General features: G+C 63.5%; 50 protein-coding genes (1 of these 50 cut by a window edge). 34 read left to right on the top strand and 16 right to left on the bottom strand.

The window, feature by feature from the left end:
• On the bottom strand, positions 1-655 hold the 5' portion of the coding sequence (locus AC1Q6C_RS25545) for a TetR/AcrR family transcriptional regulator (RefSeq protein WP_019749082.1). Its footprint begins 20 nt before the window's first position; the window shows 655 of its 675 coding nt (coding positions 1-655); the start codon lies at positions 653-655; the stop codon falls past the left edge of the window.
• Between the two features lie 127 nt (positions 656-782).
• Between AC1Q6C_RS25545 and aroQ the strand changes: the two genes are divergently transcribed.
• From aroQ to AC1Q6C_RS25530, 3 genes are read left to right on the top strand one after another with little or no spacing between them, the layout of a single operon-like run.
• The gene (gene aroQ, locus AC1Q6C_RS25540; protein ID WP_007730969.1) at positions 783-1,232 is read left to right on the top strand and encodes a type II 3-dehydroquinate dehydratase; all 450 of its coding nucleotides are present in this window, start codon (positions 783-785) and stop codon (positions 1,230-1,232) included.
• Positions 1,232-2,110, top strand: coding sequence for a shikimate dehydrogenase (locus AC1Q6C_RS25535; RefSeq protein WP_492666876.1), 879 nt, complete (start codon positions 1,232-1,234; stop codon positions 2,108-2,110). Before aroQ ends, AC1Q6C_RS25535 begins: the two co-directional genes overlap by 1 nt.
• Positions 2,107-4,020, top strand: coding sequence for a sugar phosphate isomerase/epimerase and 4-hydroxyphenylpyruvate domain-containing protein (locus AC1Q6C_RS25530; RefSeq protein WP_492666875.1), 1,914 nt, complete (start codon positions 2,107-2,109; stop codon positions 4,018-4,020). Before AC1Q6C_RS25535 ends, AC1Q6C_RS25530 begins: the two co-directional genes overlap by 4 nt.
• On the opposite strand, the gene fdhD is transcribed toward AC1Q6C_RS25530, so the two are convergent.
• On the bottom strand, positions 3,971-4,840 hold the full coding sequence (gene fdhD / locus AC1Q6C_RS25525) for a formate dehydrogenase accessory sulfurtransferase FdhD (protein ID WP_003944453.1): 870 nt from the start codon (positions 4,838-4,840) through the stop codon (positions 3,971-3,973). The genes AC1Q6C_RS25530 and fdhD overlap by 50 nt on opposite strands.
• Position 4,841: 1 nt before the next feature.
• A complete protein-coding gene (locus AC1Q6C_RS25520; RefSeq protein WP_030536640.1) occupies positions 4,842-7,151 on the bottom strand; it encodes an FdhF/YdeP family oxidoreductase in 2,310 nt (769 codons plus the stop codon).
• A gap of 121 nt (positions 7,152-7,272) precedes the next feature.
• Here AC1Q6C_RS25520 and AC1Q6C_RS25515 point away from each other — a divergent pair, with 121 nt between their 5' ends.
• From AC1Q6C_RS25515 to AC1Q6C_RS25505, 3 genes are all read left to right on the top strand, one after another.
• Positions 7,273-8,280: an iron-siderophore ABC transporter substrate-binding protein gene (locus tag AC1Q6C_RS25515; RefSeq protein WP_030536639.1), complete on the top strand. Its 1,008-nt coding sequence runs from the start codon at positions 7,273-7,275 to the stop codon at positions 8,278-8,280.
• Between the two features lie 63 nt (positions 8,281-8,343).
• Complete coding sequence (locus AC1Q6C_RS25510; protein ID WP_042450225.1) at positions 8,344-8,958, top strand: GNAT family N-acetyltransferase; 615 nt, start codon at positions 8,344-8,346, stop codon at positions 8,956-8,958.
• Positions 8,959-8,970: 12 nt separating this feature from the next.
• A complete protein-coding gene (locus AC1Q6C_RS25505; RefSeq protein WP_030536637.1) occupies positions 8,971-11,004 on the top strand; it encodes a S9 family peptidase in 2,034 nt (677 codons plus the stop codon).
• Positions 11,005-11,075: 71 nt separating this feature from the next.
• Here AC1Q6C_RS25505 and AC1Q6C_RS25500 read toward each other — a convergent pair whose 3' ends face one another.
• Entirely contained in the window at positions 11,076-11,777 is a 702-nt protein-coding gene (locus AC1Q6C_RS25500) for a hypothetical protein (RefSeq protein WP_492666874.1), read from the bottom strand.
• Positions 11,778-11,949: 172 nt separating this feature from the next.
• On the opposite strand from AC1Q6C_RS25500, the gene AC1Q6C_RS25495 reads away from it, so the two are divergent.
• The 9 genes from AC1Q6C_RS25495 to proB all read left to right on the top strand — a co-directional run bounded on the left by AC1Q6C_RS25495 (position 11,950) and on the right by proB (position 24,413).
• On the top strand, positions 11,950-14,631 hold the full coding sequence (locus AC1Q6C_RS25495; RefSeq protein ID WP_039973213.1) for a valine--tRNA ligase: 2,682 nt from the start codon (positions 11,950-11,952) through the stop codon (positions 14,629-14,631).
• Positions 14,628-16,067: a bifunctional tetrahydrofolate synthase/dihydrofolate synthase gene (gene folC, locus AC1Q6C_RS25490; protein WP_007730993.1), complete on the top strand. Its 1,440-nt coding sequence runs from the start codon at positions 14,628-14,630 to the stop codon at positions 16,065-16,067. Before AC1Q6C_RS25495 ends, folC begins: the two co-directional genes overlap by 4 nt.
• Positions 16,064-16,504: a DUF4233 domain-containing protein gene (locus AC1Q6C_RS25485; RefSeq protein ID WP_003944448.1), complete on the top strand. Its 441-nt coding sequence runs from the start codon at positions 16,064-16,066 to the stop codon at positions 16,502-16,504. Before folC ends, AC1Q6C_RS25485 begins: the two co-directional genes overlap by 4 nt.
• An 18-nt stretch (positions 16,505-16,522) precedes the next feature.
• The gene (gene ndk, locus AC1Q6C_RS25480) at positions 16,523-16,942 is read left to right on the top strand and encodes a nucleoside-diphosphate kinase (RefSeq protein ID WP_003944527.1); all 420 of its coding nucleotides are present in this window, start codon (positions 16,523-16,525) and stop codon (positions 16,940-16,942) included.
• Between the two features lie 448 nt (positions 16,943-17,390).
• Positions 17,391-20,639: a translation initiation factor IF-2 N-terminal domain-containing protein gene (locus AC1Q6C_RS25475; RefSeq protein WP_492666873.1), complete on the top strand. Its 3,249-nt coding sequence runs from the start codon at positions 17,391-17,393 to the stop codon at positions 20,637-20,639.
• 319 nt (positions 20,640-20,958) lie between these two features.
• The gene (rplU, locus tag AC1Q6C_RS25470; protein ID WP_003944533.1) at positions 20,959-21,270 is read left to right on the top strand and encodes a 50S ribosomal protein L21; all 312 of its coding nucleotides are present in this window, start codon (positions 20,959-20,961) and stop codon (positions 21,268-21,270) included.
• A 42-nt stretch (positions 21,271-21,312) separates the two neighbouring features.
• Positions 21,313-21,582 carry a 50S ribosomal protein L27 gene (gene rpmA / locus AC1Q6C_RS25465; protein ID WP_003944532.1) on the top strand — a complete coding sequence of 90 codons (270 nt, stop codon included), beginning with the start codon at positions 21,313-21,315 and terminating at the stop codon, positions 21,580-21,582.
• Between the two features lie 231 nt (positions 21,583-21,813).
• Positions 21,814-23,265, top strand: coding sequence for a GTPase ObgE (obgE, locus tag AC1Q6C_RS25460; RefSeq protein WP_003944579.1), 1,452 nt, complete (start codon positions 21,814-21,816; stop codon positions 23,263-23,265).
• A 44-nt stretch (positions 23,266-23,309) separates the two neighbouring features.
• On the top strand, positions 23,310-24,413 hold the full coding sequence (proB, locus tag AC1Q6C_RS25455; RefSeq protein ID WP_003944552.1) for a glutamate 5-kinase: 1,104 nt from the start codon (positions 23,310-23,312) through the stop codon (positions 24,411-24,413).
• Here proB and AC1Q6C_RS25450 read toward each other — a convergent pair.
• Positions 24,386-25,243, bottom strand: a complete 858-nt coding sequence (locus AC1Q6C_RS25450; protein WP_230358824.1) for an NAD-dependent protein deacetylase — start codon at positions 25,241-25,243, stop codon at positions 24,386-24,388. The genes proB and AC1Q6C_RS25450 overlap by 28 nt on opposite strands.
• Positions 25,244-25,293: 50 nt before the next feature.
• Between AC1Q6C_RS25450 and AC1Q6C_RS25445 the strand changes: the two genes are divergently transcribed.
• Entirely contained in the window at positions 25,294-25,815 is a 522-nt protein-coding gene (locus tag AC1Q6C_RS25445) for a VOC family protein (RefSeq protein WP_083291576.1), read from the top strand.
• A gap of 44 nt (positions 25,816-25,859) precedes the next feature.
• On the opposite strand, the gene AC1Q6C_RS25440 is transcribed toward AC1Q6C_RS25445, so the two are convergent.
• From AC1Q6C_RS25440 to AC1Q6C_RS25400, 9 genes are all read right to left on the bottom strand, one after another.
• Entirely contained in the window at positions 25,860-26,792 is a 933-nt protein-coding gene (locus AC1Q6C_RS25440; protein ID WP_030536631.1) for a D-isomer specific 2-hydroxyacid dehydrogenase family protein, read from the bottom strand.
• A 9-nt stretch (positions 26,793-26,801) separates the two neighbouring features.
• On the bottom strand, positions 26,802-27,200 hold the full coding sequence (locus AC1Q6C_RS25435) for an ectoine synthase (protein WP_003944463.1): 399 nt from the start codon (positions 27,198-27,200) through the stop codon (positions 26,802-26,804).
• 15 nt (positions 27,201-27,215) lie between these two features.
• The gene (ectB, locus tag AC1Q6C_RS25430; protein WP_007731008.1) at positions 27,216-28,478 is read right to left on the bottom strand and encodes a diaminobutyrate--2-oxoglutarate transaminase; all 1,263 of its coding nucleotides are present in this window, start codon (positions 28,476-28,478) and stop codon (positions 27,216-27,218) included.
• 48 nt (positions 28,479-28,526) lie between these two features.
• On the bottom strand, positions 28,527-29,042 hold the full coding sequence (ectA, locus tag AC1Q6C_RS25425) for a diaminobutyrate acetyltransferase (protein ID WP_003944572.1): 516 nt from the start codon (positions 29,040-29,042) through the stop codon (positions 28,527-28,529).
• A 160-nt stretch (positions 29,043-29,202) separates the two neighbouring features.
• A complete protein-coding gene (locus AC1Q6C_RS25420; RefSeq protein ID WP_030536630.1) occupies positions 29,203-31,302 on the bottom strand; it encodes a RecQ family ATP-dependent DNA helicase in 2,100 nt (699 codons plus the stop codon).
• Between the two features lie 39 nt (positions 31,303-31,341).
• The gene (locus AC1Q6C_RS25415) at positions 31,342-32,163 is read right to left on the bottom strand and encodes a MerR family transcriptional regulator (RefSeq protein WP_064113179.1); all 822 of its coding nucleotides are present in this window, start codon (positions 32,161-32,163) and stop codon (positions 31,342-31,344) included.
• Between the two features lie 53 nt (positions 32,164-32,216).
• Positions 32,217-33,098: a ribokinase gene (locus tag AC1Q6C_RS25410; RefSeq protein ID WP_042450215.1), complete on the bottom strand. Its 882-nt coding sequence runs from the start codon at positions 33,096-33,098 to the stop codon at positions 32,217-32,219.
• A complete protein-coding gene (locus AC1Q6C_RS25405; RefSeq protein WP_003944479.1) occupies positions 33,095-34,537 on the bottom strand; it encodes an MFS transporter in 1,443 nt (480 codons plus the stop codon). The genes AC1Q6C_RS25410 and AC1Q6C_RS25405 overlap by 4 nt, the downstream gene beginning before the upstream one ends.
• A 243-nt stretch (positions 34,538-34,780) precedes the next feature.
• Entirely contained in the window at positions 34,781-35,884 is a 1,104-nt protein-coding gene (locus tag AC1Q6C_RS25400; protein WP_042924054.1) for an NADH:flavin oxidoreductase/NADH oxidase, read from the bottom strand.
• Between the two features lie 218 nt (positions 35,885-36,102).
• Here AC1Q6C_RS25400 and AC1Q6C_RS25395 point away from each other — a divergent pair, with 218 nt between their 5' ends.
• The 11 genes from AC1Q6C_RS25395 to holA all read left to right on the top strand — a co-directional run bounded on the left by AC1Q6C_RS25395 (position 36,103) and on the right by holA (position 47,622).
• Positions 36,103-37,389: a glutamate-5-semialdehyde dehydrogenase gene (locus tag AC1Q6C_RS25395; RefSeq protein WP_007731018.1), complete on the top strand. Its 1,287-nt coding sequence runs from the start codon at positions 36,103-36,105 to the stop codon at positions 37,387-37,389.
• Positions 37,390-37,429: 40 nt separating this feature from the next.
• Positions 37,430-38,341, top strand: a complete 912-nt coding sequence (locus tag AC1Q6C_RS25390; protein WP_003944506.1) for an AAA family ATPase — start codon at positions 37,430-37,432, stop codon at positions 38,339-38,341.
• 8 nt (positions 38,342-38,349) lie between these two features.
• Positions 38,350-39,813, top strand: a complete 1,464-nt coding sequence (locus AC1Q6C_RS25385) for a vWA domain-containing protein (protein ID WP_230358822.1) — start codon at positions 38,350-38,352, stop codon at positions 39,811-39,813.
• Positions 39,814-39,831: 18 nt separating this feature from the next.
• Positions 39,832-40,548 (top strand): nicotinate-nucleotide adenylyltransferase, encoded by a 717-nt coding sequence (nadD, locus tag AC1Q6C_RS25380; RefSeq protein WP_003944462.1) that lies wholly within the window; start codon positions 39,832-39,834, stop codon positions 40,546-40,548.
• 46 nt (positions 40,549-40,594) lie between these two features.
• A complete protein-coding gene (rsfS, locus tag AC1Q6C_RS25375) occupies positions 40,595-41,041 on the top strand; it encodes a ribosome silencing factor (protein ID WP_064074807.1) in 447 nt (148 codons plus the stop codon).
• Entirely contained in the window at positions 41,038-41,712 is a 675-nt protein-coding gene (locus AC1Q6C_RS25370; RefSeq protein ID WP_007731024.1) for a histidine phosphatase family protein, read from the top strand. Before rsfS ends, AC1Q6C_RS25370 begins: the two co-directional genes overlap by 4 nt.
• Entirely contained in the window at positions 41,699-42,481 is a 783-nt protein-coding gene (gene octT, locus AC1Q6C_RS25365) for a diglucosylglycerate octanoyltransferase (protein ID WP_042924057.1), read from the top strand. Before AC1Q6C_RS25370 ends, octT begins: the two co-directional genes overlap by 14 nt.
• Before the next feature lie 4 nt (positions 42,482-42,485).
• A complete protein-coding gene (locus AC1Q6C_RS25360; protein WP_054826980.1) occupies positions 42,486-43,328 on the top strand; it encodes a DegV family protein in 843 nt (280 codons plus the stop codon).
• A gap of 81 nt (positions 43,329-43,409) precedes the next feature.
• A complete protein-coding gene (locus tag AC1Q6C_RS25355; RefSeq protein ID WP_116056537.1) occupies positions 43,410-44,291 on the top strand; it encodes a ComEA family DNA-binding protein in 882 nt (293 codons plus the stop codon).
• On the top strand, positions 44,288-46,648 hold the full coding sequence (locus tag AC1Q6C_RS25350; protein ID WP_492666872.1) for a ComEC/Rec2 family competence protein: 2,361 nt from the start codon (positions 44,288-44,290) through the stop codon (positions 46,646-46,648). Before AC1Q6C_RS25355 ends, AC1Q6C_RS25350 begins: the two co-directional genes overlap by 4 nt.
• Positions 46,645-47,622, top strand: coding sequence for a DNA polymerase III subunit delta (gene holA, locus AC1Q6C_RS25345; RefSeq protein ID WP_003944476.1), 978 nt, complete (start codon positions 46,645-46,647; stop codon positions 47,620-47,622). The genes AC1Q6C_RS25350 and holA overlap by 4 nt, the downstream gene beginning before the upstream one ends.
• Positions 47,623-48,294: 672 nt before the next feature.
• Here holA and rpsT read toward each other — a convergent pair.
• Complete coding sequence (gene rpsT / locus AC1Q6C_RS25340; protein ID WP_003944567.1) at positions 48,295-48,555, bottom strand: 30S ribosomal protein S20; 261 nt, start codon at positions 48,553-48,555, stop codon at positions 48,295-48,297.
• Between the two features lie 197 nt (positions 48,556-48,752).
• On the opposite strand from rpsT, the gene AC1Q6C_RS25335 reads away from it, so the two are divergent.
• The 4 genes from AC1Q6C_RS25335 to AC1Q6C_RS25320 are packed head-to-tail and all read left to right on the top strand — an operon-like array spanning position 48,753 to position 53,078.
• Complete coding sequence (locus AC1Q6C_RS25335) at positions 48,753-50,378, top strand: circularly permuted type 2 ATP-grasp protein (protein WP_003944471.1); 1,626 nt, start codon at positions 48,753-48,755, stop codon at positions 50,376-50,378.
• A 56-nt stretch (positions 50,379-50,434) separates the two neighbouring features.
• A complete protein-coding gene (locus AC1Q6C_RS25330; protein ID WP_003944483.1) occupies positions 50,435-51,406 on the top strand; it encodes an alpha-E domain-containing protein in 972 nt (323 codons plus the stop codon).
• An 8-nt stretch (positions 51,407-51,414) separates the two neighbouring features.
• On the top strand, positions 51,415-52,245 hold the full coding sequence (locus tag AC1Q6C_RS25325) for a transglutaminase family protein (protein ID WP_007731033.1): 831 nt from the start codon (positions 51,415-51,417) through the stop codon (positions 52,243-52,245).
• Between the two features lie 59 nt (positions 52,246-52,304).
• Complete coding sequence (locus tag AC1Q6C_RS25320) at positions 52,305-53,078, top strand: aquaporin (RefSeq protein WP_030536621.1); 774 nt, start codon at positions 52,305-52,307, stop codon at positions 53,076-53,078.
• A gap of 30 nt (positions 53,079-53,108) precedes the next feature.
• On the opposite strand, the gene AC1Q6C_RS25315 is transcribed toward AC1Q6C_RS25320, so the two are convergent.
• Positions 53,109-53,642 carry a type II toxin-antitoxin system PemK/MazF family toxin gene (locus tag AC1Q6C_RS25315; protein WP_007731034.1) on the bottom strand — a complete coding sequence of 178 codons (534 nt, stop codon included), beginning with the start codon at positions 53,640-53,642 and terminating at the stop codon, positions 53,109-53,111.
• A 72-nt stretch (positions 53,643-53,714) separates the two neighbouring features.
• On the opposite strand from AC1Q6C_RS25315, the gene lepA reads away from it, so the two are divergent.
• The 3 genes from lepA (at position 53,715) to AC1Q6C_RS25300 (ending at position 57,604) form a co-directional block, all read left to right on the top strand.
• The gene (lepA, locus tag AC1Q6C_RS25310; RefSeq protein ID WP_003944564.1) at positions 53,715-55,607 is read left to right on the top strand and encodes a translation elongation factor 4; all 1,893 of its coding nucleotides are present in this window, start codon (positions 53,715-53,717) and stop codon (positions 55,605-55,607) included.
• Positions 55,608-55,613: 6 nt separating this feature from the next.
• Positions 55,614-56,543, top strand: coding sequence for an NAD(P)H-dependent flavin oxidoreductase (locus AC1Q6C_RS25305; RefSeq protein ID WP_230358820.1), 930 nt, complete (start codon positions 55,614-55,616; stop codon positions 56,541-56,543).
• A gap of 80 nt (positions 56,544-56,623) precedes the next feature.
• Positions 56,624-57,604: an ABC transporter substrate-binding protein gene (locus tag AC1Q6C_RS25300; RefSeq protein WP_230359918.1), complete on the top strand. Its 981-nt coding sequence runs from the start codon at positions 56,624-56,626 to the stop codon at positions 57,602-57,604.
• Positions 57,605-57,671: the final 67 nt, after the last annotated feature.

The following is a 57,671-nucleotide window of genomic DNA, read 5'->3' as shown; positions in this document are numbered from 1 at the left end:
TCAAGAACGCAACAACCATGTCGCCGAGCATTGTTCGAAGATGCTCACGATGCGTCGAGTCGGTCAGATCGCGGTCGAAGAGCGCTTTGAAGGTGTAACGATTGGCGATACGAAAGACGCAGTAACTGCTGATCAACATGTGAATATCGAGAGCATCTACGTCGGAGCGGAATGCCCCAGACTGCTGTCCGTCGTGGAGGATCTGCGAGACCAGGTCGGCGGCGGGGGCGCCGAGGCCGCTGAGTAGCTCGGATTTCTCGATGTGCTCACCGCGGAGCATGTTCTCGTTGGCTACCAGCCGAATGAAGTTCGGGTGTTGTTCGTGGTGGTCGAAGGTGAGTTCGGCCAAGGCGCGGACCGCTGCGGTGGGGTTCAACCCCTCGAGGTCGAGTTCACGTTCCTGCGCACGAATGACGCTGTACGCATGCTCGAGGACGGACTTGTACAGCCCTTCCTTGTCGGTGAAGTAGTAGTAGATCATGCGCTTGGTGGTGTGAGTCTTGGTTGCGATCTCGTCCACTCGGGCGCCGGCAAAGCCTTTGTCGGCAAACTCCTCGGTGGCGACGGCGATGATGTTCACCCTGGTCAGATCGCTGTTTCGGCGTCGTTTCTCCGGCTTCGACACCACGGAGTTCACTGACTGCTCGGAAACCATGTGCTCACTCTATCTGTCAGCAGTTTGTCGACTTTGCTTGTCGAGTCCGCGTCGGGGGAGTAACGTCCAGTGAACTAACTCACTAGTTCGTACATTAGTTTCGAGCGTCAACCCCGAGGTGCCCCTGATGACTTCATCTCTACCGATTCTGGTCCTCAACGGGCCCAACTTGAATTTGTTGGGCCAGCGCCAACCGGAGTTCTACGGGAGAGACACGCTGGACGACGTAGTTTCCCGCTGTGAAGCGGCGGCCGCGAAGTTCGGAGCGGTGGTCGAGGCAAGGCAGTCGAACCACGAGGGCCAACTGATCGATTGGATCCACGAGGCCAGGGGAAACGTTGCGGGCATCGTCATCAATCCCGGTGGGTACTCGCATACCTCCGTTGCGTTGCGTGACGCTCTGGTCACACTCGATGCCCCCGTCGTGGAGGTGCACATCAGCAACATCCACAGTCGCGAAGAATTCCGTCACCACTCGTATGTCTCCGGGATCGCCGACGCTGTCATCTGCGGATTGGGAATCGACGGTTACAGCGCCGCAGTCGAATTCGTCTGCGTCCGAGAAGGGAAGAACTGATGAGTGATTCGATCCTCTGCGGTCTGATCGGCACCGGCATCGGAGCCTCCTTGACTCCGATCATGCACGAGGAGGAAGGGCGCAGACAGGGCCTGCCGTACGTCTACCGCATCCTCGATCTCGACGTGATGGGCATGGCGCCGTCGGACATCGGTGAACTTCTCACCTATGCACGACGTTTCGGGTTCCGCGGCCTCAACATCACTCACCCGTGCAAGCAGTTGGTGATCGAGCACCTCGACGAGCTCTCGCCCGATGCGAGCCGGCTCGGCGCGGTGAACACGGTCCTCTTCGACTCCGGCAAGGCGATCGGACACAACACCGATTGGTCGGGCTTCGGCCGAAATTTCGACGACGGACTTCCCGGAGCACAGCTCGATCGCGTCGTGCAGCTCGGTGCCGGCGGAGCCGGTGCGGCGGTTGCCTATGCCGCGCTCACCCGTGGCGTCGGGACACTGACGTTGGTCGATTCGAGCCTGCCTCGCGCGCAGGAACTTGCACAAACCTTCGCGCAGCAGTTTCCGGCGCAGGTTGTCGAGGCGCGGCACACGAGCGACCTCGCCGAAGTGCTCGGCAAGGCAAACGGATTGATCCACGCGACGCCGATGGGAATGGCGGCTCATCCCGGAATGGCATTCTCGCCGGATCTGCTTCGCCCTGATCTGTGGGTGGCCGAAATCGTCTACCGTCCACTCGAAACCGAACTGTTGCGTCAGGCAAGGTTGATCGGAGCCCCGACGCTCAGCGGAGGCGGAATGACTGTCTTCCAGGCCGTCGACGCGTTCCGGATCTTCACGGGGATCGAGCCCGACAGTAAGCGGATGCTCGCGCACATGACGGAACTTGTACACTGCGAACAGACTGCGGCAGCGCTGTGAGTGCCCCGGTCCGGACGTCGATCGCGACGGTATCGCTCAGTGGCACTCTCGAGGAGAAGCTCGACGCCATCGCTGCTGCCGGCTTCGACGGCTTCGAGGTGTTCGAGCCGGATTTTGTTGCTTCGCCGTGGTCCCCGAAGGAATTACGAACGAGGGCTGCGGATCTGGGCTTGACCCTCGATCTGTATCAGCCGTTCCGTGACTTCGACACGGTGGACGAGGCCCAATTTGCTCGGAATCTTGTTCGAGTGCAACGCAAATTCGAGCTCATGGATCAACTGGGGTGCGAGACGCTCCTGGTGTGCTCCTCGCCCCTGCCGACCGCAAGTCACGATGACGGTCAGTTGACAGAGCAATTCGGAGCTCTCGCCGAACTGGCGTCCGAGCACGGCAAGAAGGTTGCCTATGAGGCGCTCGCGTGGGGTGCCCACGTCAACACGTACGGCCATGCGTGGCAGATCGTCGAGGGCGTCGACCATCCTTCGCTCGGTACCTGTCTCGACAGCTTTCACATCCTCTCGCGCGGTGACGATCCCGCCGGAATTCGCGAGATTCCCGGCGAGAAGATCTTCTTCCTCCAGTTGGCGGACGCTCCGTTCTTGGCGATGGACATCCTCCAGTGGAGCCGGCATCACCGAAACTTCCCGGGGCAGGGCAGCTTCGATCTCAATGCGTTCGCTCAGCATGTCTACGCCACCGGTTACGACGGACCGTGGTCGCTCGAGATCTTCAACGACGTATTCCGCCGCGCCGACACCCAGCGGACGGCAATCGACGCTCATCGGTCGCTCCTGCATCTGGAAGAACAGGTCGCTGCCGCGAACCCTGCCGCCGGTGGACCCACGCTGTTCACCGCCCCGGAGCGCACCCCGCTCGAAGGGATCGTGTCTCTGCGAATCGCTGCGGGTCCGGCTAAACAGGACCAGGTGCACTCGATGCTCTCTCGCGTCGGTTTTCATCTTGTCGGACGGCACCACGATCACGATTTGCAGTTGTGGCGGCACGGACCGCTCACCGTTGCCGTGGATGCGACTTCGGGCACGGTGTGGACGGCGCCCGGGCGGCCTGCGGATCTACCGGTTCTCACTCAGATCGGCATCCGGGCAACCGAACCCGAGGTGTGGGGAGAGCGCGCTCTGGCTCTCGAAGTGCCGGCGACGCGCGTGCAGTTGCCGGGGTCGAGCGACGAGAACTCCGAGGTACCGGACGTCGTACGCCTGAAGGTCACCGATGCGACATCGATCGACCTTCGTGGCCCCGGCAGCGCAGCAGCGTGGGAATCGGCATTCGAGATCTACCCGCTGCCCGCCGAGCGCAATCGTGAACAGGGCGCAGTGTTCACCGGGATCGACCACGTGGCACTGGCGGTTCCGGCCGAGAGCTGGGACGGCATCATGCTGCTCCTACGGTCCGTGTTCGAGATGCAACCACACGAGGGGCAGGACGTCACCGATTCTGTCGGCCTCATGCGAAGCCAGGCGCTCACGCTCGTTCAAGGCGGTGACGGACATACCCTGCGCATCTCGCTGAACATGGTGGAGGGAAGTCGAAGTGGGCTGCCGACGGTCCGTCGCGGCGGCGTCAGCCACGTCGCCTTCGCGTGTGAGAACATCTTCGGTGCCGCTGCGTCCATGCAGGACTGGGGATTTGCTCCGCTACCCATTTCCCCGAACTACTACGACGATCTGGACGCGCGTTTCGGACTGAATCCGGAACTGCTCGACCGGATGCGCAGCACCGGAATTCTTTACGACGCGGACGCTCACGGCGAGTTCTTCCACCTGTTCACCCCGACCGTCGGGGGAGACCTGTTCTTCGAGGTCGTGCAGCGGGTGGGTGGATACGAGGGCTACGGGGAAGTCAACTCCGCTGTGCGACTGTCGGCTCAGTTGCGTGCGAGTTCGACGTGACCTCGACTCGGTGCGGGTGCGAGTAGACGTTCATCGAATCGCCGCGGATGAAACCGGCGAGAGTCAGCCCGGACTCCTGCGCTAGTTCCACTGCCAGCGACGACGGCGCGGAGACAGCACCGAGGATCGGAATGCCGGCCATGACGGCCTTCTGGACGAGTTCGAACGACGCCCGCCCGCTGACGATCAAGATCGTGTCGTAGAGGGGCACTCGGCCGTCGGTGATGGCCCAACCGATCACCTTGTCGACGGCGTTGTGACGGCCGACATCCTCGCGCAGTGCCAGGAGTTCGCCGGTGGCGGTGAACAATCCGGCCGCGTGCAGGCCACCGGTGCGCTCGAAGATCCGTTGGCTCTCCCGCAGTGTGACCGGCATGGCCGACAGGATGGTCGAGGTGACGGAAGTCGTGTCACCGACCAGCGGATGTCGCGTCGTGGTTCGGACGGCGTCGAGCGAGGTCTTGCCGCACACGCCGCACGCGGAACTGACGACGGTGTTGCGGTCGGTGGTGTGGTCGGGCAACGGCACTCCGGGAGCGAGAGCGATGTCGAGGACGTTGTACGTGTTCGCACCGGATTCGTCGACGCCGTCGCAGTAGCGGACGACGCTCACGTCGTCGCGGGTGGCGATGACACCTTCGCTGAGAAGGAATCCGTGCACGAGATCGACGTCGTTGCCGGGGGTCCGCATCGTCACTGCCAGCACCTGACCGCCCACTCTCATTTCGAGTGGTTCCTCGACGGCCAGCGTGTCGGGGCGCGTGACGACCCGATCACCCGAGATTCGAACGACCGGTGTTCGTGCGGTGACTCGTCCCATCTCAGGCGCCCGATGCTTCGAGTCGAACGGTGACGGCCTTCGACACCGGCGTGTTCGACTTGGCTGCAACGTGTTCGAGGGGAACGAGCGGATTTGTCTCGGGGTAGTACGCCGCAGCATTGCCGCGCGGGGTGTCGTAGGAGACGATGCGGAATTCCGTGACCCGACGCTCTTCGAGTGTGCCGTCGGGTGTTGTCCACTCGGACACGATGTCGACGAGATCGCCGTCACGGAATCCGAGCGCGGTGATGTCTTCGGCGTTGACGAGGATGACTTTGCGTCCGCCCTTGATGCCGCGGTATCTGTCGTCGAGGCCGTAGATCGTGGTGTTGTACTGGTCGTGGCTGCGCATCGTCTGCAGAATCAGGCGCCCACTCGGAGTGGGTATCCAGTGCAGGTCGTTCACGCCGAAGTTGGCTTTGCCGGTGTGCGTGCGGAACTCACGCGAGTCACGCGGCGGGTGGGGGAGTTGGAATCCGTCTGGCTCTCGAACGCGGGAGTTGTAGTTTTCGCAGCCTGGCACTACCCGTGAGATGGAATCGCGGATCAGATCGTAGTTGCCCTCGAAGGCCGACCAGCGGACGGAGTGATCGTTGCCGAGTAGTTCGCGGGCGAGTTGGCAGATGATGGCGACTTCGCTACGCAGGTAGGGGCTGACCGGTGTGAGGCGTCCGCGCGACAGGTGCACCATGGACATCGAATCCTCCACGGAGACAAGCTGCTTTCCGCCGGCTTGGACGTCGAGGTCGGTGCGTCCGAGGGTGGGGAGGATGATCGCGGTCTGCCCGTGGACCACGTGACTGCGGTTCAGCTTGGTGGACACCTGCACGGTGAGTTCGCATTGACGCAACGCTGTTTCAGTCGCTGCGGTGTCCGGGCTTGCCTGGATGAAGTTGCCGCCCATCGCCATGAAGAAGCTTGCCTTGCCTGCGTTCATGGCGCGGATCGCGTCGACGGTGTCCCATCCGTGCTTGCGGGGACTCGAGATCGAGAACTCGGTATCGAGCGCGGCCAGGAACTCTTCCGGCATCTTTTCCCAGATGCCCATCGTGCGGTCACCCTGGACATTGGAGTGTCCTCGCACCGGACAAACGCCGGCACCGGGTTTGCCCATCATTCCACGCATGAGCAGCAGGTTGACTGCTTCTTCGATGGTGGCGACTCCGTGTGTGTGCTGAGTGATCCCCATGGCCCAGCAGGTGACGGTTCGCTCGGATCGGGCAAGTGCGGCAGCCGTTTCCTCGAGCTGTGCCATCGACAGACCCGTTGCCTCGAGTACCGTGTCGAGATCGACCGCGCGGATGTGCTTCTCGTATTCGTCCCAACCGGCGCAGTACCGGTCGACGAAAGCGCGGTCGACGACCGTCCCGGGAGCGCGATCTTCCTGCTCGAGCAGCAGCTTCCCCAGGCCTTGGAACAGCGCCATGTCGCCGCCCAGCCGGATCTGCAGGAACTCGTCCGCGATGTCGACTCCGTGCCCGATCACGCCGGACACCTTCTGTGGATCCTTGAACCTGCGCAATCCCGCCTCGGGTAGAGGATTGATGGCAATGATCTTGGCGCCGTTGCTCTTTGCCTTCTCCAGCGTCGAGAGCATTCGAGGGTGGTTGGTGCCGGGGTTCTGTCCGGCGATGAGGATGAGATCGGCGTTCTCGAGGTCGGGAACCGTCACCGAGCCTTTGCCGATGCCGATGGATTCGGTCAGTGCGCTTCCGGACGACTCGTGACACATGTTGGAACAGTCGGGCATGTTGTTGGTGCCGTAGCTGCGAATCATCAACTGGTAGAGAAACGCGGCTTCGTTGGACGTGCGACCGGAGGTGTAGAACACCGCTTCGTCCGGCGATGCGAGGCCGTTCAGATGTTCGGCGATCAGTGCGTACGCGCCGTCCCAGTCGATCGGCCGGTAATGGGTTGCTCCCGGCGTCAGGACCATCGGGTGCGTCAGTCGCCCCTGCTGTCCGAGCCAGTAGTCGGTCTTGCCTTCGAGATCGGCGATCGAGTGCTCCGCGAAGAATTCGGGTGTGACGGTGCGAAGCGTTGCTTCCTCGGCAACAGCCTTCGCTCCGTTCTCGCAGAATTCGGCGGGCTTGCGATGTCCGGGAGTCTCCGGCCACGCACACCCCGGGCAGTCGAAGCCGTGTCGCTGGTTGAGTCTGGTGAGCGTTCGGGCGGTCCGCAAGGCTCCCATCTGCTCGATTCCTCGTTGCAGCGACACCAGAACGGCCGGAACTCCGGCGGCGTAGTCCTTGGGGTGCGTGACTTCGAGATCCGATTCGTCGATGTCCTTCGAGGGGCCCTGGCGCGTCATGTCTCCATAGTGGCCCGAACGGCGCGGTACTGCCATCGAATGGGCCGGTCGAACTAGCCGGAATGAAGCTTTCATCGGCTAGCCTTACCTACCGAACCAGCAGACTTTAAGGGGTAGGAACATGGATCGAACGGACGCAGGTCGGCTGACCCGGCGCGGATTTCTGATCGGCACGTCGGGAGCGTTGCTGGCATTCGCCGCAGCCTGCTCCAGTTCGAACGACGAGGACACACCTCCCAGCGGTGACTCTGCGGAATCGATCACCCACAAGTTCGGGGCTACGGAGTTGCCCAAGGATCCGCAGCGGATCGTCAGTGTCGGATACAACGATCAAGATGCGATCCTGGCGCTCGGTGGGACCTTGGTCGGAACCTTCGACTGGTACGGCGATTACCCCTACGGAGTGTGGCCCTGGGCGCAGCCGCTGCTGAACGGGGCGACTCCCGAGATCATCGGAACTGCGGGCACCACCATTCAGATGGAGAAGGTCGCTGCCACGACACCCGACCTCATTGTCGGCACCTACTCCGGGCTCACTCAGGCGCAATACGACAAACTCAGTGCCATTGCGCCGACGGTGGCGCAGCCCAAGGAGTTCGCGGATTACGGAATCCCCTGGCAGAACCAGACGACCATCATCGGCGAAGCGTTGGGGCAGCAGGGTAAGGCCACCGAGCTGATCGCCGGCGTCGACCAGAAGTTCGCCGACGTGAAGACGGCCAATCCGGCGTTTGCCGGCAAGACCGTTCTGGTCGGCGCGTTGAAGGGGCCGGGGCAGTTCGGGGTCTACGGACCGGAAGACCCGAAGGTGCGGTTCTTCACCGAACTCGGATTCGTGAATCCGCCTGTCACCGATCAGATCACGGGTAACTTCGCCGAGATCAGCACCGAGCAACTCTCGCTCGCGGACGTCGACGTACTCGTCTGGTACGCCGGTGGCGGCTACGGCGACAAGCTTCGCGCGGAGCTGGACAAGACCCCGATCTACCAGGAACTCGACGTCGTGAAGGACGGCCGCGCGATCATTCTGGAAGACGCTGCTGCCGAAGCCATGACGTGGAGCACCGTACTGAGCTTGCCGTACGCGCTCGAACAGATTCCGCCGCGGATTGCGGGCTTGCTCGTCTGATCGGTTCAAGGACAGCGCTGTTCAAAGTCCAGTGATTCGGACAGTCGGCGGTACTCTCGCCTCATGGGTGTACACGTACGGCCGGCTGTCCGATCCGATATTCCGGCACTGTCGGCAGTGTTGGCCGAGGCGTTCGAAGATGATCCCTTGATGGCGTGGATGTTGCCGGACGAGGCCACCAGGGCTGATCGCCTGACGAAACTGTTTGCCGCAGAAGCTCGTTACCACCACCTCGCCGGGGGCGGCGTCGAGGTGGCCACCGACGACAACGGCCTGATCGGCGGGGCAACTCTGTGGGATCCGCCGGGGCGGTGGAAGCAGTCGTGGATTTCCGGGCTCGTGAGCCTGCCCGCAATGGTGCGTGTCTTCGGCAGGGGCCTACGACACGCGGCCGAGGTCAGCTCCGTTCTCGAAGGAGCACACCCGAATTCGCCGCACTGGTATCTCGCGACCGTCGGGACCGGCAGCGCGGCGCGCGGTGGGGGATACGGCAAAGCGCTGCTGAACTCTCGGTTGGAGCGTTGTGACCGTCAACATGTCGACGCTTACCTCGAGAGCAGCAAGGAATCGAACATCCCGTACTACAACCGCTTCGGTTTCGAAGTGACCCGTGACATCGTCATGCCAGGCGGCGGGCCGACGATCTACGCAATGATGCGTCAACCGCGGGGCGCGTGATACGAACTAGTGGTGACCCAGATTCCCGAGCTCCACGCAGGCACACCGTTCGACGAACTCGACGACTACATCGCTCTGGCCAGGTTGTCCGGCCTGGTGTTGTCACCTGACGGCTCGCTGCTGATCTGCGCGCGCGCCGTTCTCGACGACAAGAGCGCCGAATACGTGTCCTCGTTGTGGGAGATCGACCCGGAAGGCCGGCGTCCTGCGCGTCGGTTGACCTGGGGTTCGACCAGCGAGTCCGGTGCTGCCTTCGCGTTCGACGGCGACGTGCTCTTCACTGCCACGCGAGCCGTGCCGGGCGAGAGTGATCCGCAACCAGCACTCTGGCGCCTACCAGCGGCGGGCGGAGAAGCTCAGCTGCTGATCTCGCGTCCCGGTGGTGTCTCGTCGGTATCAGCGGCGAAGGCGGCGCCGACGTTCGTGGCCCAGACGTCGGTCATGGCTTCGGCGATCAGCCTCGACCAGGACGATCAGGTGCGATCGGCGCGCAAGGACAAGAAAGTCACGGCGATGCTGCACACCGGTTATCCGGTGCGCCACTGGGACCACGACCTGGGCCCCGATCATCCGCATCTGGTTGTGGCCGAGACGGATTCGAAGGAATCCGTCGAGTTGCGGGACATCACACCGACGGCAGGCGCAGCGCTGCGGGAGACGTCGACCACGATTTCCGACGACGGTCTCTTCGTCGTGACCACGTGGACTGTCGGCGATGCGAGTGCCGCCCGCCGATCGACGTTGGTTCGGATCGACACGGTGACCGGTGACCGAGTCACGCTTGTCGACGAGGCCGACGCGGACGTCTACAACCCGGTGCTCTCGCCGGACGGAACCAAGCTCGCGTTCATCCGGGAGACACTCACCACACCGGAGTCCGCACCACGAATGACTCTGCAGCTCTACGACTTCGGATCCGGTGCCGTGACCGGCGTCGCCGACGGCTGGGATCGCTGGCCTACCTCACTTGCCTGGCTACCCGACGGATCCGGGCTGGTCGTCACCGCTGACGACGGCGGCCGCGGTCCGATCTTCACCATCGACCTGTGGGGCCAACCAGTGCGCCTGACAGCCGACGACGCGGCGTACACCGACGTTCGAGTGGCGCCGGACGGTGAGTCGATCTACGCGTTGCGAGCCTCGTACGAAGCGCCCCCGCACGTGGTGCGGGTCGATCTGCGATCAGGTGAGATCACCGCACTTCGTGGGCCCGACACTTTGCCGGAGCTGCCGGGAACACTGACCGAGATCACCGCGCGTGCCGAGGACGGTTCGACGGTGCGTAGCTGGTTGGCGCTGCCGACGGGCGCCGCGCCGCATGCACCGGTGCCATTGCTTCTCTGGGTCCACGGCGGCCCACTCGGTTCGTGGAACACCTGGTCCTGGCGGTGGAATCCGTGGCTGCTCGTCGCCAAGGGCTATGCAGTACTGCTACCAGATCCCGCGCTCTCGACCGGATACGGCCAGGACTTCGTCCAGCGGGGGTGGGGTCAGTGGGGCAAGGCGCCCTTCACCGATCTGATGGCGATCACCGATGCTGCTGTCGCCCAGCCCGAGATCGACCCCAAGCGAACAGGCGCGATGGGTGGTTCGTTCGGTGGTTACATGGCCAACTGGATTGCCGGACATACCAACCGTTTCGACGCCATCGTCACCCACGCGAGTCTGTGGGCACTCGATCAATTCGGCCCGACGACGGACGCTGCCTGGTACTGGCAGCGCGAGATGTCGCCTGAGATGGCCGTCGAGAATTCGCCGCATCTGTACGTCGCGGACATCACGACTCCGATGCTGGTCATCCATGGCGACAAGGACTACCGGGTTCCGATCGGTGAGGGCTTGCGACTCTGGTACGAACTGCTTGCCGAGTCAGGTCTGCCCGCCGACGACGACGGGAAAACGGACCATCGCTTCCTCTACTTCCCCGACGAGAATCATTGGGTGCTCAAGCCGCAGCACACCAAGATCTGGTACGAGGTGGTCACCGCGTTCCTCTCCGAGCACGTTCTCGGCGAAGATGTCGCGCTACCGGAGATTCTGGGCTGAACCCGCGCGTGCCTCGTTCGGATGAAACACCGAACGAGGCACGAGCGTCTTCGCGTGGATCCGGACCGGAATCAGGCGCCGGGGCAACGAACGGTGTACGACCACTCGGTGTGGTCGGGGCCCGTGACGCGAACCAGAACGGACGACGCCCCACCGGCGGGCACGTTGACGACAGCTGAACCAGTTCCCTCGTTGATGTTGTCGCCGATGTATCCGGTGCTGTGGATCAACCGACCTTCGTAGTACACCTCGATCAGGTCCGGGACGTTTTCGGTCTCGTAGCCGAGCACGAACGAGGTCGGGCCACCGCGGCCGAGTTCGTGCTTGGTGCTGGTGATTCCTGCGCCGCCCGAGACGGTCGAGGCGTCGCAGCGCTGCGTGGGCGCAAATGATCCGCCGCCGCCGCTGCCGCTGGCCAGGCCACTGAGAATGTCCCTGACGTTGCCACTGGCCAGGCCGTTGACGATGTCCATCGCGCTGGTCGAGCCGGCGTTCAGGCCGCCGAGGACGTCGTTGAGGTTCCCAGTGGCGATCCCGCCGACGATGTCACCCACGCTGCCGCTGGCGATGCCGTTTGCGATGTCGTTCCCGATATCGCCGACGCTTCCGTTGATCGTGGCGCTGCCACTGTCGATGCTTCCTTGCACACTTTCTTCGATGCCGGGGGCAGCAGACGCAGTCGCCGGAAGCACGAGGGCAACCGCCGCTCCGATCGTCGCGGCCGCCGCCATGGTTCGAACGCCGGGACGGCGAGAACTCCAGTTGTTCAACATATTTGCTCCACAGGTCGTTGGTCGGTCGTCCTTCAGAGCGATCCTGTCAGCGGAGCGGATCGGTGAATATCGTTTGTTCGGCTGACCCCGGACTGCGGGGCAGTCGTTCGTGTGCGCTGCGGCGGCCGACGGGCGAATTCGTTCACGACGGGGGAGTCATTAGGATCAAGTGGTGACCAGTGCAGCTCCAGAGAACCCCCAGACCCCCGCCGACGCCCTACCCAAGAGCTGGGACCCCAGCGCGGTAGAGGCCGATCTGTATCAAGGCTGGGTAGACGCCGGGTACTTCCAGGCCGACGCGACCAGCGACAAGCCCGGCTACTCCATCGTGCTGCCGCCCCCGAACGTCACCGGCAGCCTGCACATGGGCCATGCCCTGGATCACACCCTCATGGACGTGCTCAGCCGTCGCAAGCGGATGCAGGGCTACGAGGTGCTGTGGCTGCCAGGCATGGACCACGCCGGTATCGCCACGCAGTCCGTCGTCGAGAAGCAACTCGCTGCCGACGGAAAGACCAAGGAAGATTTCGGCCGCGAGCTGTTCATCGACAAGGTCTGGGACTGGAAGCGCGAATCCGGTGGAACCATCGGTGGCCAGATGCGGCGCATCGGTGACGGCGTCGACTGGAGTCGTGATCGTTTCACGATGGACGAGGGCCTCTCCCGCGCAGTCCAGACAGTCTTCAAACGCATGTTCGACGAGGGCCTGATCTACCGCGCCGAGCGTCTCGTGAACTGGTCGCCGGTGCTGCAGACCGCGATCTCCGACATCGAGGTGAAGTTCGAGGACGTCGAGGGTGAGCTGGTTTCCCTGCGCTACGGCTCGCTCGACGACAACGAGCCGCACGTCATCGTCGCGACCACTCGCGTCGAGACAATGCTCGGTGACACCGCAGTAGCGGTCCATCCCGAGGACGAGCGCTACAAGCACCTCATCGGCACCACTCTCGATCATCCGTTCACCGGGCGTCAGATCCCGATCATCGCCGACGACTACGTCGACCCCGAGTTCGGAACCGGCGCTGTGAAGATCACGCCGGCTCACGATCCCAACGACTTCGAGATGGGCCTGCGGCACAACCTGCCGATGCCCACCATCATGGACAAGACCGGCAAGATTGCCGACACCGGAACCGAATTCGACGGAATGGACCGCTTCGAGGCTCGCGTCAAGGTTCGCGAAGCTCTCGCCGAGCAGGGACGCGTCGTCGCCGAGAAGCGCCCGTACCTGCACAGCGTCGGGCACTCCGAGCGCAGTGGCGAGGCCATCGAGCCTCGTCTCTCGTTGCAGTGGTGGGTCAAGGTCGAGACGCTCGCCAAGGCTGCGGGTGACGCGGTTCGCAACGGGGACACCGTCATTCACCCGGCGAGCCAGGAGCCACGCTGGTTCGACTGGGTCGACAACATGCATGACTGGTGCATTTCCCGTCAGCTCTGGTGGGGTCACCGCATTCCGGTCTGGTATGGCCCCGAGGGTGAAGTTGCGTGCTTCGGTCCTGACGAAACGGCGCCGGAAGGCTGGGTCCAGGATCCCGACGTCCTCGATACCTGGTTCTCCTCCGGACTGTGGCCCTTCTCGACGATGGGCTGGCCGGACAATACGCCCGAACTCGAAAAGTTCTATCCCACCAGCGTTCTCGTCACCGGCTACGACATCCTGTTCTTCTGGGTCGCCCGCATGATGATGTTCGGCACCTACGTGTCCGAGGACGAGTCGATCACCGCCGGTCCGGGTAAGTCCGGCGCGCAGATGCCGTTCAAGGACGTGTTCCTGCACGGACTGGTCCGCGATCAGTACGGCAAGAAGATGTCGAAGTCTCGCGGCAACGGTATCGACCCACTCGACTGGGTCGATCGTTTCGGCGCCGACGCCCTGCGATTCACACTTGCACGCGGCGCCAACCCGGGCAGCGACCTGTCCGTCGGTGAGGATTCGGCGCAGTCCTCGCGCAACTTCGCGACCAAGTTGTTCAACGCGACCAAGTTCGCTCTGATGAACGGCGCTGCTCCCGCGCCGTTGCCCGCTCGAAGCGAACTGACCGACGCCGATCGTTGGATCCTCGACCGTCTCGACACGGTCCAGGCCGAGGCGGACGCCGCATTCGATCGCTACGAGTTCAGCAAGGCGTGCGAAGGCCTGTTCCACTTCGCGTGGGACGAGGTCTGTGACTGGTACCTCGAACTCGCCAAGGTGCAGTTCGCCGCCGACGAGGCCGTCGCCGCGAACACCCGCGCCGTGCTCGGCAACGTTCTCGATGCACTGCTCCGCCTCCTGCACCCGGTCATTCCGTTCGTGACCGAAACCCTGTGGAAGGTGCTCACCGGCGGCGAGTCCGTCGTCGTCGCCGAATGGCCCACGTTGTCCGGTGAGGCAGTCGACGCCCAGGCCGCAACCAGGATCGAAGACACGCAGAAGCTGATCACCGAGGTGCGACGATTCCGAAACGATCAGGGACTCAAGCCTTCCCAGAAGGTCCCGGCTCGTGCGTCCGGGCTCTCGGAGGCCGGCATGGACGGCCAGTTCGCCTACGTGGCGGCGCTGGCCAAGCTGACCGAACCCGAAGAGGGATTCACCGCGTCGATCTCCGTCGAGGTGCGCCTGAGCCAGGGCACCGTCACTGTCGACATCGACACCTCGGGCACCATCGACCTCGGCGCGGAGAAGAAGCGGCTCGAAAAGGACCTCGCGGCAGCGCAGAAGGAGCTCGTCACCGCTGACAACAAGCTGGCGAACGAGGCCTTCCTGGCGAAGGCGCCCGACGCCGTCGTCGACAAGATCAAGACACGTCGCCAGATCGCCGTCGAAGAGATCGAGCGCATCACGGGACGTCTGAAGGAGTTGGCCGACAAGTGAGTTCGTACGAACCGTCCCAATTCGACGCTCAGAGTTCGGTTCCGACTCCGGTCGACATCGCCGAACTGGCGCTGGTGGAAGCAGAACTCGACAAACGTTGGCCCGAGACCAAGATCGAGCCGTCACTGACTCGTATCGAGGCGCTCATGGATGTCCTGGGCTCGCCTCAGCACAACTATCCGTCGGTGCACGTCACGGGAACCAACGGTAAGACGTCGGTGACGCGCATGATCGATTCGTTGATGACGGCTCTGCATCGTCGCACCGGGCGAACCACCAGCCCTCATCTGCAGATCGCGACCGAGCGGATCAGCATCGACGGTCATCCGATCTCGCCGCGGCTCTACGTGGACACGTTCCGCGAGATCGAGCCGTACGTGCAGATGATCGACGCACAGTCGGAGGAAGCCGGGGGACCGGCGATGAGCAAGTTCGAAGTGCTCACCGCCATGGCCTATGCGGCCTTCGCGGAGGCGCCGGTCGACGTCGCCGTGGTCGAGGTCGGCCTCGGCGGACGCTGGGACGCCACCAACGTGATCGACGGACAGGTTGCGGTGATCACCCCGATCAGCCTCGATCACGCCGAGTACCTGGGCACCGACCTGGCCGGGATCGCGGAGGAGAAGGCCGGGATCATCAAGAAGGGCCGCGAGGACCTGGTTCCGGTGGACACCGTCGCGATCATCGCCGAGCAGACTCCCGAAGTCATGGAGGTATTGCTGCGGCGTGCTGTCGAGGTGGAGGCCGCGGTCGCTCGTGAAGGCTCGGAGTTCAAGGTGCTTGCTCGCCAGATCGCGGTGGGCGGACAGCAGCTCGAACTTCAAGGCTTGAGCGGTGTGTACACCGACATCTTCCTCCCCCTTCACGGTGAGCATCAGGCGCGCAACGCCGCGCTCGCGCTCGCTGCCGTAGAAGCGTTCTTCGGTGCCGGTCCGGATCGACAACTGGATCAGGATGCAATCCGCAACGGGTTCGCCTCGGTCGTCAATCCCGGTCGCCTCGAACGTGTTCGGAGTGCGCCGACGGTCTTTCTCGACGCCGCCCACAATCCAGACGGTGCCCGCGCTCTCGCGGCCGCACTGGCCGCCGAGTTCGACTTCCGCAAGCTCGTGGGAGTGGTCAGCGTCATGGCGGACAAGGACGTCGACGCCATCCTGACTGCATTCGAATCCGTCTTCGACGAGATCGTCGTCACCCACAACGGGTCACCCCGGGCGATGGACGTCGAAGAACTGGCGAACATCGCCGTCGCGAAGTTCGGCGACGAGCGCGTCGTCGTTGCGCCGGTGCTTGCCGACGCCTTGGAAGTCGCGATCGAAATCGCCGAGCAGGTCGCCGAACCCGGTGAGGCCGTATCAGGGGCGGGTGTGGTGGTGACGGGATCCGTCGTGACCGCAGGCGCCGCCCGCACGCTGTTCGGAAAGGACCCCGCGTGAGTACCCCGTCAGATGCCAATCCCGAGTCCGGAGACCACGAGCCCGGAGACACTGCCGGCGAGTTCGGGCCGCCGACCAAGGACCCGTGGAAAAGCTTCCGCGGAGTGATGGCCGGAACCCTGATCCTCGAGGCGATCGTCGTGCTGCTGGCTTTGCCGGTTGTCGCGGTCGTCGGCGGAGGCCTCACCGCGGCCTCCGCGGGATTCATCATCGGGTTGGCGGTACTGATGATTCTGGGTGCGGGCATCCAGGGCAAGCCGTGGGCGATGGGGTTCAACGTCGCGCTGCAGGTGATCCTTCTGTTCGGTTTCTTCGTCCACCCGTCGATCGCCGGTGTGGCGATCACCTTCGGGATCGTCTGGGGATACCTCGTCTACCTGCAGAGAGACATCAAGCGCCGGATGGACAAGGGCCTGCTTCCCGGTCAGCGGGACTGACCATTTAGGCTGTCCGCTGTGACTGAGCGCACCCTCGTACTGATCAAGCCCGACGCCGTTGCCCGTGGATACGTAGGAGAAATCCTCAGCCGTATCGAGCGCAAAGGCCTGACAATTGCAGCACTCGACCTCCGCGTAGCTTCCGAAGAGGTGGCTGGTAGCCACTACGCAGAACACGCCGAGCGTCCGTTCTACCCGAGCTTGTTGGAGTTCATCACCTCCGGTCCGCTGGTGGCCGCAGTGCTCGAAGGCCCCCGAGCCATCGCTGCTTTCCGTCAGTTGGCCGGCGGAACCGACCCGGTCGACAAGGCTCTTCCGGGTACGATCCGCGGCGACTTCGGACTCGAAGCGCAGCAGAACCTCGTTCACGGCAGCGACTCCGTGGAGTCGGCAGAGCGTGAAATCGCTCTGTGGTTCCCCGCGCTGTCGTCCATCTGAATCTCCGATCGGGCCTCTGGCCCACATGAACGGGCCTTCGGCCCACATCTCCACAGCGAATTCTCGGCACGTATCCCACATCGGTGCGCCCTTTGCAGTTGCAGGCGCGTTGGTGTGGGATACTGCTTTCAGTTGAACCGCAATTTGTTTTACGCACGTTCAACCGGATGACACCTAGGTTCGATGCCCTTTCATCGCTGCTCCAGGTCAACAGGAAATCCCTGGACCTCTGCACGCTGGATGATCAGGCGCTCGCGCACAGGACAACGGCCATCCAGCCAGGCACTTCATGTGCTCGCAGTGAATAACGGGCATTGCGGACCATGCGGAGCGAGACCTTACAATCTCGTACTCACTTCTGAGTGCGAGTACACACAGCACGCTCCCGCGTGGCCGCGTGACAACTCGACTTCTGGGTTGGACGCGCCCGGGGGCTGAGGAGACTTACGTGGCCGATCAATCCCCAACCGAATCAGATTCCAGCACCACCCCGGAATTTCCCGACAAGATGCGCGTACACGCGCTGGCGAAGTTGCTCGGCGTCACCAGCAAGCAGGTCCTTGCCGAAGCCGCAGCGCTCGGTACCGAATTGCGCAGCGCGCAGTCGAGTCTCCACCGTGACGTCGCTCAGCGGATTCATGCCTCGTTGACTTCCGCGGCCGAGGCCATCGAGCCCGTCGTCGCCGAGCTCGACACACTCATCGACCCGGTTGTCGAGGCGCCGGTTGCCGAGGAGCCTGCTGCAGAAGCTCCCGTGGAGGCTGCTCCTGTTGCAGAGGCTCCGGCCGAGAAGCCTGTCAGGGCTCGTCGCACTCGCAAAAAGGTCGTCGTCGAAGAACCTGCAGCAGAAGAAACAGTGGATCCGGCTGTCGCCGAGATCAGCGCTGGACTCGACGCCGCAGCTGCGCTGCAGAGCAAGGAAGCCGAGCAGTCCGATCTGTTCACTTCCTTCGAGGCGCCGCAGACCCATCAGCCCGAGGTGGCTCCCGCCGCGCCGCAGGTCCCGCTGTTCCTGCAGCCGGATCTCGAAGCCACCGAGGTAGCTCCGCGTCGCCGTCGCGCACGCCGCGAGCCTGCTGCACCGGCGGTCGTCGAAGAGAAGCAGACAACCGCGGAAGCCGAAACCGTCGTTCCCGAGGCAGCGCCGGTTGCAGTTCCTGCCGTCGAAGAGCCGGCTGTGACCGCACCGCAAACCGAGGGCGAGAGCGCCGAGTCCGAGGACGAGGACGACGATCAGCCGCGTCGCCGTCGTCGTGGACGCCGTGGACGTGGACGTGGTCGCGGTGAACAGGGTGGCGAGCAGGGGTCGGACGAAGAGTCGGATACCGCTACCGAATCGGAGCAGGAATCTGCCCCTGCGGCAGTCGAGAAGCAAACCGACGACGCTGCCGGCGAAGAATCCGGTGATAAGTCCGAGTCCACCGCTGATGCGGATTCCGAGAATGCCGACGATTCCGATCTCGATGCCGACGGATCGAGCCGCCGTCGCCGCCGTCGTCGTCGTCGCAAGACCGGCACCGACGGCGCCACCGACGCGACTGCGACGTCCGAGGACGATCCGCCGAACACCGTCGTTCACGAGCGCGAACCTCGCAACAAGACCCGCGTCAAGGACGAGGTCCAGGGCATCAGTGGTTCGACACGTCTGGAAGCGAAGCGTCAGCGTCGCCGCGACGGTCGTGACGCCGGCCGACGTCGCCCACCGATCCTGACCGAGTCGGAGTTCCTCGCGCGTCGTGAGGCCGTCGATCGCGTCATGGTCGTGCGCGATCGGGCAGACAGCGGTCAGCCGCATGCGACTACACAGGTAGCAGTCCTCGAAGACGGAGTGCTGGTCGAGCACTTCGTCACCAACTCGGCGTCCGCGTCGATGGTCGGCAACGTGTACCTCGGACGTGTCCAGAACGTGCTCCCCAGCATGGAAGCTGCGTTCATCGACATCGGACGTGGCCGCAACGGTGTTCTCTACGCCGGTGAGGTCAACTGGGAGGCTGCCGGTCTCGGTGGCAACTCGCGCAAGATCGAGCAGGCTCTCAAGCCTGGCGATCAGGTGCTCGTTCAGGTCAGCAAGGATCCGGTCGGCCACAAGGGTGCTCGACTGACGACACAGATTTCGCTTGCCGGTCGTTTCCTCGTCTACGTGCCCGGTGGTACGTCCACGGGTATCAGCCGCAAGCTTCCGGACACCGAGCGCAAGCGTCTCAAGGAAATCTTGCGCGACATCGTGCCCGCCGACGCGGGCGTGATCATTCGCACGGCGTCCGAGGGCGTCAGCGAAGAAGAGTTGGCGCGCGACGTGACTCGTCTGCAGGCTCAGTGGGCCGGCATCGAGGAGCAGGCTGCGGCTGCGGACACCGGTAAGTCCGGCAACCCGCAGGCGCTGTACGAAGAGCCTGACATGCTGGTCAAGGTCATTCGTGATCTGTTCAACGAGGACTTCTCCAAGCTGGTCATCGAGGGCGAGAAGGCGCACACGACGGTCGAGAACTACATCAACTCCGTTGCGCCCGACCTGCTTCCGCGGCTCGAGAAGTACACGCCGAACAACGGTATCGACGTCTTCGCGGCTCGCCGTATCGACGAGCAGTTGGCCAAGGCACTCGATCGCAAGGTGTGGCTGCCGTCCGGCGGCACCCTGGTGATCGACCGCACCGAGGCCATGACCGTCGTCGACGTCAACACCGGCAAGTTCACCGGAGCCGGCGGAAACCTCGAAGAGACCGTCACCCGTAACAACCTCGAAGCGGCCGAGGAGATCGTTCGCCAGATGCGCCTGCGGGACATCGGCGGAATGATCGTCGTCGACTTCATCGACATGGTTCTCGAATCGAACCGGGACCTGGTCCTGCGTCGGCTCACCGAATGCCTGGGTCGCGATCGCACGCGCCATCAGGTGTCGGAGGTCACGTCACTCGGGCTCGTGCAGATGACGCGCAAGAAGTTGGGCACCGGATTGGTCGAGGCCTTCTCGACCACCTGTGAGCACTGCCACGGCCGCGGCATCATCGTCCATTCCGAGCCCGTCGAGGTGAAGTCCTCGGACGACGGAGGATCGCGTTCGGGCTCGCAGCGCAGTGATTCCGGTACCTCGCGCAAGAACAAGCGTGGCCGCGGAGACAAGTCGGCTTCGACCGAGTCCAACGGGCAGGAAGCTCCGGCGCCGGAGGTTCCGGCCGTCGACGCGACGGTCAAGCGGGCTCATCCGGTGGCATTGGCGATGGCCTCGCATCACCACGACGACGACGAGACCGTCGCGGCCGACTCGACCGAGTCTGATTCCGCCGGTGTGTCTTCGGGGGACGATGCATCCAAAAGTGCCGATCGGCAACAAGATCGGCCGATCGATACTCCTGCTGCTGCTGAGCACCATGACGTTCCTGTTGTGGACTCTGCTGCGGAAGAAGTATCCGCAGTGGACAACGAGTCGGCCGCAGCTTCGACCGAAGCAGCTCCGCGCGGTCGTCGGCGTAGTCGCCGGGCGTCGCGGGCAGCGTCGGCACCGGTTGCCGAGGCAGCTCCCGAGGTGGGCACGGTCTTCGTGATTCCGACTCCGGAACCCGTGGTGGACGCGGTCGCGGAAAACGTTCCGGCTCCGGCCACCGAAGTTCCGGCCGAGGAAGAAGTTGTCGTCGTCAAGAGACCCCGTCGCAGGCGTGCAGCAGCACGTCCCGCAGGTCCTCCGGTAGACGGAGAGTAAGAACTACTGGCTTTCGGTCGGTTGGATGACTTCGCGATGAGCGAGGACATCCAACCGTTATCCGAAGTTTCAGCTGGTAGAAGCAGTACAGAGTAGTAAGCACCACCCCTCGGCGGGGCGGTTTGACCCTGACGGTTGCTTTCCCGTAACCTTGGAGGGTCGCCACCCGGCGGTAGAGATTCCGTGTGCCTAGAGTGCGCGTGAATGTCCCGGTACGTCAGTGCCGAGCCGAGGTGACATAAACCAGACCAGTCGCGATGCATTTGAAGCCTCAGGCAGCAGCGCGAGCAAGTTCGAAGAAGCAAGGGGTAGCCCTCCGATGGCAACGTACGCGATCGTCAAGACCGGCGGAAAGCAGTACAAGGTCGCTGTTGGTGACCTCGTCAAGGTCGAGAAGATCGAGGGTGAGCCCGGCACTGCTGTCTCGCTTGCTCCCGTTCTCGTGGTCGACGGATCCGACCTGACCACCGACGCGGCCAAGCTGGCCAAGGTCGCAGTCACCAGTGAGATCGTCGAGCACACCAAGGGCCCGAAGATCCGCATCCACAAGTTCAAGAACAAGACCGGTTACCACAAGCGTCAGGGCCACAGGCAGCCGATCACGGTGCTCAAGGTCACGGGCATCAAGTAACCAGTTCTTTCTAGCTAATTTCACCCGAGGAGGGTCAATAGCATGGCACATAAGAAGGGTGCATCCAGCTCCCGTAACGGTCGCGATTCAAACGCCCAGCGCCTCGGCGTGAAGCGCTTCGGCGGCCAGTCGGTCAGCGCAGGCGAAATCCTGGTTCGCCAGCGCGGCACGCACTTCCACCCCGGCGTCAACGTCGGCCGTGGCGGCGACGACACCCTGTTCGCTCTCGCTGCCGGCGCAGTCGAGTTCGGCCAGAAGCGTGGACGCAAGACCGTGAACATCGTTCCGGCCGTCGTTGCGGCTGAGGTCTAGTCTTTCTCGCTAGTTGTGCGTCATCGGTTCTACTTCGGTAAGCCGGTTCTGCTTTCGGTAAGAGAGTGACGCGTTCCAAGCTCCCGATAGGGGCGGACCAGGGTTGAAATAACCCGGTCCGCCCCTATCGTTTGTTTAAGCAGTACCCGTTTTGCCCCGAGCAACCCTGCTCACCAGAAGTTCAGCTCATCGCGTGAGACCCGCAATTGACTGAGGAAGGATCCGGCAGTCATGTCCCGATTCATTGACCGTGTTGTGCTGCACGTCAGCGCTGGAAAAGGCGGCAATGGTTGCGCCTCCGTACACCGCGAGAAGTTCAAACCGCTCGGCGGTCCGGACGGTGCCAACGGAGGTCGCGGTGGCGACGTCATCCTCGTGGTCGACGAGAACATCCACACCCTCCTCGACTTTCACTTCCATCCCAACGCGAAGGCGACCAACGGCAAGCAGGGCGCCGGCAGCAACCGCGAGGGTGCAAACGGTGAAGACCTCATCCTCAAGGTTCCGGATGGAACTGTGGTTCTCGATACCGACGGCAACGTGCTTGCCGACCTCGTGGGAGTCGGTTCACGCTTCGACGCCGCTCAGGGCGGCCGCGGCGGACTCGGCAACGCAGCGCTGGCGTCGAAAGCCCGCAAAGCTCCCGGTTTCGCACTCCTCGGTGAGGACGGTGTCGAGCGTGACCTGGTTCTCGAACTCAAGTCGGTAGCCGACGTCGGTCTGCTCGGATTCCCCTCCGCCGGTAAGTCTTCGCTTGTGTCCGTTCTCTCTGCGGCCAAGCCGAAGATCGCCGACTACCCCTTCACCACTCTGGTCCCCAACCTCGGCGTCGTCTCGAGCGGTGACACCACCTTCACCGTCGCCGACGTGCCCGGGCTGATCCCCGGTGCCAGCGAAGGCCGCGGTTTGGGCCTGGACTTCCTGCGCCACATCGAACGCTGCGCCGTATTGGCGCACGTGATCGACTGCGCCACCCTCGATCCGGGACGCGACCCGATCTCCGACATCGACGCCTTGGAAGCAGAGCTGGCTGCGTACACGCCTGCGCTCTCCGGCGATTCGGGACTCGGTGACCTCGACAAGCGCCCGCGCGTCGTCATCCTCAACAAGACCGACGTTCCCGAGGCCGCCGAATTGGCCGAAATGGTCACGCCTGAGATCGAAGCTCGCGGATGGCCGGTCTTCACCATCTCAGCGGTGAGCCGAGAAGGATTGCGACCGTTGACATTCGCGCTGGCGAAGATGGTCCGCGACTACCGCGAAGCTCATCCGAAGCCCGAGCCGAAGCGCCAGGTCATTCGCCCGGTCAAGGTCAAGGATTCCAGCTTCACCATCGAGAAGGATCCCGATATTCCCGGTGGGTTCGTCGTCCGAGGCACCCGCCCGGAGCGGTGGATTCGTCAGACCGCCTTCGACAACGACGAGGCCGTTGGTTACCTCGCCGACCGTCTTGCTCGATTGGGCGTCGAGGACGCATTGGTCAAGAAGGGCGCTCAGCCAGGAGCTTCCGTCACCATCGGTGACGTCAGCTTCGAGTGGGAGCCGATGACGCCGGCCGGTATCGATCTGACCCGCACGGGCCGTGGAACCGACCCGCGTCTCGATCAGGTGGAGCGCATCGGCGCCGACGAGCGCAAGCACGCGCGTCGTGTCCGCCGCGGCTTGCTCGACGAAGACGCCTGACCCACGCGATTTCAGGACGAAAACCGAAGAGAGGGAACGGGACTGTGCTCGGGTCCACCAGGGAGTCGATAGCGTCGGCTCACAGTATCGTCGTGAAGATCGGGTCGTCTGCGCTCACCAGTCTGGTGGCGGGACTCGATACTCACCGACTCGATCTGTTGGCCGATGCCATCGAGGCTCGCATGCGTGCGGGTTCCGATGTCGTCGTCGTCTCGTCCGGTGCCGTCGGCGCCGGACTGGCGCCGCTGGGACTGACCAAGCGACCGCGGGATCTCGCGACCAAGCAGGCTGCGGCCAGCGTCGGTCAGTTGGCTCTGGCTCACGCCTGGGGTACGTCGTTCGCCCGTTACGGCCGTACCGTCGGGCAGGTTCTACTCACGGCTGACGACATCGCTCGACGGACGCAGCACCGCAACGCCCAACGGACACTCGATCGTCTACGGGCATTGCACGCGGTGGCGATCGTGAACGAGAACGACACCGTTGCCACCACCGAACTTCGATTCGGTGACAACGATCGGCTGGCTGCTCTGGTTGCTCATCTGGTCGGCGCCGACGCGTTGATCCTGTTGTCGGATGTGGACGGACTGTACGACGGGGATCCCCGAAAGGGCGATGCCACACTGATTCCCGAGGTCAACAGTCCCGAGGATCTCGACGGTGTGGTTGCCGGTTCGGGTGGCGCCCTCGGTACCGGAGGCATGGCGTCGAAGCTCTCAGCAGCACGCCTGGCCGCTGATTCCGGCGTGCCGGTTCTGCTCGCGGCAGCATCGGACGCTGCGCAGGCACTCAGTGGTGCCGATGTCGGAACGGCATTTGCGCCCCGGCCGACGCGATTGTCGGCTCGCCGATTCTGGGTTCGTCACGCCGCTGACACATCGGGTGACCTCCACCTCGACGAAGGCGCCGTCCGCGCGGTCGTGTCCAAGCGTCGAAGCCTTCTGTCCGCTGGCATCGTCGGTGTATCCGGTGACTTCCACGCCGGCGACGTCGTGTCCCTGATGGGGCCGGGGGAGAAGCCCGTCGCCCGGGGTGTCGTTGCGTTCGACGCTGCGGAGATCGAGGAGATCCTGGGGCGCTCCACCACCGATCTGCCGGCCGACATGCAGCGTCCTGTGGTTCACGCGGACGACTTGGTGGCGCTGTAGCTTTCGTGCTCAACGAGGGCGGAAAGTGCTTCAGCGCAACCGAATTCGAGCTTGAGGTCGGCGAATTCGTCGCCGCGAGTCGTGCCTCGATTGACGATGGCGATCGGCTTCCCGGCCTTGGCGGCATGCCGGACGAAACGTAGGCCGGACATCACGGTCAACGACGACCCGGCTACCAACAGTGCGTCGGATTGGTCGACAAGGCTGTATGCACGGGCGACGCGTTCCTTGGGGACGGATTCGCCGAAGTAGACGATGTCCGGTTTGAGTAAGCCACCGCACACGGCGCAATCCACGACGCGAAAGTGTGCGGTGGATTCGATCACGGCATCTGCGTCGGGTGCGATTTCGACTCCTGTTGCAGCAGCGACTGTTTCGGCGAATCCGGGATTGGCTTCTTCCAGCCTCTCCGCGAGAGTGGTGCGGGAGATCAGCCGCTGGCAGCTCAGGCATCGAACCTGCGCGTAGGTGCCGTGGAGGTCGATGACGTTTCGCGCGCCGGCCTTGGTGTGCAGGAGGTCGACGTTCTGGGTGATCACGCCGACGGCTCGCCCTGTTCGTTCCAGTGCCGCGACGGCCCGGTGGCCCTGGTTGGGGCGGGAGCTGTCCATGTATCGCCAGCCGATGTGGTTGCGCGCCCAGTAGTGCCGCCGAAACGCCGGATCGCCGATGAACTGTTGGAACGTCATCGGATTGCGCGGGGGTGAATCAGGTCCGCGGTAGTCCGGGATTCCGGAGTCGGTGGAGATGCCGGCGCCCGTCAGAACTGCCAGGCGACGGCCGGCCAGGAGCTCGGGGAGGGCGTCGAGGCGGCTGTTGTCGGTAGGCACCGTTCCAGGATAGGCGCGTGTGCGAGACGGAGGCGCGGAGGAAGTCCGAAATGTTCAATAGAACACGTGTGCGATCGCCAATACTCGTACACATGAACACAGTGAACCCGATCCCTGCTGGTTACCGCACGATCACTCCCTACCTTGCGGTGCCGGACGGCCATGCCGCACTCGACTACTACAAACGAGCACTTGGAGCTGGGATAGTCGATGCGATGAACGCACCTGACGGCTCCCTCATGCATGCGGAGATCCGGATCGGCGATTCGATGCTGCAGCTTTCGCAGGAGATGCCGGACTTCGGTCTCAAATCACCGCAGGACGGCTGGGTGCATTCGTCAATCGTCGTCTACACCGAGGACACGGACGAGTTTGTCGCTCGGGCAGTCGCCGAGGGAGGCACGCTGGTCACGGCTGTGGCCGATACATTTTCGGGCGACCGGCATGGAGTGTTTCTCGATCCGTTCGGCCACAGGTGGGCAGTATGCACGAAGGTCGAGGATGTACCTGCCGAAGAGGTCGCTCGCCGGGCGCGGGCGCTCTTCTTTCCGGAGACGCAGTCGCCACAGTAATTTGTGGCAACCGTGGACCGAGCATTCGAGCTTCGGCGGCGTGCTCAGTATCCGGCTACTGGGTCCACGAGGGCAGCCAGCGCCTCACCCTTCGCGAAGCGGGTCACGTTCTTGGAGACGTGATCCGCGAAGGCGGCGGGGCGAACGCCTGGCGGATTGGAATCGTGGGGTGTGATGATCGCATTCGTCAGATCCCACAGTGGGTGACCGTCCGGGAGGGGTTCGGGATCGGTGACGTCGAGACCGGCGCCGCCGATCTGTTCCGACTCGATGGCCTCGACCAGTGCGTCGGTGTCGACCAGTGATCCGCGCGCGACATTGATCACCCAGGAATGGGGTTGCATCGCCGCCAACTGCGCACGACCCACGAGGTGACGGGTGGCCGGGGTGGCGGGCGCAGCAATCACGAAGTGATCTGCGCGAGAATAGATTTCATCCATTCTGGATGCGGGGTACGTGGAGATCGCCCCGGGGACCGGGCTACCGGAACGATTGACTGCGATGCTGTCCGCCCCCTGCGCGGCCAGCATCGGAATCAGCGCGCGGCCGATACCGCCTGCGCCGATGATCGCAACCGTCGAGCCACGGAGGGTGCCGATCTTGGGAAAGAACTCGAACTGACGCCACGTTCGAGCCTCGATGTGTGCAGGCAAGTGACGAACTCCGGCCAAGAGAAGCATGAGTGCATGCTCGGCCACCGACGCCGAAAATGCACCGGCCGCCGAGGTCCACGTGATTTCTGTGTCCCTCGGAATCACACCGGAGTCGAACCAATCCTCGATTCCCGCCGACGGAAGCTGCACCCACCTGACCGACGCCGGTAACTCCGACGGAAAGGTCTCGGGTGAGCCCGCCCAGATCAGGGCGTCCGCAGTGTCGATCGGACTGATCAGACCGCCGCCCCGAAGCACCGCGCTGTCGAGCAGTGCATCGGGGACGGGGCCGATCGCTACGCGTGGAGAGGTGTCAGTCGCCATGACTAGACGCTACGCGGGGACCTCCACCAGTGGGTAGACACCGTTCTCGTCGTGCACCTCACGCCCGGTGACCGGCGGATTGAACACGCACAGCATGCGCATCTGCGTGTCCGGCTCGACGCGGTGACGCTCGTGGCCGTTGAGCAGGTACATCGACCCCGGTGCGAGATCGTATTCCTTGTTGTTGTCGAGGTCGATCAGCTTGCCGGTGCCCTCGACGAGCCAGACAGCCTCGACGTGGTTGGCGTAATGGAACTCGTTGACCGAACCCGCCTTGATGGTGGTCTCGTGGAACGAGAACCCGACGCGGTCGCCGCCGAGGACGATGCGCTTGCTGCGCCAGTTTCCGTCCTCACTCGTGATGTCGCGGTCGGTGTCGGTGATCTCGGTGGTGGTGCGAACGATCATGGGAGAGTCCTTCCTCTAGCTGCAGACCTTGAGTGTCGCCTCGGCCAGAATGGAGAGGCCGTGCTCGAGCTCGTCGTCGGTAATCGTCAGTGCGGGAAGCAGTTTCACAACCTGGTCGGAGGGTCCGGAGGTCTCGGCGAGCAATCCCTCGTCGAATGCCAACTGGCAGACCTTGCCGGCGCGCTCGGGCTGTTCGAAGACGAGGCCCTGAACCAAGCCACGCCCGCGGTGCGAGACCTCGCCGGGGAACTGATCGGAGAGGTTGGCGAAGCATTCGCTGATGCGTGCGCCCTTCTTCAACGTCGTCTTGGTGAGGGCGTCGTCGGACCAGTAGTGGTCGAGTGCCACCTTGGAGGTGACGAACGCCGGGTTGTTGCCGCGGAATGTGCCGTTGTGCTCGCCCGGTCCCCAGACGTCGAGTTCACGCTTGAACAGCGTGAGCGCCATCGGCATTCCGTAGCCGCTGATCGACTTGGACAACGTGACGATGTCGGGAACGATTCCGGCCTCTTCGAAGGAGAAGAACGGGCCGGTACGGCCGCAACCCATCTGGACGTCGTCGACGATCAACAGGATTCCGCGATCCGAGCACAGTGTTGCCAGCGCCCGAAGCCATTCGGGGCGAGCGACATTGACGCCACCTTCACCCTGCACGGTTTCGACGATCACTGCCGCGGGGCGGTTGATTCCACTGCCGGAATCATCGAGAACGCGGGAGAACCACTGGAAGTCCTCGGTGACGCCGTCGAAGTAGTTGTCGAAGGGCATCGGTGTCGTGTGCACGAGGGGGACACCGGCGCCCGCGCGCTTCATCGAGTTGCCGGTCACGGAGAGTGCACCAAGTGTCATTCCGTGAAATGCGTTGGTGAAGTTGATGACTGCCGAACGTCCGGTGACCTTGCGGGCCAGCTTCAGTGCAGCCTCGACGGTGTTCGATCCGGTCGGGCCGGGGAACTGGACCTTGTAGTCCAGGCCGCGTGGCTCGAGGATGTTGCGCTGAAAGGTCTCGAGGAATTCGCGTTTGGCGACTGTCGACATGTCGAGGCCGTGCGTGATGCCGTCGCTCATGATGTAGTCGACCAGTGCGGATTTGAGCACCGGGTTGTTGTGACCGTAGTTGAGGGCGCCGGCACCGGCGAAGAAATCGAGGTAGTCGCGCCCGTTCTCGTCACGAATCCAGGATCCGGATGCGCTGGTGAACACTGCGGGCCAGTCACGGCAGTAGCTGCGAACCTCGGACTCGAGGGTTTCGAAAATGCTTGCTTCGTTGATATTCATATCTTCTTTGTTCCTCCGGGGCATGCTGTATGCCGAGCGCGAAGTGCGCTAGGCGCCGATCGTGTAAAGATCTTCGGCTTCGTGTCCATCGGGAAAATCGTTGGGCGAGAACAAGGTCTGCCTGGTTATCGGTACTTCGCGTCGACGTGCGAGCGCGGTGAAGAGTGCGATCGAAGCCTCGTTGTCGGGGCTGATCGTCGTCTCCAGATGTGTAACACCCAGCGGGGCAGTGCGATCCATCAAGTCGGACAGCATGCGGGCAGCAATTGCCTTGCCGCGCTGGTCTTCGTCGACCGCCACTTGCCACACGAACAGGGTTTCCTGAGCGCTGGGACGGGTATAACCGGAAACGAATCCGACTACGCGGCCGTCTACCTCCGCGACGATGGACGTCGCGCTGAAATCCCTGCACCACAACAGGTATGCATAACTCGAATTGAGGTCGAGCACCTTCGAATCACGTGCGATCTCCCAGAGCCGGACTCCGTCATCGATCTGTGGGCTTCTGAACAACACCGCGTCCGGCGCGGTGGTCGGGATAGCTCTCGTATCAACAGGCTTCATCGGTCATCTGAACGTAACAATCATTGCTGTCGAAGTCATGCAGATGTCCGTTTCGGGCCGTGTGGAACCCGTTGCGCCCCAGGTGAGGACATGAATGTGATGGTGCTCACATTATGTAACTTTTGCCGTTGTCGGAGCGACTATTTCGGGCAAAAACTCGCTATTTCGGGCTTGCGAGCGCCAACGGAAGTACAGAGTGAGCACCAGCCTGTCGAAGTGCGCGCGCGGCCATCGTGAAAGTCCAACCGGTATCGGCGATTGCGTCGACAAGAAGTATTGGTCCCTGATGGATACTCATGTCCGGGACTTCCCAAACATCGACCAGTCCGGACACGCGGTAGGCGGAGTTCGCTGCCGACACCGGAGGGTGGTCGGGTCGCAAGCGAAGGGTGCCCAGGTCGGTCAATCGCCCGACCTCGGCCAACTTGGCAGCCAGGCTCGACACCAACAAAGGATGCGTCGTGGATTCGAGGGCCATGACACCGGTGGGTCGCTCGGCCCAATTCCAGGCGGCCAGAACGCTGATACACGCGCTGACCACCGCATCGGGTACCTCCGCGTCGGGACCGTCGAAAAGCGCGCGGAGACGTTGACCCCAGCCCAGGTCCGACATCCGTCCGAGAATGCGCCCGGTTTCCGGCCCCTCGGTGATCTTCCCGGACAGCTTGACGCCCAGCTTGCTCAGGCCGGTCGGCCACATCTTGCGCGGCTCCAGGTCGAATCCGGGGCGCTGCAAGCGCGCCCGAGTCTCGTCGAGGGCGGCGGTGTCGACAGTGGTGTCGTAGCGATTGCCTGTGCAGTTGTCACAGCGACCGCACTGTGAGTTCTCCGAGGTCAGACCAGGATCGTCGAGTTGTTCACGCAGGAAGGTCATTCGACACGTCGTGATGCTCTGGTACTCGACCATTGCGGCCTGCTCGGCCTGGCGAGCGTCGTCGAGTCGGCCGTAGCGCTCGGCGTCGTACACCCAGGGTTCGCCGGTGCTGATCCACCCGCCCTTGACGCGTTTGACCGCGCCGTCGACGTCGAGGACTTTGAGGACCATCTCGAGACGCGTGCGATTGAGCTCCACCAGAGGTTCGAGTGCCGGTGTCGACGTGGCCTTTTCGGTGTCGAGGTGTTCGATGACGCTGCGGACCAGGTGCTCGCGGGGGAAGGCGACCGAGGCGAAGTAACTCCAGATCTGCTTGTCCTCGGCGCCAGGCAGGAGGATCACGTCTGCCCTGTCGGTGGAACGACCGGCGCGGCCCACCTGCTGGTAGTACGAGATCGGCGACGACGGTGCGCCGAGGTGGACGACGAACCCGAGATCAGGCTTGTCGAAGCCCATCCCGAGTGCCGAGGTGGCCACCAGAGCCTTGACGCGATTACCCAACAAGTCCTGCTCGAGAGATTCACGTTCAGTGGGATCGGTCTGGCCCGTGTAGGCGGCGACGGTATGGCCGCGCTCGGAGAGCAGGCTTGCGAGGTCGCGCGCGGCCGAAACCGTCAGCGTGTAGATGATGCCCGAACCCGGCAGCGTCTCGAGCATGTCGGCAAGCCAGGCAGCGCGCGCCGTCGCCTCCGGAATGTGGACTACAGAGAGGTGAAGCGATTCGCGTTCGAGCCCGCCGCGAAGGACGAGGGTTTCCTCACCGCCGACGCCGAGTTGGGCGGACACGTCCTCGACGACGCGGTTGTTGGCCGTCGCCGTGGTTGCGAGGACGGGAATGCCCTCGCCGAGTTCGGCGATCAAGGTCCTGATGCGGCGGTAGTCGGGACGGAAGTCGTGGCCCCAGTCGGAAACGCAGTGAGCCTCGTCGACTACGACCAGGCCGGCATCAGCTGCCAGGGCCGGGAGCACCTGATCGCGGAAGTCAGGGTTGTTCAGGCGCTCGGGGCTGACCAGAAGGACGTCGAGATCATTGGCTGCGACGCGGGCATGGATGTCGTCCCATTCGGTGACGTTGCCCGAATTGATGGTTGCGGCGCGCACTCCGGCACGTTCGGCAGAACTGACCTGGTTTCGCATCAGGGCCAACAACGGAGAGACGATGACGGTGGGGCCGTGGCCCGTTGCCCGGAGCAGCTTCGCCGAGATGAAGTAGACCGCAGATTTGCCCCAGCCGGTCCGCTGTACGACGAGCGCGCGTTTGCGCTGCACCACCAGCGCCTCGATGGCCGTCCACTGGTCCTCGCGTAGGCGGGCATCCGGCCCCGCGAGTTCGCGGAGCAGCCGCTCGGCTTCGTCGCGCATGGCTGGGGCAGTGGCGGTGGTCATGGACCCCATGGTGCACGACCCTGCCGACACGTGCGGGCTTCAGGCCTTGGCAACAGGTTCCTGCAGTTCGGTGACCCAGCCGTCGACATCCTCCGGGCACGCCAGCGTCACCTCACGGCTGGGGCCGGCATTGAGGTATCCCGCTGCGTCGATCCATTGGGCCAACGCCTGATAAGCGGGCAGGCAGTTGTCCATCGAACCCTTGTGCAGCAGCGAGGCCACGTGCTCTTCGGCCCGCAGGTCCACCACAGCGAACTCGTAGTCGCCATCGGGATTCGCGTCTACCGGTAGCGCCGCATGGACGACGACGTTCTCGTCGTCACCGGCATCCTCGTAGTAAGCGACAGCGGGTCCGATCGCGGCGATACCGGCACGATCCAAACCGGTACAAAGGCGCTCGTACAACCCGCGAACCACCGGGCCGATCGACGACGGATCCATCGTCTTGGCGGTACCGGTCAACTCCGCGACCCGCAGCGCCGGAACTGACTTGATCACAACCTCGTATGCGGACATCTGTCCCTCACTTTCGATGATCCGTAGGCGCGCCTGTACGTGCGCCAGTCGCGCGGTGTCTTCCTGGATTCGGGTTTCGAGTTCTGCTCGGCGAAGCGTGAGCATCCCGCGGATCTCGTCGACGGTGACCGCTGACTCCACCACTTGCTGGACCTGGGCCAGAGTCAGGCCCAACTCCTTGAGAGCGACGATGCGGTTGAGCAGCGCCAACTGGCCCGCGGTGTACGAGCGATACCCGGTGGATGCGTCGACCCTCGCGGGTCTGAGCAGACCGATGGCGTCGTAGTGGCGGAGCATGCGCACCGACACACGACCTGCTCTCGCGAAGTCTCCGATGCTCAACATCCTTGCTCGCCCCGTTTCTCTCTCACAAACCCGATACCTACAGGTTTACGACCTCACACGGTGTCAGAGTCAAGCTGTCGGTTCAGGACTTTTTCGATCGCGGCGCGAGTGGGTGACGACACCGACGCGCCGCGGACCGTCGTCGCCAGACTTCCCGCCGTGGCAGCGAACTGCAGGGCGCGGTCCTGGCCCTGCACCCACTCCACGGCGAAGGCGCCGGTGAAAGCATCGCCTGCGCCAGTTGTATCCACGGGTGTCACGGCCGGGGAGTCGGCGTGGATTGTCTCCTCGCCCGACCGGAGATCCGCGCCGCCGGCCCCGAGCGTCGTGACGAGGTATCGGACGCGACCGGTGACCGCGGCCAACTGCTCCGACTCGGTCTGGTTGACGATCAGGATGTCGACAGACTCGATCAGGGCGCCCGGAAGGTCTTGTACCGGCGAAGGATTGAGGATGACAGTTGTTCCGTTGGCACGCGCGTGCCGGGCCGCTGCGGTGACCGTGTCGAGGGGTATTTCGAGTTGGCACAGGAGAACGTCGGCGTGTGCGATCGCGTCGAGGTCTGCTTCGGACAACGAGGTGACCGAGGAATTGGCGCCCGGGACGACGATGATGTTGTTCTCCGCGTCCTCGCTCACGGTGATGGCGGCAACGCCGCTCGGGCCGTCGACACTACGAAGCAACGCGGTGTCGACCCCGGCGTCTTGCAGGGTCTCGCGCAATTGGGTGCCGAAACCGTCGTCGCCGACCGCGCCGACGAACGACACGTCCCCACCGGCCTTCGCGGCGGCGATGGCCTGGTTGCTGCCTTTGCCTCCCGCCGCGGTGGCAAAGGCAGTGCCGAGCAGCGTTTCTCCCGGAGCTGGGAATCTGGACACTGACGTGGTCAGATCCATGTTGATACTGCCGACGACGACGATTCGAGGCGTGCTCATACCTCGAGGTTATCGGCCTTCATTCTCTTTCGACGAACCTTGCGGATGATCCGACGTGCTTCCTCGTCGGTGGCGACGGAGGGCGGAGAGCCGTCGAGTGGCTTGCGTGCGGTCTCGGGGATCATCAGGACTGCGATACCGCCGATCACGGCGGCGATCATCATGTACATCGGTGCGACCAAGTTGCTGCCCGTTGCACTTTCGAGGGCGGTGAGCACCAGGGGAGTGGTCCCGCCGAAGATGGAGACCGCGAGGTTGTATCCGATTGCCAAGCCGCCGTACCTGATTCCGGTCGGAAACAGTGCGGGAAGCACGGACGGGAACACACCGACGAACAGCAGGAGCAAGCCGCCGAGAATTGCGAGTCCCAGGAAGACCGTCACGTAGTTGCCGACGCCGATCAGAAGGTAGGCAGGCAGGGACAGGACGAAGAATCCGATGAAACCGCTGAGCAGCAAGGGTTTACGCCCGACGCGGTCCGAGAACTTTCCGACGTAGCTGATTCCCATCATCATCACGATCATGACGATGATCATCAGAACGAGTCCGTGGGATTCGTCGTAACCCAACGTGTTGGTCAGATACGTCGGCATGTAGCTGAGCAGTCCGTAGTGAGCGATGTTGTACGTGGCCACCAGGACGATGCACAGAACAAGCGGACGCCAGTTGTCGACGAGAGTTTCGCGTAGTTTCTTGCCTGTGGATTCATCTGCGAGGGAGCGCTCTTCGGCCTGCTCCATCATCTGGAATGCGGGGGTTTCCTCCAAACGCAGACGGAGGTACAGGCCGATGAGACCCAGAGGTCCGGCAATGAGGAAGGGGATGCGCCAGCCCCACTGGAGTAGGTCCTCGGCACTGACGACGGTCTGGATGATCGTCACGATGCCCGCTGCCGCCACATATCCTGCCAGAGTCCCGAATTCGAGGAAGCTGGCGAAGAAACCGCGGCGCTTGTCCGGTGCGTATTCGGCGACGAACGTACTGGCTCCGCCGTATTCGCCGCCGGTGGAAAAGCCCTGCAGTAGGCGTAGGAGTACCAGCAGAATCGGGGCGGCGATACCGATGGATTCGTAGCTCGGGATGAGGCCGATGGCGAAGGTGCTGCCCGCCATCAGAATGATGGTGGTGGCCAGGACTTTCTTGCGTCCGATGCGGTCACCGAGTGGACCGAAGAACAATCCGCCGAGTGGGCGGACGATGAAGGCTGCCGCAAAAATTGCAAAGGTAGAGAGGAGTTGAGCGCTGCCGCTCGCGTCCGGGAAGAACACTTTTCCTATAGTGGTAGCTAGATATGCGTAAACGCCGAAATCGAACCACTCCATGGCATTTCCGAGCATCGTTGCCTTGACAGCGCGCTTGACGGACGCATTGTCGGTGACGCAGACATCGGGTGATTCGGCCACTTCGAGAGCGCTTATCGAGTTCTCTGGTGTAGTCATGACATGCGCTCCCCAGCGCAATCATCGAACCGAGCGGGGCACGTACCTGATGCACGCATCTTTTCGTTGCCCACTCGCCGATGAGCCGGTCGGGAAATCGAGCGTCCGCGTGCCCTGTGGCTCGTTGCGACCCCCGTCGCACGGCTCTGGCCCGCGGCAGTGTCCGGAGCCCACAGGGCTCCGGACTACCGGCAAGTAAGACGCTTACGCTATCAAAGTTGTGCGCGGGAGCCGATTTTCGGGCTAGAAGGCGCGGGCGTACTGCGACGGGATATGCGGTCCTACCTCGGCGTTCAGTTCACGGGCCGCCCGGCGCGCCCAGTAGGGATCACGCAACAGTTCGCGGCCGAGGAGCACCGCCACTGCGCTTCCGTCTTCGACGATCTTCTCGGCCTGTTCGGGTTCGGTGATGAGGCCGACGGCGGCGGCCGGTAGCAGGCTCTCGTTCTGCAGGCGACGGGCGAACGGAACCTGGTATCCCGGCTCCACCGGAATCTTGGCCGCCGGTGAATTACCGCCGGTGGACACGTCGACGAGATCGACGCCGTAGTCGGAGAGGATGTTGGCGAGGGCAACGGTCTGATCCGCGGTCCAGCTGTCGACCTCGAGCCCACGCTCTTCCGTCAGCCAATCGGTCGCCGAGACCCGGACGAAGAGCGGTAGCTCGGCCGGCCACACCTCGCGGACTGCGCTCAGGATTTCGAGGAGCAATCGGATGCGGTTCTCGAAGCTGCCTCCGTAGCGGTCCGTTCGCTTGTTGCTCTCGGGGGAGAGGAACTGATGGATCAGGTATCCGTGGGCCGCGTGAATTTCCACGACCTTGAATTCGGCCTTCAATGCGCGGGTAGCCGCCGCTGCGAAGTCCGCGACGACCTTCTCGATGCCCTCCGTGGTGAGCTCGACCGGATCGGCAAGGTGACCGAACGGAACCGCGCTCGGGGCAACCGTCTGCCACGAGAGTCGGTCGTCGGCGGGCAGACTCTTGCCGCCGCGCCACGGAACCTGCGTCGACGCTTTGCGTCCGGCGTGGGCCAGCTGAATTCCGGGCACTGCGCCGAAGTACGCGAGTTGCGCGTTGATCTCGGCGAAGGCTTGCGCCTGCGTGTCGTTCCAGATCCCCAGATCAGCTGCCGATATGCGGCCTTCGGGATTGACGGCCGTCGCCTCGGTGAGAATCAGGCCGGTGCCGCCGATTGCACGGCTCACCAGATGCGTGCGATGCCACTCGTTGGGCACTCCGACCTGGTCGCCGATGACGTCAGCGGAGTACTGGCACATCGGTGCCATCCAGACGCGGTTCGGGATGGTGACGCCGCGCAGGGTCAAAGGCTCGAACAACACACTCACGGATGGCTCCTGACTCGAAGAAGAAGGTCGGTGGGTGCAACAGTGTCGCGCGCCGGAATTGTTCCCCGGCGGTCCGCCGAAATGTCCGCAGGCGGTCCGCCGAAATGTCCGCAGGCGGTCCGCCGAAATGTTCGCAGGCGGTCCGCCGGAATGGTCCCGGGTGGTCACAGCCTCGTTCCGCCGAGCAGGCCGTCACGGTGGGTGGTTAATGTGTATTCATGACCGCTGTGACTTCCAACGCAGAAACCGTCGACTCGAACGCGTCCGACACCAAGTCCGTCGTGCACGACGCCGCACGCCGAGCCCGTAAGGCTTCGCGCGTCCTGGCTCTGCTGACCACCGCGCAGAAGGATGCTGCGCTCAACGCCGCAGCCGACGCGGTACTCGCGGCAAGTGATCGGATTCTCGCGGCCAACGCTCTCGATATCGACACCGCGAAGGCGGGCGGCACCGAGGAATCGCTGCTCGACCGTCTTCGTCTGACCGCTGACCGGATCGAGGGCATCGCGTCGGGTTTGCGTCAGGTTGCCGGACTACCCGATCCGATCGGTGAAGTGCTTCGTGGATCCACTCTGCCGAACGGTTTGGAACTACGTCAGCAGCGCGTTCCGCTCGGTGTCGTCGGCATGGTCTACGAGGCTCGCCCCAATGTTACCGTCGACGCTTTCGGGCTGACTCTCAAGTCGGGAAATGCTGCGCTGCTTCGTGGTTCGTCCTCGGCAGTCAAGTCCAACGAAGCGTTGGTGGAGGCGCTACGCGCGTCGTTGGTTGCTCAGGGGCTCCCCGAGGACTCCGTTCAACTTCTGCCGAGTGCGGATCGTTCGACGGTCACGCACCTCATCCAGGCCCGCGGCCTCGTCGATGTAGTCATCCCGCGCGGCGGTGCCGGCTTGATCAGCGCCGTCGTGCGTGATGCTACCGTGCCCACCATCGAGACCGGTGTCGGTAACTGCCACGTCTATGTTCACTCGGCCGCCGATCTACTGATGGCCGAGAAGATTCTTCTCAACTCCAAAACCCGTCGGCCCAGTGTCTGCAATACAGCCGAAACCGTCCTGGTCGACGCTGCGATCGCCGAGACTGCCGTGCCGAAGCTGCTCCAAGCGCTCCAGATGCACGACGTCGTCGTGCACGGTGATCTGCCGGGACTGGTTCCCGCGACCGAGGACGACTGGTCGAAGGAATACCTCACCCTCGACGTCGCCCTCAAGGTCGTCAAGGACCTGGACGCTGCCGTCGAGCACATCGACCAGTACGGGACCGGCCACACCGAAGCCATCGTGACGTCCGATCTCTCGGCTGCCCGCGAGTTCACCGCTCGAGTCGACGCTGCGGCAGTGATGGTCAATGCGTCGACTGCCTTCACCGACGGTGAGCAGTTCGGGTTCGGCGCCGAGATCGGCATCTCCACCCAGAAACTGCACGCGCGTGGCCCCATGGGGCTACCGGAACTGACGTCCACCAAGTGGATCGTCTGGGGCGACGGGCATACCCGACCCGCCTGAAAAGTTCACCAGACTTGCCCCACCTCTCAAGGAGTTAACCGTGGACCGAGCACTTCCCGACACGACGCCGTTCTTCTCGACCGTCGACGACGTGATCGAACGGCTGGCCGAAACTGGCTATCTGTCCGACAAGGCCACCGCGACGGCAGTCTTCCTGGCCGATCGTCTGGGCAAGCCGCTGCTCATCGAGGGCCCGGCCGGTGTCGGAAAGACGGAACTCGCCCGCGCAGTCGCCCAGACCACGGGCGCAGAACTGGTGCGTCTGCAGTGCTACGAGGGCGTCGACGAGGCTCGTGCGCTGTACGAGTGGAACCACGCGAAGCAGATTCTTCGGATTCAGTCGGGCGGGGCGAGCGGAGCGAGGGGTGATGTCGCGGTCGACCACAGCTGGGATTCGACGAAGGCGGATGTGTTCTCGGAGGAGTTCCTGCTCGCTCGTCCACTGCTCAAGGCCATTCGCCGCGAGGACCCGACGGTGCTGTTGATCGACGAGACGGACAAGGCCGACGTCGAGATCGAAGGTCTGCTCCTCGAAGTGCTCAGCGACTTCGCGGTCACGATCCCCGAGCTCGGAACCATTACCGCCACCCGCAAGCCGTTCACGGTGTTGACCTCGAATGCCACTCGCGAACTCTCGGAGGCTCTGAAGCGTCGTTGCCTCTTCCTGCATCTCGACTTCCCGGACGCCGACCTCGAGCGTCGCATCCTCGCAAGCCGCGTGCCGGAGCTTCCTGAAGCGATTGCCGAGCAGCTGGTCAACACCATTCGTGTTCTTCGCGGAATGCAGCTCAAGAAGGTCCCTTCGGTATCCGAGACCATCGACTGGGGACGCACCCTTCTTGCTCTGGGCATGGACACTCTCGACGACGATGCCGTTCGCGCCACGCTCGGCGTGATCCTCAAGCACCAGTCGGACCAGGTGCGTGCCGCCGCTGAACTTCGGCTGAACTGAGGTCTGACATGGCTCCCGCAGCATCGACGTCGCCGCTCTCACCTGGCGGCCTGGCAGCGCCGCACGGGATTCCCGGTCACCTCGTCGATTTTGTCGAGGCTTTGCGACGACGCGGAATCATGGTCGGCCCGTCCGAGACAGTCGACGCCGGTCAGGTCATGTCTGTTCTCGACCTGCTCGATCGTGAAGCGCTTCGTGAAGGGCTGGCATGCTCGCTCCTGCGCAGGCCGACCCACCGGGCGACGTTCGACGCCGTCTTCGACCTGTGGTTCCCCAAGGCGATCGGTGACCGTGCGGTCGGCGACGTCGACGTCACACTGCCGCGCAAGCCAGACGGCTCGATCGACCTGCAGGCATTGCGTGAGCTGATCGCCGAACTGCTGACAGACGGCAGTGACGAGGCGATGGAGATGACCGAACTCCTGACCGCCGCGATGGTCGAGGAACTCGGGCAGTACCAGTCGAGCAACGGCCCGTCGTTCTCCGCCTATCAGGCGCTGCGTGACGTCGCCCCGGAGACGTTGCTCAACAAGATCCTGCAGGGCCTGCTCGGCAACCAGGAGGGTTCCGGGTCAGAGGGCAAGGACAACTCCGACTACCAGTCCGAGGTCGCCAAGCGCACGGCAGCGCAGCGCATCGCGGACTTCCGCAAGATGGTCGAGAAGGAAACGCGTCGACGCACAGCCGAGAATTTGGGCAAGGAGCGGGTCGCCACGTACGGCGTTCCGAAACTCGCCGAGGAAGTCGACTTCTTGCGAGCGTCCGATGCCGAACTCACCACGCTGAAGAAGAACGTCGCACCCCTGGCTCGCTTGTTGGCCAGTCGTCTCGCCGTGCGTCGTAGCCGATCTCGCGCGGGTTCGATCGACCTACGTCGTACGTTGCGCAAGTCCATGTCGACGGGCGGAGTGCCGATCGATCTGGTGCAGCGCAAGCCGAAGCGGGCGCGGCCCGAACTTGTGGTGATGTGCGACGTGTCCGGCTCGGTGGCGGGGTTCAGCCATTTCACTCTGCTGCTCGTGAACGCTTTGCGTGAGCAGTTCTCGCGCGTGCGGGTGTTCGCGTTCATCGACACGACCGACGAGGTCACGCGGTTCTTCGACTCGAACGCAGACCTCGGATCAGCGATGTCACGGATGGTGCGTGAGGCCCAACTGATCACCTACGACGGCCACTCAGACTACGGACACGCCTTCGGAGTGTTCCAGGAGAAGTTCGCGCAGTCGATCACCAGTCGCACGTCGCTACTGGTACTCGGCGACGGTCGCAACAACTACCGCGATCCCAACCTTCAGTCGCTGTCGCAGATGGTGGCAGTAGCCAAGCACGCGCACTGGCTCAACCCCGAGCCGAAGGGGCAATGGGGAACGGGTGACTCCGCGGCGAAGGTCTACAACGAGGTCATCAGCATGCACGAGTGCCGCTCGGCCCAGCAGCTTGCCGACGTCGTGTCCCGTCTGCTGCCGGTCTGACCCGTAAGCTCGACACTCGTGCAGAAGGGACTATCGGTGGAACGTGCTCGACGCCTAGGAGTGATGGGTGGCACCTTCGACCCCATTCACCATGGCCACCTCGTTGCGGCCAGTGAGGTCGCCGACCGGTTCGGACTCGACGAAGTGATCTTCGTCCCCACCGGGCGGCCCTGGCAGAAGCAGGGGAAGGGCGTCAGTCCTGCCGAGGACCGGTACCTCATGACGGTCATCGCCACCGCCTCCAACCCGCGGTTTTCCGTCTCTCGGGTCGACGTCGACCGTGAAAAAGTGACGTACACCGTGGACACGCTGCGAGACCTCCGGGCCTACCACCCTGACGCCGAACTCTTCTTCATCACCGGTGCCGATGCGCTGGCCAGCATCCTTTCCTGGCAAGATTGGGAAGAGTTGTTCGCATTGGCGAAGTTCGTCGGGGTATCGCGACCGGGTTTCGATCTCAATGCAGAGCACCTGGCCGGTCACCTCGACACCATGCCCGCCGACGCGGTCACGTTGATAGAGATTCCGGCACTTGCCATTTCGTCGACCGAATGTCGGCGTCGGGCAAGTGAAGACCGCCCCGTCTGGTACCTGGTGCCGGACGGAGTGGTGCAGTACATCTCGAAGCGGAACCTGTATCGACCTGTCGACGCGGAGCGCCGCGACGGAGCTACAACGATGTCGGAGCCCGCACCGGGGAAGTCGGAAGCCGTCCCGGGCGCCGAATCGAGCTAGCCGAGCACAACAAGTACTTTCTGAAGACGAAACTGGAGAACATCGAGTGAGCGCAAACACCGAAGCCATCGACATGGCACGCATCGCGGCCTTGGCAGCCGACGAGAAGCTGGCCACCGAAGTGGTGGTGCTCGATGTGTCCGAACAGCTGGTCATCACGGACTGCTTCGTCATCGCATCTGCGACGAACGAGCGTCAGGTCAACTCGATTGTCGAGAACATCGAAGACCGTCTCCGCGAAGCGGGACACAAGCCGGTCCGCCGGGAAGGCACCCGCGAGGGCCGCTGGGCACTGCTCGACTACGCCGACATCGTCATCCACGTCCAGCATGACGAGGAGCGCAACTTCTACGCTCTCGATCGTCTGTGGAAGGACTGCCCGACGGTCGAGGTCGAAGGCCTCGGACAGAACCGTCCCGGCCCCGCCGACGCCAACACGGTGTTCGAGACCGACACGGTTTCCGAGCCGGACGCGCAGGATCCCTCGCTGTGACTTCGTCGGCGCCCAGTGCGGCGTCGAACCCTGTCCGCCGGCTCATCCTGCTGCGTCACGGACAGACCGAATACAACGCCGACTCTCGGATGCAGGGGCAACTCGACACCGACCTGTCGGAGTTGGGACGCACGCAGGCCAAGAGTGCAGGTCCGGTGATCGCCGATCGCAGGCCGTTGACGATCGTGTCCTCGGATCTGCGTCGGGCGTACTTCACGGCCGTCGCAGTCGGTGATGCCGCCGGACTTCCGGTCCTCACCGACATGCGTCTGCGTGAGACACACCTGGGGGAATGGCAGGGCCTGACTCATCATGACGTCGACGAGCGCACTCCCGGTGTGCGATCTGCGTGGCGAGCGGATGCCACGTTGGCGCCGCCCGGCGGCGAAAGCCGAATCGACGTCGCGAATCGCAGCCTCCCCGTAGTTCACGAATTGCTCGACACGCACCCGGACTGGGCCGAGCGGCCCGTGGTTCTGGTGGCGCACGGAGGCTTGATCGCGGCACTGACAGCGGCATTGCTCGACCTACCCATCGATCGCTGGGCCGTCCTCGGCGGATTGGGAAACACCAGTTGGGTGCAACTCAGTGGACATGGTGACGTCAAGTCGATCGAGTGGCGACTCGACGTATGGAATGCTTCTGCGAGTGTCGCAAATGACGTCCTCTGAAAGTGCCGACGGGCAGCGCCCCGTCCTCCTCGTACTCGCGGATTCGCTGTCGTATTTCGGCCCCAAAGGCGGCCTCGCGGCAGATCATCCACGCATCTGGCCCAACATCGTGGCCGACGAACTCGGCTGGGACGTCGAGTTGGTCGCCCGTATCGGATGGACGTGTCGCGACGCGTGGTGGGCACTGACTCAGGATCCTCGTGTGTGGGCGGCGGTGCCGCGGGCCGGCGCCGTCGTGTTCGCGGTCGGCGGGATGGACTCGCTGCCGTCCCCATTGCCTACCGCGCTCCGCGAGACCATCCGCTACGTTCGGCCACCCGCGCTTCGACGCGTGGTGCGCGAGGGTTATCAGTGGCTGCAGCCGCGGCTTGCACCTCTGGGCCGCCCGGTCGCACTTCCGCCCAAGCTGAGCGTCGAGTATCTGGAAAGCTCGCGAAATGCGTTGGAGTACATGCGGCCCGAACTGCCGATGATCGCGACCCTGCCGTCGGTGCACCGCAGTGATGCCTACGCCAGCGTGCATGCCGGACGACCTGCCGCGGTGTCCGCGATCACCGAGTGGGCTACGGAGAAAGACGTTCCCGTAGTCGACCTTGCAGATGCAGTGCGTGACAACGTCTTTTCCGAGAACGGCAATCCTGACGGCATTCACTGGGGTTGGGACGGTCACCTCGGCGTAGCCCGCGCGATGATCGCTGCGATTCGCGGGGTCGAGGCGCAGAAAGTGGTTTCGCCGGAACTGGTAGCACCGCCGAGCGAAGTCGGGTAGCAGAATGCCGGTCGTCGTCGTCACGGATTCCTCCGCCTGCATCCCGCAGGAGTCGGCCGACGCATGTGGCATTCAGGTTGTTCCGCTCCACGTGCTCCGTGACGGCTGCGACTTGCGAGAGGGCGTCGACGCAATGCCGAGCGACCTGTCGGGAGTGACAACGGCCGGAGCGTCGCCCGCCGAGTTGTCCGAAGCGTATGCACGCGCCCTGGACATGAGCGACGGTGACGGCGTTCTCGCCGTTCACATTTCACGCCAACTGTCGGGAACGTGGGAAGCCGGACGAGTCGCGGCCCAGGAGTTCGGTGGCGCCGTCCGCATCGTCGATTCACAGTCCGCCGGTATGGGTTTGGGATATCCCGTCCTCGAAGCTGCACGCTTGGCCGAGAAGGGCGCTTCACTCGAAGAGGCGTACGGCCGGGCGGTCGACGTAGCGAGCCGTGGGCGCTGCTACATCGTCGTCGACAAACTTGATCAATTGCGTAGGGGAGGACGAATCGGAACCGCGGCCGCACTGCTGGGCACTGCATTGGCGATGAAGCCGATCCTGCATCTGGTGGACGGCAAGCTCGTGCTCGGCGAGAAGACACGTACCACCACCAAAGCTCTTGCACGGTTGGTGGATTCGGCAGTCGAACGCGCCGGTCTCGGTCGTGTGGCGATAGCCGTGCATCACATGCGCGCGCGAGAGCGTGCGGACGGGATAGCAGAACAGTTGGCCGAGCGCATTCCCGACGTAGCGGAATCCGTCGTCACCGACTTCAGTGCGGTTATCGGAGCGCACGTCGGTGTCGGCGCGATCGGTGTTGTGGTGTGCCCGTTGCCGGAGATCGACACGAGCGCCTGATCGTTTCTCCACAATCCGCGAGTTCTCCACAGATACAAATTGTTCGTCGTTGGCGGCGAGGTCTCTCGTTAGCGTCCAGTCATGAGGATCAGCGAGGAGCGCGAGCGGGCGCGTGATCGCCTCGCGGCGATGGACGGCAACTACCGGCGGCGACACGAGGACGTCGACGAATTCGAGGATTCAGGGTCTTTCGAGAGGTCCCCCGAGTGGCTTCGGGACTTCGACGAGGACGACTACGACGCTCAGCCCGACTCGTCACGGTTCGACCGATTGCCCGAACACTGGCGCGGTACACGTTGGCGCCCGAGTCGGTCGGCGACCTGGGTGTTGGCGATCGTTGCAGTTCTGGCCACGGGAATCGGCTTGTTCGCCGTGTGGTGGGATTCTCCGAGCATGCAGGCGGTCCCACCGTTGCCCTCGCCCCAGAATGTCACGGCGAAGAATGTGACTGCCGGCGATGGTGAATCAGCCAGTCCTGTACCGACCGGCGTCGTGGCAGAGCAGCCGCCCGAGGCTGTGGTGGTCAGTGTCGTCGGGCTCGTGCGCACGCCTGGGCTTGTCAATCTTCATTCGGGCTCGCGCATCGCCGACGCTCTTGCTGCGGCAGGTGGCGTGCTCGACGGTGCGGAGACGGTGGGCCTGAATCTGGCTCAGAAACTTGTCGACGGCGATCAGATCGTGGTTGGTGCGGCCGATCAGTCCGGTGGTGTTTCTTCGAGTACCACTGCAGGAGGGACCAGCCCCGCAGCTACGGGGGAATCCGGCGGGGCTGGGCTGGTGAACCTCAATATCGCCACCGAGGCCGAACTGGACGAGCTTCCCGGGGTAGGGCCGGTAACGGCTGCGGCGATCATCTCCTGGCGCACATCCAACGGAAAATTCACGGACATAGAACAATTGGGGGAAGTCGACGGGATCGGCCCGGCAAGGTTGGCCAAATTGCGAGTGCTGGTGTCGGTGTGAACGAACCGGAAGCCTCGCCGGTCCTCGACGCTCGACTGCTTCTGTCGGCGGTCGCGGTGTGGGGGAGCAGTGCGGTGGGGATCCTGTTCGGCCCGGTCGCCGCGTGGGTACTGGCGGTGGCGTGTGCGGTTCCAGCGGCACTCCTCATTTACGTGGTTGTGCGCCGGACATCAGCGGGGTGGGTACGAATCATGTTGGTTGCATTGCTGTTCGGTGCCGGGTGTAGTGCCGTCGGCGGGTGGCGGGCGTCCGAGGCGGAGAGGCACCCACTGACCCGAGCTTCTCTCGAGGGAGCTTGGGTGAGTGTCGAAGTGGAACCCTCGGAGGATCCGCACGTGGTCTCCGGCGCGGTGGGTCAAGGGCAGGTCTTCTTCAGGGCAACCGTCAATTCGGTGACTGCCCAGAACCGCAGGTACTCCGGAGGCGGCTTGGTCACCATCCGGGCGCCCAGTTCGTCGTGGCTCGAAGTTGTTCCAGGGCAGAGCCTCACGGTTCGTGGCCGGGCGAGTCAGCCATGGCGTAGCGATTCCACGCTCGCCGTGATCACGTCCGAAGGGCCTCCCGTCGCGGTGGGAGAAGTGCCCTGGTATCAGCGATGGGCGAGTGTGGTGCGCATTCGTTTCGCGGCTGCGTGCTCGGCTGCACTCCCGCCGGATCAGGCGGGTCTGCTGCCTGGCCTCGTCGTCGGAGACACGTCGGCGCTGTCGCCGGTGGTGAAGGACAACTTCACCGTTGCCGGACTTTCCCATCTCACCGCGGTGTCCGGCGCCAACATCAGCATTCTGCTCGGGGCCGTTCTGCTGTTGGTCAGAGCCGCGGCGCTCAGTCCACGGGTCGGCGCCGCTTTGGCGGTGGTAGCCCTCGTTGCCTTTGTTGTCGTCGCGAGGCCGTCGCCGAGTGTTCTACGCGCGTCGGTGATGGGCTTGGTAGGCCTGCTCAGTCTGGTCACTGGTCGGCGCAAACAGGCGCTGCCTGCGCTTGCCGCCGCCGTCATCGTTCTGGTAGTCGTGAGGCCCGAGCTGGCCGTCGACTGGGGATTTGCGCTGTCGACTACTGCGACGGGCGCGCTGGTGATCATTGCTCCGGTGTGGGTGGACGTGCTTCGCCGAAGAGGCTGGCCCCGTTGGTTTTCGGAGATGACAGCTGTCTCGGGTGCTGCGTTTGTCGTGACTGCACCGTTGGTGGGCGCGATGGCGGGAACCTTCAGCGTGGTCACGATTGCCGCGAACATGGCGGTGGCGCCGGTGATCGGAATCATCACGGTGTTCGGCGCGGTGATTGCCTTGTGTGCGCTGATCTGTCCACCGATCGCGGTGTTCGTCGCGCCATTGGTGCGGCCGCCGATGGGGTGGCTGCTGTGCGTGTCCGAGCGGGCGGCGGCGCTTCCCGGAGCGTCGGTGGTAGTGCCGTCAGGACTCATCGGTGCCCTCGTCGTCGTGGGAGTCCTACTGGCGACGGCCCTGACGCTGTGGAATCGGATTTCGAGACGGGTGCTCGGCGTTCTCGTTCTGGGAGTTGTTCTGGCCCTGATCTTTCAGCACGTGTTCGGGGGTGGCCGTATTGCTCCGGGGTGGGCACTGGTGATGTGCGACGTCGGTCAGGGGGACGGTCTTGTGCTCTCGACTGGAGACGGCAGGGTGATCGTGATCGATGTCGGTCCTGATCCCACGTCGATGGATCGTTGCCTGAACATGTTGGACGTCAACGACATCGCGTTGCTGATGATCAGTCATTTTCATGCCGATCACATCGGTGGATTGGAAGCAGTCCTGAGTGGGCGTTCGGTCGCTGCGGTCGGAGTCGGGTCGATGTTGTTGCCGGAGTCAGGTTTTCGAGCGATGAAGGATGCCGCCGACTCGCAGGCCGTTCCGGTTGTCTCGTTGCTCGCAGGTATGGAGTTGACGCTGGGATCGGTGAACGTGGAGGTTCTCGGACCGTTGCTTCCGGCTCCCCGCGATACGGGGGACGGCGCGGACGCCGCGAACGATCAGTCGCTGGTGGTGATGGCGCACACGGGCGCGGGTCGAATTCTGTTGACGGGCGACGCCGAAGTTGCGGGGGAGGAGGCCATCCTCCGATCGGGTACGGATGTGAAGGCCGATGTGTTGAAGCTGCCCCATCACGGTTCTCGGACCACGTCGTCGGCATTTCTGGAAGCGGTGCGTCCGAGGTTGACGATGATCAGCGTCGGCGTCGGCAACAGTTCCGGGCACCCGAATGCGGAGGTTCTCGATGAACTGGATTCATTGGGCGGGGCGGTGGTTCGGACCGACGTCGACGGCACCGTCGCTGTGTACGGCGGGGGCGGCGGGTCTGTGTCGATCGTGTCGGTTCCTCGTGGGACCATCGTCGGGTGAGTAATCCGTCTGGAGTCGATCCGCTGCATCTTGTTCTCGGGGACGACGAGTTCCTGATCGACCGCACGGTATCGCAGCTCATCAGAGCTGTCCGCGGTGACCGCGGCCAGGGTATTTCGGATCTCCCGGTGACCAAGATGCGTGCGGGCGACACCAATGCTCCCGAGTTGGCCGAGTTGCTCAGCCCTTCTCTTTTTGCCGAAGACCGTGTGATCGTCTTGGAATCGGCTGCAGAAGCAGGCAAAGATGCCGTAGCGCTTGTCCTGGAGGCTGCACGCGAGCCGGCAGAAGGTGTGGTTCTGATCGTCGTGCACTCGGGCGGCGGTCGCGCGAAAGCGTTGGCGCCGGCCCTCGAGAAGCTCGGCGCGACGGTTCACAACTGCGGAAAACTGAACAAGAGTCAGCTTGTCGACTTCGTCCGGGGTGAGTTTCGGACCGCAGACGTCAGGGTTGCGCCAGATGCGATCGCCGCGATGATCGAAAGCGTCGGCTCCAACCTCCGCGAACTCGCGTCGGCCTGCTCGCAATTGGCGGCAGATACGGGCGGCAAGATCGACGTCGATGCGGTCCACAAGTATTACTCGGGCAAGGCCGAGGTTTCCGGATTCGACGTGGCCGACAAAGTCATCGTCGGCGATACCCGGGGTGCGCTCGAGGCGCTCCGATGGGCAGATCAGATCGGAACAGCCCATGTTCTGCTCGCGGATGCCCTCGCCGACGCAGTCCACACCATCGCGAAGGTCGGCCCGTTTGCACGGGGCGGTGACCCGTTCCGGTTGGCGTCGGATCTCGGAATGCCGCCGTGGAAGGTCAAGAAGGCGATCAAGGAGGTCGGCGGGTGGGATCCCACGTCGATCGGCGCTGCGATGCAGATCGTCGCCGCCCTCAATGCCGACGTGAAGGGTGCCGCAGTCGACTCGTCCTTCGCCCTGGAGATGGCAGTGCGGAAAGTGTGCGCGTTGCGGAAGAACTGAGTACAACGTGGCCTACTGCGCGTCCGGCCAGAAGTAGTCCGACGACAGTGGCGGCCGTGGCCTCACCCGCCCGGTAGTCGAGGCGTTTCACGCAGGCTTGCTCCAACTGAGTATGCGGAATGGCCTGAGGCCGTGTCGTTGGTTCACCTGTTCTGATGTCGGTCACCCGTAGTGAGTCGTGCGACACCGGATTCACCACACTGCCGCAGACAATGGTTTCTTGTCCGATGCTGTCCACCGGCACCTTCACGGTGGTGAGTAGCGCTCGTCCAACGGCGAGAAACGCCAGAATCGCAACGAGTGAACACATCACGCCGAAGAAGATCCGGAATTCGCTACGTTGCCTGCGCTTACACCATCCGTAGCTTGCGGCACCTCCGACGACTGCAACCGTCAATGATTCCCACCAACGAGGGATTCCCAGGGCGGCCCCTACGCCGAAAGCGACGACCGCCCAGAAGACAGTCGTGAACAACCAGCTTCGAGGGCGCTTCCCGTGCCCGTTGATCGCCATCATCAGATGGTTGCAGCCCGCTCCACATATTCGCTGAAAGACATGGATGGCGGGTCTTCGCACTGACCCGATTGAATACGCAAAATAGCCGCCTGGTCTTTCGACCTGGCGGCTATCGAGACGAACCAGTATGACGGCGAACCGTCACAGTGGAAACGTCAGAGCTTGTTGGCAGCCTGCGAGAGTGCAGACTTCTTGTTGGCAGCCTGGTTGGCGTGAATGACGCCCTTGCTGGCTGCCTTGTCGAGCTTGCGGCTGGTGGAGACGAGGAGCTCGTTGGCCTTGTCCTTGTCACCGGCTGCCGCAGCCTCGCGGAATGAACGGATCGCGGTACGCAGCGAGGACTTCACCGACTGGTTACGGAGTCGGGCCGCCTCGTTGGTACGGATTCGCTTCACCTGGGACTTGATGTTGGCCACGCGTAAAATCCTTGTCGTCTTTAGCTGGTTACGGTCGAGAAAGCTGTGGGCGCACTGATGCACCGACTGGCAAGATTACCAGCCGAGGGCCCAAGAACCCAAACCGTCGCACGTTGCGTCTGTCGAGAAGGGTACACCGAGCGCCCGATTGCTCGCCGCGCTGCCGAATAGCCCCACTTGTAGCAGCATGTTGCCCTATGACGCCGCCGCCTTCGAAAAGTTCGAGTAAAACAGGTTCGACCACCACCCGAGCGCGTCCTGCCGCAGTGTTCGACGGATATTCAGACATCGGTCGCTACGAGTTGGCTTTCGACGAGATGTTCGAGCCCGACGGCTCGGTGCGTGGTCCGTACAAGGGTGTGTACAAAGCCCTGGCGCCGACGAGCAGCGCCGACCTCGCCGCGCGTGCCGACGCACTCGGACGCGCATTCATCGACCAAGGTGTGACGTTCTCGCTGTCCGGGCAGGAACGACCCTTCCCGTTGGATCTGGTGCCACGCGTCATCGCCGCCCAGGAGTGGTCGCGGCTGGAAAAGGGCATCAAACAGCGGGTGAAGGCGCTCGAGTTGTTTCTCGCGGACATTTACGGCGAGCAGCGAATCCTGCGCGATCACGTGTTGCCGCGCCGCCTGGTCACCTCGTGTGAGCACTTCCACCGTGAAGCGGCAGGCATCGTGCCGCCCAACGGTGTGCGAATTCACGTCGCGGGTATCGACCTGGTCCGAGACGAGGCGGGAGAGTTCCGAGTTCTCGAGGACAATCTGCGATCTCCGTCCGGTGTCTCCTATGTGATGGAAAACCGTCGCACCATGACTCGGGTGTTCCCGGATCTGTTCATGTCCCACAAGGTGCGGGCGGTCGGTGATTACGCAACACACCTGCTGAGGGCGCTGCGTGCGGGTGCTGCACTCAACGAAGCGGACCCGACAGTGGTTGTTCTCACACCGGGTATCGCCAATTCCGCCTATTTCGAGCATTCGTTGCTCGCTCGTCAGATGGGTGTGGAACTCGTCGAAGGTCGCGACCTGTTCTGCCGCGACAACATGGTGTACATGCGCACGACGGAAGGCGAGCGCCAGGTCGACGTCATCTATCGGCGCATCGACGACGAGTATCTCGACCCGATGCACTTCCGTCCGGATTCGATTCTCGGCGTCGCAGGCCTACTGAATGCGGCGCGGGCGGGCAACGTGGTGATCTCGAGCGCCGTCGGCAACGGAGTCGGTGACGACAAACTCGTCTATACCTACGTTCCGCAGATCATCGACTACTACCTCGGTGAGAAGCCGCTCTTGCAGAACGTCGACACGTTCCGCTGTTGGTTGGACGAGGAGTGCGAGCAAGTCCTCGACCGCGTCGCCGAACTGGTCATCAAGCCGGTGGAAGGGTCCGGCGGCTACGGAATCGTCTTCGGACCCGACGCGAGCCCCAAGGAACTGGCCGCGATCACCCGCAAGATCAAGGCAGACCCGCGCGGGTGGATTGCGCAGCCACTCGTGCAGTTGTCCACGGTGCCGACCAAGATCGACGATGTTCTCTCGCCGCGCCACGTGGACTTGCGGCCCTTTGCCGTCAACGACGGTGAGGACGTGTGGGTGTTGCCCGGCGGCCTGACCCGGGTGGCACTTCCGGAAGGTTCGCTGGTGGTCAACTCCAGCCAGGGCGGCGGAAGCAAGGACACGTGGGTGCTTGCGAGTCGCACCTCTGACGAAGACCCAGAGTTGTCAGGCGAGGAACTGGTGTCCGAGCCCCCGGAATCCGCGGAGCCGGTGCAGGGTCCCGAACTGAGCACCTCGCAGCAACAACAGCAGCAGCAACAGTGAACACCTCGGAAGTGCCCAGCTACCAAGAACTATCAGTGAACGGAGCGTGGTGACCGATGCTTGCTCGCAACGCAGAGTCCCTCTACTGGATCGGCCGCTACGTCGAGCGCGCCGACGACACTGCTCGGATCCTCGACGTCGCCGTCCATCAATTGCTCGACGACGCCACCGTCGACCCGGACCGAACGTCGCGTCTGCTCCTGCGTGTCCTCGGCATCGAGGCGCCGGAGGGCAAGCTCGACGTGCGCTCGCTCACCGATCTGGTTGCGTTCAGCCGCAACCAGGTTGGTTCGATCGTGGACTCGCTGGCAAGTGCACGTGAGAATGCTCGCGGGGCGCGTGAGGTCACGTCGAGTGAGATGTGGGAGTGCCTGAACACCACGTACAACGGACTGGCCGAGCGTGAACGTGCCTCACGCAGGCTGGGGCCACACGAGTTCTTCCGCTATGTGGAGGAACGCGCAGCGATGTTCGCGGGCCTGGCGGATTCCACGCTCAGTCGCGACGACGGCTATCGGTTCCTTCTGCTGGGCAGGTCGATCGAACGTGTCGACATGATCGTGCGGATGCTTCTGGCGCGCGCCGGTGACCGCCCGTCGTCGCCGGCATGGGTCAGCGTTCTTCGCTCGGCGGGCGCACATGACACGTATCTGCGTACGTATCGCGGAGCACTCGACGCCAATCGCGTCGTCGAGTTCATCTTGTTGGACAGGCTCTTTCCGCGCTCGGTGTTCCACTCGATCAGGCAGGCCGAGAAGTGCCTGCAGGAGCTCGACCCGCAGCCGGGCAGTCGCGTCGGAATCCGGGCGGAGGCGCCGCGGCTTCTGGGCCGCGCACGCAGCGAACTCGAGTTCCTGCCGCAGGGCGTGTTGCTCGAGGATCTGCAGGGACGGTTGCTCGGTTGGCAGGAGACCTGCCGCGAACTGGGTGAGGCAATTGCATTGCAGTACTTCCACGCTGCGCCGTGGGTCGCGTGGACGGATGCCGGCGCCGCGTATGCGGAGTCGACGGTGGAGGGAGAGCTGTGAGCTGGCGGATGAGGGTCGTGCACACCACGGGATATGCGTACGACGCCCCGGTGACGTCGTCGTACAACGAAGCGCGATTGACACCTCGCGGCGACACCAGGCAGACGGTGATACTCACGCGCGTCGAAACCCAGCCGGCAACGCGTTCCTACCGATACACCGATTACTGGGGCACCGCGGTGACCGCCTTCGACTTGCACGCCCCGCATACGGAACTCGAAGTGACCGGACTGTCGGTGGTCGAGACGGAACCGTTCGTTCAGCCCGAGGAAACCGTCGACTGGGATGAATTGTCGGGAAACGCGATTAAAGATCGATTCAACGAACAACTGAGTTTCACGAGATATGTTCCGCGTGATCGTAAGCTGGCGACAATTGCCAAGGAATTGCGCAAAGATAAATCACCTGAAGATGCAGTAGTGGCTGCGTCGCAATGGGTTTACGGTGAAATGTCATATGTGCCGGGTACGACCGGAGTGCATACGTCGGCGGTCGAGGCGTGGTCGGCACGGAAAGGCGTCTGCCAGGACTATGCGCATCTGACCTTGGTATTGCTTCGAACGATGGGGATACCGTGTCGATACGTTTCCGGCTATCTCCACCCCAAACGTGATGCGGCAGTCGGGGACACGGTGGTCGGCGAATCGCACGCGTGGATCGAAGCGTGGACCGGCGCGTGGTGGGGATACGACCCGACCAATGCGATAGCTGTGAATGAACAGCATGTCTCGGTCGGAATAGGAAGGGACTATTCGGATGTGCCGCCTTTGAAGGGAATCTTTTCCGGTGGACGCTCCACAGATCTCGAAGTTGTTGTGGAGATCACCAGGCTTGCGTAAAGTCCGGCAAATCTAGGCGCGTGAGCATTACTACCGTTCGATGAGAAGAAGGTGGGAATATGTCTCCAACTGCACAGGAATTGACTGAGATCGAACCGATCTCGGATGTGAAGAAGTATGCGGCCGAAGCGGTGGGAACATTTGTGCTCGTGTTCTCCGCAGTCGGAACTGCCGTCTTTGCAGGTGCGAAAGTCGGCAATCTCGGAGTTGCCTTCGCATTCGGCCTGACCCTGCTGTTCCTCGTATATGCGATCGGACCGATTTCCGGTTGCCACGTCAACCCAGCAGTGACTCTCGGCCAATTCGTGATCGGGCGAATCTCAGCCGTCAATGCGGCGATTTACGTTGTCGCGCAAGTGATCGGCGGCTTGGTCGCAGGCGTCGTGATCTACACGGTGGCCAACAGTCTCCCGGCGTACAACCGTGCTGCTGACGGTTTGGGTGCAAACGGTTGGGGCGCACACAGTCCGTCTGCCGAGAAGAATCTTCTCGGAAAGGTGGTTTCCGACGGTTACGGCATCGGTGCCGCGATGATCATCGAGATTCTCCTGACCGCTCTGCTCGTGTTCGTCGTTCTCGCGTCGACCGACCAGATCTCCGACGTGCCGCTCGCCGGGGTGTCCATCGGCTTCACCCTGGCCGTCATTCACCTGATCTCGATCCCGATCGACAACACCTCCGTCAACCCCGCTCGAAGCCTCGCTGTCGCACCGTTCCAGGACGGTGCACTAGGTCAAGTGTGGTTGTTCATCGTGTTCCCGCTCATCGGCGGTGCGCTCGGTGCACTCATCTATCGAGCACTCTTCGGACGGTTCAACCGTATGGACAGCTGATCGACACTGTTTCCATCGTCCGGGTCGGCTTCAGCTCCAGCTGAAGTCGGCCCGAAGTTTTGCCGCGACCGCGTCGAACTTCTTGTGATCCATGACGGCGCCCTCGCGCCGGATCCCGCTCTCGGGAACGTCGAGCACCCGGTCGAGCCGGACCCAGCTGGGCCTTCCCTCGCCGTCCCATGGACCCGAACCGATTGCGAGCCAATCGCGCTCACCCTCGCGTTTACTCTGCGAAGACAACATCAGGCCGAGCAGCGTGTCGCCGTCGCGGCCGACAACCAGCACCGGGCGGTCTTTGCCCTGGGTCGGATCCTCCTCGTAGGCAACCCAGGTCCAGACGATTTCGCCCGGATCGGCCTTGCCGTCGAGGTCGGGGGAGTACTCGACCTTGCGGGCGCGATGTGCGGTCGGAGACGTTCGCGCGGCGATCGGGCGGCCGGTCGGACCCGGCTTCGAGGCAGACGACTGGGACGTGGACGACTGCAGCTGGCGCAGCAACGCAGGGCCCTTCTCCACCGCGAGGGCGCCGAGGGTTCTGCCGATCTGCTTCCACATGCTTGCCATAGCGTTCGAGCATAATCACCCACCCGTGGGAACCCCTGGTACGGCGGCGCCGAGACTTGGATATCCTGAGGGTTGACAGTGGCCCGGATCCGGGCCGGTGCCGGTCCGACTAAGGGGTCTCCCATCAGCAGCTTCGCCGACAAGACGTTCACGGATCCTGCGCAGATCCGGAACTTCTGCATCATCGCGCACATCGACCACGGTAAGTCGACGCTGGCAGATCGCATGCTTCAGCTCACCGGTGTGGTCGAAGAGCGGGCGATGCGTGCGCAGTACCTGGACCGTATGGACATCGAGCGTGAACGCGGCATCACCATCAAGGCTCAGAACGTTCGTCTGCCCTGGACCGTCGACGGCGAAGAGTTCGTCCTCCACCTCATCGACACACCCGGCCACGTCGACTTCACGTACGAGGTCTCCCGTGCGCTCGAAGCATGCGAGGGCGCAATTCTGCTGGTCGACGCTGCTCAGGGCATCGAAGCTCAGACGCTGGCGAACCTCTACCTGGCGATGGAGAAGGATCTCAAGATCATTCCCGTCCTCAACAAGATCGACCTCCCGGCCGCGGATCCCGACCGCTATGCCGAAGAGATCGCGCACATCACGGGCTGCGAGCCCGGTGATGTCCTGCGCGTCTCGGGTAAGACCGGCATGGGCGTCAAGGAACTGCTCGACGAGGTCATCAAGCAGGTACCTGCGCCTGTCGGCGATGCTGACGGTCCCGCCCGCGCGATGATCTTCGACTCCGTCTACGACGCCTACCGCGGCGTGGTCACCTACGTGCGTGTGGTCGACGGTCGGATCCGTCCCCGCGAGAAGATCACGATGATGTCCACGGGCACCACACACGAACTGCTCGAGGTCGGCATCATCTCGCCCGAGCCGAAGGCCAGTATCGGTCTGGGCGTCGGCGAGGTGGGCTACCTCATCACGGGTGTGAAGGATGTCCGCCAGTCGCGCGTCGGTGACACCGTCACCACCACCCGCAACGGCGCGACCGAACCGCTGGTCGGCTACCGCGATCCCAAGCCGATGGTCTACTCGGGCCTCTACCCGATGGACGGCTCGGACTACCCCGTGCTGCGCGATGCCCTCGACAAGCTCCGTCTCAACGACGCGGCGCTGGCGTATGAACCCGAGACGTCGGTTGCCCTCGGATTCGGCTTCCGCTGCGGCTTCCTCGGCCTGCTCCACATGGAGATCACCCGCGACCGCCTCGAGCGTGAGTTCGGCCTCGAACTGATTTCCACCGCGCCCAACGTCGTCTACCGCGTCGTGATGGAGGACGGGGCCGAGGTCATCGTCACCAACCCGTCGTACTGGCCGGAAGGCAAGGTTCGCGAGGTCTACGAGCCCGTCGCCAAATGCACCGTCATCGCCCCGAGTGAGTACGTCGGCGCCATCATGGAGCTGTGCCAGTCCCGTCGCGGTGAGCTCGGCGGCATGGACTACCTCTCCGAGACTCGCGTCGAACTGCGCTACGAACTGCCCATGGGCGAGATCATGTTCGACTTCTTCGACGCCCTCAAGTCCCGCACCAAGGGTTATGCCAGCCTCGATTACGAGGAGGCCGGTGAGCAGCAGGCCGATCTGGTGAAGGTCGACATCCTGCTGCAGGGCGAGGCCGTCGACGCGTTCTCCTCGATCGTGCACCGTTCCAACGCCGGCGCTTACGGCGGACGCATGACGTCGAAGCTTCGTGAGCTGATTCCTCGCCAGCAGTTCGAGGTTCCGATCCAGGCCGCGATCGGCGCGAAGATCATCTCGCGCGAGAACATTCGCGCAATCCGCAAGGACGTTCTCGCCAAGTGCTACGGCGGCGACATCAGCCGTAAGCGCAAGCTGCTCGAGAAGCAGAAGGAAGGCAAGAAGCGCATGAAGACCATCGGTCGCGTCGAGGTGCCGCAGGAAGCATTCGTGGCGGCCCTGACGTCGGAATCGGTCGGCGAGAAGCCCAAGAAGTAGGAGCGCATGGTCACCACCTGGTTGTCCCGAGAGTTCGGAATCGAAATCCCGGTTCTCGGGGCGCCCATGGGTGGGCGCGCGGGCGGCGCGCTCGCCGGAGCTGTATCGGCGGCCGGCGGGTTGGGTCTGCTCGGCGCGGCTCGGTACAACACACCGGAGTGGATCGAGGGCGAAGCCGAGGTGGCCCGGTCGATCGGCGGAAAATTCGGCGTCGGCCTGATGACGTGGTCGCTGCCCGAGAACGAGTTGATGCTCGACGCCGCGATTGCCGTCGAGCCGACCATGATCACCTTGTCGTTCGGTGATCCCGCCTCGTATGTCGGACGAATCCACGATGCGGGCATTCCCGTTGTGTCACAGATCAATACGCTCGAAGACCTTCGCATTGTCGAGGCCGCGGGTGTCGACGGCGTGATCGCGCAAGGCGGTGAGGCAGGCGGTCACACGGGCCGAATCGGAACCTTGCCGCTGCTGCAGGAGATCCTCGAAACGACATCACTTCCAGTACTGGCGGCCGGCGGAATCGGGACCGGCCGCGGTTTGGCCGCAGTCCTGGCGGCCGGCGGGGAAGGCGTGATGATCGGAACGGCGCTGCTCGCCAGCCCGGAGACGGTCGGGCCGGACTATGCCCGCGAGCGCGTCGTCGAAGCCGGAAGTGCCGACACGATTTACACCTCGGTGTTCGACCGAGCGCGCAGTCAACCGTGGCCGCAGCGGTGGGGTGGCCGCGCGGTGGCCAACGAGTTCACTGCCGCCTGGCACGGAGTCGACGCCGATGAGGAAATGCTGGCAAAGGCGTACGACCCGTCGGATCCCCACAGCGGAGTCGTCTACGCCGGAGAAGCTGTCGGACTCGTACACGGAACCCATCCGGCCGGCGACGTGGTTCGACGCATCGGCGCCGATGCGGAGCGTCTGCTCTCTCGTTTCGCCTGAAAGCAAGGTCGGACACAGCCGGGTCCCATATGAGAAGGTAAGCCTCTGCTAACTAGTGGAGGAGTATTTTCGTGCGTGCGATGAAGTTTTCGGCGGTGGCTCTCTTGGGAGCGCTGGTCGTAGGTATCAGCGGATGTTCGTCCTCGGACGCCGACGAGACCGCGGGCGGTCGGGTCACCACGATCGACCACAAGTTCGGCGCCACCACGATCACCGGGACGCCGACGCGCATCGTCGCGGCCGACACCCAGTGGCTCGACGCTCTGCTCGAACTCGGAATCCAGCCGGTGGGGTACCTGGCTGCCGGCCCGATGGGCGACGAGCGTGGTCTGTTCCCGTGGGAGAGTGGCGTGGACGCGTCGGCGAAGGAACTCGATCGCTCGGCGATCCAGCAGTTCGGTGTCCCGCTCAAAGCTGAAGAAATTGCAGCCTTGGATCCCGATCTGATTCTCGGCGGGTTCTCCGTCGCCGATCAGGACGATTTCGACCAGTTGAGCAAGATCGCTCCGACAATTGCCGGTCTGTCCGACGTCCAGGTCGATCCGTGGCAGGACCAGGTGGAGATTCTCGGCCGGGTTCTCGACAAGGAGTCGCGAGCCGACGAGATCGTCGAGGCGACAAACGGGCAGATCGATGCGCTCGCACAGCGGTTGCCGGGGCTGAAGGGTAAGACCGCTCTTTTGTCGCAGTACGTCTTCCCGACGTCGCAGTTGGTGATCGTCGCTGATCCCAAGGACGGTGCTTCGGGACTGTTCACGCGTCTGGGAATGTCGTTGCCGCCCAAGCTGGTCGACGAGGCCGGTGTGACCGGTGGCCGGCTGATACTCAGCCCGGAACGGGTCGACGCTCTCAGCGCCGACGTCGTGGTGCTGCTGCCCAACGGCGGGTCGCTCGACGACATGATGAAGCTGCCGGGGTTTGCCGACCTGCCTGCAGTCAAGGGTGGCGGATTGGCCATCGTCGACTATCCGACTGTTGCCGGCCTGAACACTCCGTCGTCGCTGTCGCTGAAGTACTCGCTCGAATCGATCACGCCGCAGCTCGAAGCGGTGGCCGGCTAGACCTGCTGTGGGGCCTTTGTGACCCAGGGGGGGTGGGAGAGGGGGAGAGGGGGGGGGTGGGGGGGGG

The organism is Rhodococcus sp. MT28 (assembly GCF_058792695.1).
This window is presented reverse-complemented; position numbering and strand designations above follow the sequence as displayed.

Bases quoted from the DNA above. Each gene is read 5' to 3' on its own strand.
- obgE (WP_003944579.1), top strand. From the start codon at position 21,814: ATGTCCCGATTCATTGACCGTGTTGTGCTGCACGTCAGCGCTGGAAAA.
- AC1Q6C_RS25515 (WP_030536639.1), top strand. From the start codon at position 7,273: ATGGATCGAACGGACGCAGGTCGGCTGACCCGGCGCGGATTTCTGATC.
- AC1Q6C_RS25405 (WP_003944479.1), bottom strand. From the start codon at position 34,537: ATGACTACACCAGAGAACTCGATAAGCGCTCTCGAAGTGGCCGAATCA.
- AC1Q6C_RS25385 (WP_230358822.1), top strand. From the start codon at position 38,350: ATGGCTCCCGCAGCATCGACGTCGCCGCTCTCACCTGGCGGCCTGGCA.
- AC1Q6C_RS25315 (WP_007731034.1), bottom strand. From the start codon at position 53,642: ATGGCAAGCATGTGGAAGCAGATCGGCAGAACCCTCGGCGCCCTCGCG.
- AC1Q6C_RS25445 (WP_083291576.1), top strand. From the start codon at position 25,294: ATGTTCAATAGAACACGTGTGCGATCGCCAATACTCGTACACATGAAC.
- aroQ (WP_007730969.1), top strand. From the start codon at position 783: ATGACTTCATCTCTACCGATTCTGGTCCTCAACGGGCCCAACTTGAAT.
- AC1Q6C_RS25325 (WP_007731033.1), top strand. From the start codon at position 51,415: ATGAGGGTCGTGCACACCACGGGATATGCGTACGACGCCCCGGTGACG.
- AC1Q6C_RS25360 (WP_054826980.1), top strand. From the start codon at position 42,486: ATGCCGGTCGTCGTCGTCACGGATTCCTCCGCCTGCATCCCGCAGGAG.
- ectB (WP_007731008.1), bottom strand. From the start codon at position 28,478: ATGAATATCAACGAAGCAAGCATTTTCGAAACCCTCGAGTCCGAGGTT.
- AC1Q6C_RS25305 (WP_230358820.1), top strand. From the start codon at position 55,614: ATGGTCACCACCTGGTTGTCCCGAGAGTTCGGAATCGAAATCCCGGTT.
- ectA (WP_003944572.1), bottom strand. From the start codon at position 29,042: ATGAAGCCTGTTGATACGAGAGCTATCCCGACCACCGCGCCGGACGCG.
- AC1Q6C_RS25410 (WP_042450215.1), bottom strand. From the start codon at position 33,098: ATGAGCACGCCTCGAATCGTCGTCGTCGGCAGTATCAACATGGATCTG.
- AC1Q6C_RS25320 (WP_030536621.1), top strand. From the start codon at position 52,305: ATGTCTCCAACTGCACAGGAATTGACTGAGATCGAACCGATCTCGGAT.
- AC1Q6C_RS25535 (WP_492666876.1), top strand. From the start codon at position 1,232: ATGAGTGATTCGATCCTCTGCGGTCTGATCGGCACCGGCATCGGAGCC.
- AC1Q6C_RS25420 (WP_030536630.1), bottom strand. From the start codon at position 31,302: ATGACCACCGCCACTGCCCCAGCCATGCGCGACGAAGCCGAGCGGCTG.
- rpmA (WP_003944532.1), top strand. From the start codon at position 21,313: ATGGCACATAAGAAGGGTGCATCCAGCTCCCGTAACGGTCGCGATTCA.
- AC1Q6C_RS25435 (WP_003944463.1), bottom strand. From the start codon at position 27,200: ATGATCGTTCGCACCACCACCGAGATCACCGACACCGACCGCGACATC.
- rplU (WP_003944533.1), top strand. From the start codon at position 20,959: ATGGCAACGTACGCGATCGTCAAGACCGGCGGAAAGCAGTACAAGGTC.
- AC1Q6C_RS25355 (WP_116056537.1), top strand. From the start codon at position 43,410: ATGAGGATCAGCGAGGAGCGCGAGCGGGCGCGTGATCGCCTCGCGGCG.
- fdhD (WP_003944453.1), bottom strand. From the start codon at position 4,840: ATGGGACGAGTCACCGCACGAACACCGGTCGTTCGAATCTCGGGTGAT.
- AC1Q6C_RS25335 (WP_003944471.1), top strand. From the start codon at position 48,753: ATGACGCCGCCGCCTTCGAAAAGTTCGAGTAAAACAGGTTCGACCACC.
- AC1Q6C_RS25520 (WP_030536640.1), bottom strand. From the start codon at position 7,151: ATGACGCGCCAGGGCCCCTCGAAGGACATCGACGAATCGGATCTCGAA.
- AC1Q6C_RS25415 (WP_064113179.1), bottom strand. From the start codon at position 32,163: ATGTTGAGCATCGGAGACTTCGCGAGAGCAGGTCGTGTGTCGGTGCGC.
- AC1Q6C_RS25330 (WP_003944483.1), top strand. From the start codon at position 50,435: ATGCTTGCTCGCAACGCAGAGTCCCTCTACTGGATCGGCCGCTACGTC.
- AC1Q6C_RS25500 (WP_492666874.1), bottom strand. From the start codon at position 11,777: ATGTTGAACAACTGGAGTTCTCGCCGTCCCGGCGTTCGAACCATGGCG.
- AC1Q6C_RS25395 (WP_007731018.1), top strand. From the start codon at position 36,103: ATGACCGCTGTGACTTCCAACGCAGAAACCGTCGACTCGAACGCGTCC.
- AC1Q6C_RS25440 (WP_030536631.1), bottom strand. From the start codon at position 26,792: ATGGCGACTGACACCTCTCCACGCGTAGCGATCGGCCCCGTCCCCGAT.
- AC1Q6C_RS25300 (WP_230359918.1), top strand. From the start codon at position 56,624: ATGAAGTTTTCGGCGGTGGCTCTCTTGGGAGCGCTGGTCGTAGGTATC.
- AC1Q6C_RS25510 (WP_042450225.1), top strand. From the start codon at position 8,344: ATGGGTGTACACGTACGGCCGGCTGTCCGATCCGATATTCCGGCACTG.
- octT (WP_042924057.1), top strand. From the start codon at position 41,699: ATGACGTCCTCTGAAAGTGCCGACGGGCAGCGCCCCGTCCTCCTCGTA.